Raw genomic sequence first — 57,671 nt, 5'->3', positions numbered from 1 at the left:
ATGCGGGGGTGATTGGCCCGACTGCCTTCTATGCGCCCACCAGCGTGCGCCTGTCGGCCAATGGCGGGAACTTCACCGGTGGTGCCGTCCGCGTGGCCGTGCAGTGCCTGATCGCGGGGGTGCCTGCAACGTGAAGGCGCAAGGCCACGAGTTCAAGTGTTTTCGAGGGAGTGATGATCATGAATGTCAGTCCTGAAGGGCTTGCCTTTATTGCCCGGCACGAGGGCTTTTCCTCGCGTGCCTACATGGATCCGGCCGGGGTGCCGACGATCGGTTACGGCTTCACCCTTGCCTCCCGGCTGTTCCGTGACTGGTGGACGAAGCGGGGCCGCAAGGACCTCAAAGCCGGAGACATGATCGACCGGGCCGAAGCCAATACCGTGCTGAAGACGCTGGCGGATCATGAATATGGCGCTGCGGTGCTGCGCCGGTTCGGCAAGCTTCCGCAGAACCAGTTCGATGCGGTTGTTTCGGCTGTCTACAATCTGGGGGAGCAGTGCCTCTCCTGGCGCTGGGCGGCGGCACTGGCGGCCGGAAACGTGGCCGAGGCCGCGCGGCTGCTGGCCATGACCGGCATCCGGGCCGGAGGGCGCATTCTGCCGGGACTGGTCCGGCGCAGGTCTGAAGAAGCCCAGCTTCTTCAGGGCGGCGATTATGGCTTCAACGGGCATAACTCCCTGCCCGAGCCGGACCCTGAGGTGATGCGGGGCCAGCAGATGCTGGCACGGCTTGGCTTCAAGCCCGGCCCTGCCGACGGGATTGAAGGGCCGCTTACGCGGGCGGCCGTGCTGGCATTCCAGATCGAGCACCCGCCGCTGAAGCTCGACGGCAGGCTGGGACCGGCAACGCTCTCGGAACTGGAGCGTGCCGTCGGAAAGCAGAGAGGCGTGGCTGGAACGCTGATCAGCGGTGCGACCGGTGCAGGTGTCTCCGTTTCGAACGGCGACAGCTGGATGGAAGTCCTTGGCTGGGGGCTGGCACTGGCTGGCCTTGCCTTCGTGATTTATCTGGCTTGGGCAAACCGGGGCCGTATCCGGCTGCTTGCCCGCCAGTTCATTTCCTGAAACCGGAAGCGTAAGGACAGGCATATGAATGGTTGGAAGACATTTGCCTTCAATGGAGCGGTTGGCATCGCCAGTCTGGGGGGCGGGATTCTGGATCAGCTTGATCTGATCGACTGGAGCAAGGTTCTGCCGGACGGCTGGGGGCCGTTTGCCGTCATGGCGATCGGCATCGTCAACATCCTCCTGCGGCATGTGACGACGGAGCCTGCGGCCTGGCGCAAGTAAGCGGGGCCTGAAAGGATGCCCGGGGCTGACGGGAGACTGTCAGCCCCGTTCATTTGCCATTCAGGCAGAGGCAGCTACAAAAGGGATACTTCCGGCCCGAACCGAAGCAGGAACAGTCCCGTGACCAGATCTTTTGCCGCCGCCATTCTCTTTCTTCTCGCCGGACTTGTCCCGGCTGCAGCCAATTGCCTGTCGCAGGGCGAGGCGCAACAGGCCGTGGCAAGCGGGCAGGCGCAGCCGCTGGGTGCTGTCGCAGGCTCCGTGGGCGGCGAAATCGTCAAGGCGCAGCTGTGTATCGAGGGCGGGCGCTATGTCTACCGTCTCTCCGTGCTGGCCAACGGACAGGTGACGACAGTCGTTGTCGACGCCAGCCGGTAGGCACAGGGCGAAGACTCGCCTAAATGTGACGATAGACAGATCCATCCGGGAAGACAGATGCGCCTCCTCATTGTTGAAGACGACAAGGACCTGAACCGCCAGCTTGCCGAGGCGCTGACCGAAGCGGGCTATGTTGTGGACCGCGCCTATGACGGCGAGGAGGGGCACTATCTCGGTGATACTGAGCCCTATGACGCTGTGGTGCTGGATCTGGGTCTTCCAGTCCTCGATGGTCTCTCGGTGCTGGAGAAATGGCGCCGCAACAAACGCACCATGCCCGTGCTGATTCTGACCGCCCGCGACCGCTGGTCTGACAAGGTGGCTGGCATTGATGCGGGCGCGGATGACTATGTGGCCAAGCCCTTCCATATGGAAGAAGTGCTGGCGCGGGTGCGGGCGCTGGTGCGCCGCGCGGCCGGCCTTGCCTCCAATGAAATCGAATGTGGTGACCTGCGCGCCGATTTGCGCACCAGCCGGGTAACGGTGGGCGGCAATCCGGTGAAGCTGACGTCGCTGGAATACCGCCTTCTGGCCTATCTGCTGCACCACAAGGGCAAGGTGATCTCCCGCACTGAGCTGGTGGAGCATCTCTACGATCAAGATTTTGACCGGGATTCCAATACGATCGAGGTCTTTGTCGGACGCCTGCGCAAGAAGCTGGGCGGGGACTATATCGAAACCATCCGTGGGCTTGGCTACCGGATGGGAGAGCCGGTGTGAGCGGGCCGGATCAGGCTTTGCGGAATGTGGCCGCAGGGCCGCCGCAGCGCAGGTCCCTGGCAACACGGCTGGTGCTGGCTGCCTCGCTCTGGTCGACGGCAGCGCTTGTAATCGCGGGCGTTATCCTCGTCGGCCTTTACCGTGAAGCTGTGGAACGTGGCTTTGACAGCCAGCTTGAGGTCTACCAGAAAAGCATCATCGGCGCGATGGCGCCTGCTGCCGCCGGAGAGCCGCTGAACCGGCCGGACAATCTGGGAGAACCGCGCTTCTCCCTGCCGCTTTCGGGCTGGTACTGGACGGTGACGGATCTGGCGGGCGGCGAGCGGGTGTTCGCCTCGCCTTCGCTGCTCGGGGATCCGTTGAACCTTCCCGCGTTGGGCGAGGGGGAGCGCAGCAGCAGCGCCGCCATGACGGGCCCCGGCAACGACGAATTGCGGGTGACGCAGCGGATCATCTCTTTTGACGGCAAAAGCTATCTCATTGCCGTAGCCGGGCGCACTGCCGGGCTGCGGCAGGATGTGAGAGCCTTTGCCGGCCAGGTGGCGCTGACGCTGTTTGTCTTTGGCCTCGGGCTGGTGGCTGCTGTGTTTCTTCAGGTTCGCTATGGACTTATGCCGCTGAAGCGGCTGCAGGCATCGCTGGCAGCGGTCCGGCAGGGCGACGCCGAGCGTGTGGAGGAGGATCTGCCCTCGGAACTTGCTCCGCTTGCCGTGGAACTAAATGCGCTGATTGCCTCGAACCGGGAAGTGGTGGAGCGCGCCCGCACCCATGTTGGCAATCTGGCCCATGCCCTGAAGACGCCCTTGAGCGTGATCTCCAATGAAGCCCGGGCACAGGGCGGGCCATTTGCGGAAAAGATGGCCGAACAGGCCGGAATCATGCGTACGCAGGTTGACCATCATCTTGAGCGGGCGCGGATGGCTGCCCAGCGGCGGGTGATTGGCGTTGCGACTCCGGCTGAGCCGGTTCTGACGAAGCTGGCCCGCGTGATGGAGCGTATCCATGATGCCAAGGGGCTGGATATATCCGCCGATTGCGCCGAGGGGATGCGCTTCCGGGGCGAGCAGCAGGACCTTGAGGAAATGGCCGGGAACCTCATGGACAATGCCTGCAAGTGGGCAAGGTACGAGGTGCGGCTGACATCGCGGCTGACAGACACCGGAGCCCCTGGCCGTCAGTTCATCGAAATCATTGTCGAGGATGACGGGCCAGGACTCACGGAGGAGCAGCGCAAGGAAGCGGTGAAACGCGGCAAGCGGCTGGACGAAAGCGTGCCCGGCACGGGACTCGGGCTGTCGATTGTTGCGGATCTGGCGGGACTTTACGGTGGCCGTTTCGAGTTGTCATCTTCGGAGCTCGGCGGATTGAAAGCACGCCTCCTGCTGCCCGCCGTGTGATGCTGTGCCTTTCGGGGCTGACTATGACACCCCAAAACTGCCCTTGCCGTGCGAGGGCAGGTGTGAGGTTCTTTGTAAGGTTGGGTAATGCAGCTTTACTGGACGCCCTCCACCCTGTGACCTACATCACTAAGAGTGCGCTGCAACATCCCTAATGTTTCATCAAGATGGCGTGATTCGGCCATAAATTTGGGAAATTTTAAGGATAACGGCGCAGTATGGGAACCTTGTTACCATTCTTGCGTTGTCGCGTTTGAGAACGCGCGGACCGGTCCGTGATGGCCGGTTGATGGAGTGCGAGATGCGGTTGAGCAAAAGTGGGTTGATTGTACTCTTGTCTGCAGGCCTGTCGGCTTGCGGCTCGCTCGGCAGTGACAGCAGCTCCGGCGGCATGGATCTGTGGGGTTCGGCTTTTGGCCGTTCCGAGAAATCGATCGCCGAGGCCGAAGCCAACGCAGCGATCAACAAGCTGCTGGAAGGCACGCCCGGTCTCGTGCTTGAATCGAGTGACCGGCGCGTGGCGGCCGAAGCGCAGAAGCAGGCGCTTGCTACCCCGGGCGCGGGTGGTGCTGTGCGCTGGGACAATCCGCGGACCGGCCGTCAGGGTGAAGTCCGTCCGGGCCCCAGATATCAGGTGAACAACACCGAGTGCCGCGAGTTCACACATCAGGTGACGTCCAAGGACAATCCTGTTCCTGTGGTGGCCCGTGCAACGGCCTGCACCGATGAAAAGGGACTGTGGCGCCCGATCGGCTGAGCCTGTTCAGGCCTTGCATTGCTGGGTCCAATGTTTGCCCGCCGGTTTCCGGCGGGTTTTTTGTTTGCTTGCGCCGGTTTGAACCAGCGAAAGCGCAAGATTTTAACATCAGGATCAACCAACTGGAAAGGAACACTTAAGCCCTGAAGTGCTAGCGTTCCTTCAGTTTTATCCGGTTGATCAAAGTTCTGCGTATCATGACCGATCAGGATCTTCTGAAAAAGAAGATAGAGTCCTATCTCGGAGAGCTGTCTCCGGGAGCTGTGTCCATGCTGGCCAGAAGCCTTGAGAGGACGCAGGCACTTGGACAGAACGAGCCTCATGCAGAGCTTGTTCTGGCTGCAGCACTGGCGTTGTTGTCTGGACAGTCATCCAGTGATGGATCTGCGGATGAAACTCCAAGCCAGCATGCCGGCCCCAACTGGCGGCAGAAACTGGAGCGGAGTTTCTTCGCGCCGCTGGATGCCTTTGCCATTGATGAACAGCTCCCCCACAAGCAGGAGGGGCGGATTTACCGGCCTTATCTGAGTGAATTCTGGAACTGGATCGAGCGTGATGTCCTGGCTGGCGATATCGCAAGAGCGGTCGAGTTTCTGGAGAAACGGCCCGATGATGGTGAGCGGGTTCACCGCGTGGCGGCGGTCTTGCGCAAAAAGGCAGGCGAGGCGCTGACGGGCATTCTGGAGGACTGCGCGGCCTCGGAACGTGAGGAGCGCCGGCTGAAGATGATGCTGGGCGGCGAACGCGCCCTGCAGGATCTTGCAGATGTCGCGAAGGTTTTCCGGGCTGAGCCCTGGCTGAGGGCGTTCCTCCGGCGCATCCCCGACACGCTCAGCGAGCGGACCTTGAAACAGGATGGGAACATTCTTGATCTGGTTTCCGCCTATGCCACGCGCCATCCCGAAGATGTGCCGGTGATTGCGGCCGCCATGCTGGACAGGGCGGAGGCTCCCTGGTCGCTGGGCCCCTTTGCGGAGCGGCTGGCGAAGGTCCGCGGCGCAAGGTGGCTGACGAAGACCCGGTATGCGCCCTTTGCCTCGATTGTGATTTCGGAGGTGGAGCGGCTGCATCTGCTGGCGCATGAACACCGCAAGAACAATCCCGATCCTGTTGGCTTCGCGGGGGCTCTGTCTGCATATGCGGCGGTGGTCAAGGGAGTGGAGCGGGACATGGATCTGACCGAGGCGGAGCAGTGGCGCGGCCGGATTGCAGAAACCCGCCGCAGCATCTCGGCTGCTGTCGCCGATGAACTGGCAGGTGCTGCCGGAACGGTCCGCCGGGCGTTGCAGGTGCCCAAGACAGGTGCCGATGGCGAATTCCGGTCCGACGAGGCTGCCCTTGATGCGGCCGTCCGCACCTTGAGAGTGCTGGATCTGAGCCGCAGCGCGGCAGAGGTTCTGGCCGTGAACGAAGCTGGAAAGCGGGCACGCCAGGCTGTCGAACAGACACTGGAGATCATCTCCCGGTCGCTGATTTCCGATCTGGGAAAGACCAGAGGGCCAAACCGGGATGCTATCGCCTCAGCCGCCGAGGCGGCCATACAGCTTTGCGAGATCTGTTTTGGTCAGGACTATGCCGCTCTTCTGAGGCGAAGCCGGCAAAGCGCGATGGCTGCTGCGGCCTGAAACGGCTGCTTTCTGCATGCTTTTCAGATCCGTGTTTTCACCGCGACCCAAGGTCACACACTCTTTTGTTGCCAGACCGGGTGTGTAACGATCTATATGGCGGCATGACACTCTGGATCTTTTTCGCTCTTTTGACCGCAGCAGCGGCGCTCTCCATTCTCGTGCCGCTCAGGCGCGGAGCTGCTTCTGGCCTTGTTGCCGGCGATGCCGCTGCGGGGGAGGCTGTTTACAAGGCCCAGCTGGATGAGCTGGACAAGGATCTCGCGCGCGGTGTGATTGACGAGACTGCGGCGAAAGCTGCCCGAACAGAGATTGCGCGCCGTCTTATCGCCTTGCGCAGGGACAGCGGCTTGTCTGCCGGTCAGCAGGATGCTGCCGGGAGCAAGGGCGGAGGCCGTGACAAGGCCGTTATGGCCCTGGCGATTCTGGCTGTACCTGCGGCTGCGCTCGGTATTTACATGGCCGCCGGTTCGCCCTCCTATCCGGATCAGCCTCTTTCGGCCCGGCTGAATACGCCTGTTGAGACCCTTCCAGTGAATCAGATGGTTGCCCGTGTTGAGCAGCATCTGGCGCAGAACCCGGCAGATGGGCGCGGATGGGAAGTGCTTGCGCCCGTCTACATGTCACTGGGCCGGCCGGAAGATTCGGCAAGGGCTTTCAGCAACGCCATCCGCCTGAATGGCAGCCGCGAGGAACTCGAGTCGGGCCTCGGCGAGGCACTTGTGGTTGCCGCGCGCGGTGTTGTGACCGCTGATGCGAAAGCTGCGTTTGAACGGGCTGTTGCCTTGTCGCCGGATGCGGTGAAGCCAAGGTTTTTCCTTGCGCTGGCCTATGGTCAGGATGGCAGGAAGGATGAAGCCGTGAAGGCTTGGACGCAACTGCTGGAGGGAGCGGACGAGAGCGCACCCTGGGTGCCCGTGGCGCGGCAGGAGCTTGCTGCGGTCCAGGGGCAGGTTCCGCCCGCAGCCATGCCCGGTCCGACGGCAGATGATGTGCGGGCAGCCGGAGAAATGGGTGCAGAAGATCGCCAGTCCATGATCCAGAGCATGGTGGACGGCCTGCAGGAGAGGTTAGACAGGGACGGTGGCGCCATTGAGGACTGGGAGAGGCTTGTCCGTTCCCAGCTCGTCCTCGGTGCACGCGAGGCTGCCAAGGAAACACTTGGCAAGGCACGGCAGGCAATGACCGGAAACCAGTCTGCGCTGGCCCGTCTCGACGAGCTGGAGAAGGAACTCGGGCTCGGAAACTGAGAGCCAGCCGCAAGAGGAACCGTGAGGGAGCGGATCAGGGAATGACCAGAAAACAGCGCCGTCTTACACTGATCGGCGGAGCCGGAGTGGTGCTTGCCGCTGCTGCCGGCCTGATCCTTTATGCGCTGAGCGACCAGATCGTGTTCTTCCAGACACCGACCGATGTGATGACCAAGCAGATCGCGCCCGGTCAGCGTATCAGGCTGGGTGGGCTGGTCGAGGAAGGGTCCGTCGAACGCCGCGCCAACGCTGAAGTGCTGTTCCGGGTGACGGATACGTCCAACACCGTGCAGGTGGCTTATACGGGGATTCTGCCGGACCTGTTCCGTGAGGGGCAGGGCGTTGTGACGGAAGGCATGATCGGACCCGACGGGGTGTTCCAGGCCGACAACGTCCTCGCAAAGCATGACGAGAACTACGTTCCGAAGGAAGTCGCTGATGCGCTGAAGCAGCAGGGCGTCTGGAAGGGCGAGGAAGAACAGAAGAGCAATTGACCGCTGGCCGGGCTGGTGCCCGGGCCGGACTGAGGGAGTACGGGACGCATGATCGTTGAGGCCGGCCATTTTGCGCTTGTACTGGCGCTGGTCATGTCGCTGGTGCAGTCGGTGGTGCCCGTGTGGGGGGCAAAGACCGGCGATCTGCGCCTGATGTCGATTGCTGCGCCTGTGGCCAACCTGATTTTCGTGCTGGTTACGATATCCTTTGCATCACTGACCTGGGCCTATCTGAATTCAGACTTCTCCGTTCTGAATGTCTGGGAAAACTCCCATTCCGCCAAGCCGCTGATCTTCAAGATCTCGGGTGTCTGGGGCAATCATGAAGGCTCCATGCTGCTGTGGGTGCTTATCCTGGTGCTCTTCGGGGCCTTGGTGGGCCTGTTCAGCAGCAACGTGCCCGCACCGTTGCGGGCTACCGTTCTTGCCGTCCAGTCGTGGGTGGCTTCTGCCTTCCTTCTGTTCATTCTCGTTACGTCGAACCCGTTCCAGCGCATTGCGGACGCTCCGTTCGAAGGCAACGATCTCAATCCCATCCTGCAGGACATTGGCCTGGCGATCCATCCGCCGCTTCTCTACCTCGGCTATGTCGGTTTCTCGATCACCTTCGCCTTTGCGGTCGCTGCACTCATTCTCGGGCGTATCGATGCGGCCTGGGCACGCTGGGTGCGGCCCTGGACGCTGCTGGCCTGGCTGTTCCTGACACTCGGTATCTCCATGGGCTCCTACTGGGCCTATTATGAACTGGGCTGGGGCGGCTGGTGGTTCTGGGACCCGGTCGAGAATGCGTCCTTCATGCCATGGCTGGCTGGCACAGCACTGCTGCATTCGGCCATCGTCATGGAAAAGCGCGAGGCACTGAAGGTCTGGACGGTTCTGCTCGCGATCTTCACCTTTTCCCTGTCGCTGCTTGGAACATTCCTCGTTCGCTCAGGGGTTCTGACCAGTGTGCATGCCTTTGCGGTCGATCCATCACGCGGTGTGTTCATTCTGGCCATCCTGTGTGTGTTCATTGGCGGCTCGCTCGCGCTTTATGCGTGGCGCGCGCCAATGCTGAAGCAGGGCGGCATTTTCTCGCCGATCAGCCGCGAAGGCTCGCTGGTGCTGAACAACCTGTTCCTGACGGCAGCCTGTGCGGCGGTGTTTGTCGGAACGCTTTATCCGTTGGCGCTTGAAGCGCTGACCGGTGAAAAGATCTCCGTTGGCGCTCCCTTCTTCAATCTGACCTTCGGTCCGTTGATGGTGCCCCTGCTGATCGCTGTGCCTTTTGGGCCGCTGCTGGCGTGGAAGCGCGGGGACATGCTGGCAGCCTGCGAGCGGCTCTATGCGGCTCTGGGACTGACTGTACTTGCAATGCTGTTCGTCTTCTGGCTCTGGGGCATGGACCGGGTTCTGGCACCTCTTGGCGTCGGACTGGCGGTGTGGGTGATGGCGGGGGCGATTGCCGAGATCATTTCCCGCAGCCGTATTCTGGAAGTCGGTCTAGCCCGCGGTGTGCCGCGCCTGTTCGGTCTGCCGCGTTCCGCATGGGGCACTGTTCTGGGGCACTTTGGTCTTGGCATGACCGTGCTTGGCATCGTCGTGGCTTCTGCCTTCCAGATTGAAGTGGTGCGCAATGCCAAGCCTGGCGATACGTTTGACGTGTCTGGCTATCAGTTCACCTTTGATGGCGTCGCGCCCCAGCAGGGACCGAACTTCACGGCACAGGTGGGGCACTTTACCGTGCGTTCGGGCGGGCGCGAAGTCGCAAAGCTTGATCCCTCGAAGCGGGTCTATACTGCGCGGGGCATGCCGACGACCGAAGCCGCAATTGCCACTTTCGTTTTCTCGCAGCTGTACATTTCTCTGGGCGAAAGCCACGCGGATGGCAGTGTGGATCTGCGCGCCTATCACAAACCGCTCATCATCCTGATCTGGCTGGGTACGCTGGTGATGTCGCTGGGTGGAGCCGTATCCCTGACAGACCGGCGCCTTAGGGTCGGTGCGCCCAAGCCCGCCAAGGCGAAGGCAGGCAAGCCGCAAACCGTGGCAGCGGAGTGAGCCGGATGAGACGTTTCCTTGCTAGCCTGCTCATGGTCTTTTCTCTCTGCGGCACATCTCTGGCCATTGGACCGGACGAAATTCTGCCAGATCCTGCGCTTGAAGCGCGTGCGCGGGAGCTTTCCGCGCAGCTGCGCTGCATGGTTTGTCAGAACCAGTCGATCGACGACAGCGATGCGCCGCTCGCCAAGGATCTGCGTGTGCTGGTCCGTGAGCGTCTCGTCGCGGGCGACAGCAATGAGGCGGTCATCGGCTACCTCGTGTCGCGCTATGGCGAGTTTGTTCTGCTGAAGCCAAGGATGGGCTGGAACACGATTGTTCTGTGGGCCTCTGCGCCCCTGGCTCTTTTGGCCGGAGGCGTCGCTGTTCTGGTGGCCTCCCGGCGGCAAAAGCGAAGGGCTGCCATAGCTGAATCAGAGCCTCTGACAGCTGCCGAAGAGGCGGAGCTGGCTGCGATCCTTACGGAAAAACCTGAGTCTGACGCATCCGGGCAGGGCAGGTAGGACCCGCCCTGCGATCCAGGCTCTTCACGCGGCCGCAGCTGCCATGACGGACAGGCGGACCTTGATGAAGCGCATGGTGCGCTGTGCTTCCGCTTCCGAGAGAATCCGGTATTCCCCTGCCCAATGATCCACCTGCGCGGGGGGGCAGCGCATGTGACGGCAGCGGGCCTTGCAGAGTGCACCGAAGGCGGTGTCGCTTACACCTGCCGATTTGCACAGGACGGCAATCGCCTCAACATCGGGCCGGACGATGATGTTGCGAACGAACCTCTCGTCGATCTGGGCGAACTGGGCGAGCAGGAAAGCAAGCTCGTAGAGTTCGTTGGACAGGCTGTACTCGATAACAGCCTGGTCCAGCTGCTTGTGACCGTCGCGCAGATCCTTCAGGGTTGCCTTTGAATTCAGGCGCGATTTGCGCCGCTCCAGTCTTCCCTCATCAACAAGAGCACTCGCCTCCTTGAAGAGGTTGCGGGCCATTCGCTCGTTGTTTTCAAAGATGTAGCGCAGCTTCGCCTGGCGGTCTGCGGGAAGCATGGACAAAAGCCTGTCAAAGTTCGGCTTTGACAGATCATGCCGTTCGGTCAGAGCCTCACGCAGGTCCCGGTCACTCTCGGCGAGTTTCACCAGAAGCCGTCCGCCCCAATCCGAAAGCTCTGCGCCCGTATTGGCGGCAACCGAGTGCTGGACGGGTTTTTCGCCGCGTTCCAGCAATACATCCGTGATCCGTGGCTTGAGGCTTTCGCGCTGCGCAATGGCGAGAAGATGCTCCTGTCCCTTGGTCCGGGCCAATGTGAACAGGTCGTCGTCTGTCAGCACCTCAGAGTGCTGGAGGACTGGAGCTGCCACATCTGCCTTGTCATTTGCCAGCTTGAGGATGAGCGGCCTGGGGGTTTCCGCTACGTGGGCTACCTTGCCGGAGAATTCCCTGCGGTCTTCGATCTCAACGAGATCCAGGAGATTTGTGAGGATGTCATTGAAAAGCGATAGCTCGTCATTCGAGTAGCGGTCTGCGCCTTCAATGAAAAGACTGGCAATATGCCCCATCAGTTCGCGGCGTTTCTCGCTACAGCTCTCCTTCGCCAGATCTACGAGCGATCTCAGCATTCTTTCCTCTGTTCGATGTTCTGCATTCAGCTTGGACATTGCAGAAAACAGATTTACGGAGAGATAAGCCGAATGCTGAAAATTTGATCTTTCTGACTATATTTTTGCTAATTGTTACTTATGACAGCGTCTGATTTCGCATGGGTCTGAACACATTACGAAGGTTTAATCCGCCGGTCAGGCGCCTGTAATGCGGTGATCTCCATATTCGTTTGCAACAAGGCGCGGTGCCCCGCCCGCGCCGGAAAGACAGTCAAACGATGAGGAGTGATTTCATGTCCGAGCAGCAGAATTCCGAGCAGTCCGGCAAGCCGTCCGCCGGGTTTTTCGCCCGCCATAAGGCAAGCATGCTGGCTGGTGCCATGGCGCTTGGCCTCGCCGGTGCTCTGACCGTTCAGGGTCTCGTTCCCTCCAATTATGCTTTTGCTGCCCCTGTCGAGGTCAGCCAGCCCGCCCCGCTGAATTTCTCCAACGTCGTGTCCGCCGTGCAGCCGGCCGTGGTCAGTGTCAAGGTGAAGCAGGCAGCCCAGCCGCGCATGATGAATTTCCGTGGCGGCGAAGACTTCTTTGGCCTCCCCGGGATGGATGAGCTGCCGGACGGTCATCCGCTGAAGCGCTTCTTCGAGCGCCGTGGCCAGGGAGGACAGGGTGGCGGCCAGCAGAACTCCCGTCCTTATGAAATGTCACAGGGCTCCGGCTTCTTCATCTCGGATGACGGCTATGTGGTGACCAACAACCATGTGGTCGACAAGGGCACGGAGTTCACCGTGACCGACAACGAGGGTCATGATTACAAGGCCACGCTCATCGGGGCGGACCCGCGCACGGACCTTGCTGTCTTGAAGGTGGAATCGGACAAGAAATTCACCTATGTGGCTTTCGCAGAGGATGCGCCTTCCGTCGGTGAGTGGGTTGTGGCCATTGGCAACCCCTTCGGCCTTGGTGGAACCGTTACTGCCGGTATTGTCTCGGCGCGTGGCCGTGACATCGGCGCGGGTCCCTATGACGACTTCATCCAGATCGATGCCCCGGTCAACCGCGGCAATTCTGGTGGCCCGGCCTTCAACATGAAGGGTGAGGTGATCGGCATCAACGCCGCCATCTACTCGCCGTCCGGCGGCAACGTCGGCATTGCCTTCGCCATCCCCGCTTCGACCGCGCGTGATGTTGTTGCCTCGCTGCAGAAGGACGGCGCCGTGACGCGTGGCTGGCTGGGCGTGCAGATTCAGCCGGTGACGGAGGATATCGCGGCAAGCCTCGGTCTCGCCGATGCGCAGGGAGCAATCGTCTCCGATCCTCAGAACGGCAGCCCTGCCGCCAAGGCCGGGATTGAGGCCGGCGACACGATCCTCAAGGTTGATGGCGCGGACGTGAAGGGTCCGCGGGAGCTGTCCCGCATGATTGCGGCCTATGCGCCGGGAACGAAGGTGGACCTGACGGTCTGGCGCAATGGCAAGGAGAAGGACGTCTCCGTTACGCTTGGCAAACTGACCGACAGCCAGCAGATGGCCGCTGCCGGTGATGAGGGGGCGGGCAAGACCGAGCTTGAAGATCTCGGGATTGATCTTGCATCCGCCTCCCAGGCCGGACTTGATGTCGAGGGCGTGGTGGTCTTGAACGTAGACCCGGCAGGGCCTGCCGCAGACAAGGGCCTTGCCCGCGGTGATGTGATTGCCGAAGTCGCCGGTCAGAAAGTCTCAACCCCGGCGGACGTTCAGGCGGCGCTGGCCAAGGCCGAAAAGGATGGCCGCAAGGCCGTGCTGATGCGGGTCTTCCGCGATGACAGCGCCCGTTTCGTCGCCTTGCCGCTCAACGTCGGTTAAGCCGCATGGATTGGGGCGGGGCTTCCGGCAGCCTCCGGTGAAGATCCGCCTCATGTCTGGCCTTTCGGGTCTTCGCTGCCCCCGATCCCACCCCGCAGAGGGGTCAGGCCAAGTGTCCGCAGCACCCGCAAGAGGGTTGCTGCGGACACTTCTTTCCGGTTCTTTCCGGGCAAAAGCTCAGGTAAAAGATTGGCATGCTGAAAATTCTCATCATCGAAGACGATAAGCAAGCCGCCGCCTACGTTGCCAAGGGGCTGCGCGAGGTCGGTCACTCTGCAGATCTTGCCGCCGATGGCGAGGAAGGGCTGCAGATGGCGCAGGACAGCCGTTATGACGTGCTGATCGTCGACCGCATGCTGCCGCGCCTGGATGGTCTTGCGATCATCCAGTCCCTGCGCAAGAGCGGTGACCACACGCCCGTGCTGATCCTCTCGGCGCTCGGCCAGGTCGATGACCGGGTGACGGGGCTCAGGGCAGGGGGCGATGACTATCTGCCCAAGCCTTTTGCCTTCACCGAACTGCTGGCCCGTGTCGAGGCGCTGGGGCGCCGGCCTAAGGCGGGTGGTGACAGCGAGACGACCTACCGGGTTGCGGATCTTGAGCTGGACCGCCTTGCCCACCGCTGCACCCGCAGCGGCAAGGACATTCCGCTGCAGCCACGCGAGTTCCGCCTGCTTGAGTATCTGATGCAGCATGCCGGGCAGGTGGTGACGCGCACCATGCTGCTGGAGAATGTCTGGGAATATCACTTCGACCCCCAGACCAACGTGATTGACGTGCATGTGTCCCGGCTGCGGTCCAAGATCGACAAGGATTTTGACGTGCCGCTGCTTCACACTGTCCGTGGTGCGGGATACACGATCCGTGACAGCGCTGGCTAGGCTCATCCGCACGACGGCTTTCAAGCTGTCGCTGCTTTATCTGGCTGTGTTCACCGCGCTGTCCGGGTTTCTGCTCTTCTCCATTTCCAGCAACACCAACACGCTGATCACCGGTCAGGTGGTGCAGACCGTTGATGCGGAAATCGAAGGCCTTGCCGACCAGTTCGCACGCGGCGGCGTCCGGGCGCTGGTTACCGCCATTGACGCCCGCGCGCGCCGTCCTGACGCCAGCATCTATCTTCTCATCGATTTTGCGGGCAATGCGCTCGCCGGGAACATCTCCCGCCTTCCGACGACCGTGCTGGAGGAGGCGGACGGCGGCGTGCGCCGGGTGACCTATTTCCGCCGTGAGGCCGATGGCGAGGTCAACCGGGAAAGCGAGCGGCAGGCCGTTGTCCGGACCTTCGAAATCCCCGGCGGCTTCCGTCTGCTGGTCGGGCGTGATCTGGGGGAGCAGCAGCGTTTCAAGGAAGTGCTGGCCGGGGCCATGCGGGTGTGGCTGCTGGTGGTTCTCGCCATGGCGGGCGTATCGTGGCTCTTTGTCTCGCGCTATGTGCTGCGCCGCATCGACGCCATGGCTGCGACCAGCAACCAGATCATGGAAGGCAATCTGTCCCGCCGCCTGCCCGTCGCCGGAAACGGCGATGAATTCGACCGTCTGGCCCTCAGTCTCAACGGCATGCTGGAGCGGATCGAGCAGCTGATGCAGGGCTTGCGCGATGTGACCGATAACATTGCCCACGATCTCAAGACGCCGCTCACCCGCATGCGCACCCGCATCGAGGCGGCGCTGCGCGATGGCGGAACCGGGACGGACTACCGGCAGGCCATGGAAGAAACGCTTGAAGATTGCGATGGCCTTCTGCGGATCTTCGATGCCCTTCTGCGGATTGCCCGTGTTGAATCCATGTCGCCGGAAGCCGGGCATGACCAGGTCGATCTGAAGCAGGTGGCGCTTGAAGTGGCTGATCTTTATCAGCCCGTCGTCGAGGATGACGGCGGAAGCCTCACTGTCGTGGGGGATGGTGAATTCCAGGCTCTGGCCAACCGCGAGCTTGTCGCCCAGGCGTTGGTCAACCTCATTGAGAATGCTCTGAAATACGGTCAGCCCGAGGATGGACAGCCGCTCGCGATCACCTTAAAGCTCGAACAGGGGCATGACCGGATCGCCATAAGCGTCGCTGACAACGGGCGGGGCATTGAAGAAAAGGATCGCGGGCGTGTTCTGGACCGCTTTGTCCGGCTGGAGGAGAGCCGGACCGAGCCGGGATACGGGCTGGGCCTGAGCCTTGTAAAGGCGATTGCCCGGCTGCATGGCGGCTCCCTTGCACTGGGGGATGCCGGGCCGGGGCTGGTTGCGAGGATTGATCTTCCGGCAGCTCAAGTGGACATGCCGGGAGGCGCAAGACGTGACGACAGAAGCAGGGAAGCTGGAAGCCGGAGCTGAAAAGGGGCCGCTGCGCCATCGCATCAAGGTCGTTCCGCGGCCACAGTCTTCCGAAAGGGCGGAGAGCGTTCTCTCCGATCTGCTGATCCGGGCAGCGGAGGATGCAAGCACCTCGGATCTTGCGGCGTGGCTCGATCAGGATCCTCAACTTCGTGCGTTTCTCGCCGGTGTCTTTGCCAATGCCCCTTATCTGCGCGAGCTCGCCATGGTGCGCCCGCAGCGTTTGCAGCGGGTGCTGGGGGAGGATCTGGAAGGCCTGATCTCCGGCACGATCCATGCTGCACGGGAGGCGCGGCCGGCTGATGAGGCCGGGCTGATGCGCGAGTTGCGCCAGCTCAAGCAGGATCTGGCCCTTGCCGTTGCACTCGCCGACATTGGCGGGGCGATTGACCTTGACGATGTGACGCGCGCGCTGGCCGAACTGGCCGATGCCAGCCTCACCGCCGCCATCCGCCTGTGCCTGCGGGAGCTGGCCGCGCGCGGCAAGTTCTCGCCGCAGGACTTGGACGAGCCGGAAAAAGGCTCCGGCCTCATCGTTCTTGCCATGGGCAAGCACGGTGCCTTCGAGCTGAATTATTCCAGCGATATCGATCTGATCGTCTTCTATGATCCGGAGATTGCGCCGCTGGCAGGAAATGCCGAGGCGCCGGTCGAATTCGTGCGCCTGACCAAGCGGCTGGTGAAGATCATGCAGGAGCGGACGGCGGACGGCTATGTCTTCCGCACCGATCTGCGGCTTCGGCCGGATCCCGGCGCAACGCCTGTGGCCATCTCTGTGCCCGCCGCTCTCGCCTATTACGAAGCGCTGGGGCAGAACTGGGAGCGTGCGGCTCTGATCAAGGCGCGGCCTTGCGCCGGTGACATTCCGGCGGGCGAAGCCTTCCTGCACGAAATCGTGCCCTTTATCTGGCGCAAGTATCTGGACTTTGCCGCCATTGCGGACGTGCATTCCATCAAGCGCCAGATCCACATGCACAAGGGGCACGGCAAGATCGCCGTTGCCGGGCACAATGTGAAGCTGGGCCGGGGCGGCATCCGCGAGGTTGAATTCTTCGTCCAGACCCAGCAGCTGATCGCAGGCGGGCGCAATCCCGAACTGCGCGGGCGGCGCACGCTCGACATGCTCGACCGGCTGGTCGCCTTCAACTGGATCAAGCCTGACACCCGTGATGACCTGAAGGAGGCTTACCGCTTCCTGCGCAAGGTCGAGCATCGCATCCAGATGCTCAATGACGAGCAGACCCACCTGCTGCCGCAACTGGGCGAAGGCCTTCAGCGCGTGGCTTTCCTCGCCGGGTTCGAAGATCTGCCATCCTTCGAGGCCGAGTTGCTGAAACAATTGCAGACCGTGCAGAGGCATTATGCCGGTCTGTTTGAGGATGAGCCGGAGCTGGCGTCGGATCTGGGGAATCTTGTCTTCACCGGCGACGACGATGATCCGGACACGCTGGAAACTCTCTCCCGCCTCGGGTACCGCCAGCCTTCGGATGCGGCGAAGATCATCAAGGCCTGGCATTTCGGCCGCTATCCGGCCATGCGCTCGACCAAGGCACGCGAGCGGCTGACCGAGCTGCATCCGGCGCTGATTTCGGCGCTTGCCCGCAGCGATAATGCGGACGCGGCACTGCGCGCCTTCGACGCGTTTCTGGCCCGTCTGCCGGCGGGCGTGCAGCTTTTCTCCCTGCTGCGCTCCAACCCCCAGCTTCTGCATCTGATGGCAACGGTCATGGGCTCCGCCCCGCGTCTGGCCGAAACGGTGGCACGCCGGGTGCATGTTCTGGACGCCGTGCTGGACCCGGCTTTCTTCGGTGCCATGCCGAGCCGCGAAGAGTTCCGTACCGGTCTTGATCAGACACTTGCCCTTGCCCGTTACTATGAAGAGGCGCTGGACAGGGCGCGTATCTTCGCGCAGGAGCAGCAGTTCCTGATCGGCCTGCGGCTGCTGTCGGACACCCTGTCGGCTGATCAGGTCGGCCATGCTCTGGCCCGGCTGGCCGAAGTGGTGCTGGACCGCATTCTGGCGCGGGTGGTGGACCATGTGGCTGCGTCCCATGGGTATGTGCCGGACGGAGAGTTTGCGCTTCTGTCCATGGGCAAGCTCGGCGGCGAAGAGATGACGGCCAGCTCCGATCTGGATCTCATCCTGCTCTATGAAGTGCCGGAAGATGCCACTGGCTCTGATGGTGCGAGGCCGCTGCCGGTCAGCCAGTACTATATCCGCCTGACCCAGCGGCTTGTAACGGCCCTGTCCGCACCGACGGCGGAAGGCAGCCTCTACGAGGTGGATTTCCGCCTGCGCCCCTCCGGCAATGCCGGTCCGCTGGCGACCAGCATCACCGCCTTTGAAACCTATCAGCGCAACGACGCCTGGACATGGGAGCATATGGCGCTGACCCGGGCGCGCGTGCTGACCAGCTCGTCGGCAGCCTTCTCCGCCAAAGTCACCGCCTTCCTGCAGGAAATCCTCTGCCGCCCGCGCGAGGCACAGAAAATTGCCGCTGACGTTGCATCCATGCGCGGGCGTATCGAGAAGGAGAAGGGCACAAAGGACATCTGGGACCTCAAGCAGGTGGCTGGCGGGCTCGTCGATATCGAGTTCATCGCCCAGTATCTGCAGCTGGTGCATGGCCACGCCCATCCTGAGGTTCTGGCTCAGAACACGGAGATTGCCCTTGGCCGGGCGCTGGAACTCGGGCTGCTCAATGCAGACGACGCGGGCGGGCTCTTGCAGGCGCTACGGCTCTATCACCGCTTGACACAGATCCTGCGCATGACGCTGACAGGCAAGTTCCAGCCGGTCGAGGCGCCGGGCGGCGTGCTCGCGCTGCTGCTCAACGCAGCGGCCGCACCCGATCTCGCCCGTCTTGAGGTGGAGCTGGCCGAGACACAGGCCAATGTCCGCAGCATCTTCGAAAGGCTGGTCGGCCCGGTCAAGCCGGACTGACATCCTCTCTTTCTTGAATGAAGAAGAAAAAACCCCGGGATGCGCTTCGGTGCATCCCGGGATTTTTTGTTTCAGGAAGCTGTTCCTGCTTCACGCGGCCACGGCGTCCTGCGTCAAAGGCAGTGTGAAGGAGACGGTGGTGCCCTGACCCGGAACGGAGTCGATCATCATGGCGCCGCCCTGCATTTCGATCAGCGACCGGGCGATGGCGAGGCCGAGGCCCGAGCCCTTGTGCGTCTTGGTGAACTGGTTCTCCACCTGGACGAAAGGCTTGGCGAGCCGTTCCACATCCGACTTGCGGATGCCGATGCCTGTGTCCGTGACTTCGATCCGGGCAAATCCGTCCGCGGTCGTGGCCTTGAGGCGCACCTCGCCGTGGTCCGGGGTGAACTTGATGCCGTTGGACAGGAGGTTCAGCAGCACCTGCTTGAAGGCGCGGCGGTCGGCGGTGATGTCGAGCCCGTCCTCGACTTCGCAGGTAACCTCGATGTCCTTCTCCTGTGCCGGGGCGCGGATGATGCGCACGGCTTCCTCGATCACCGACTGGGCGTCGAAGGGCGTCATGCTCATGTCCATGCGGCCGGCTTCGATCTTCGACATGTCGAGGATGTCGTTGATTACGTTCAGCAGGTAGGTGCCGCTTTCGTAGATGTCGCGGCAGTATTCTGCATAGCGCTCCGAGCCGATGGGGCCGAACATGGCCTTGTCCATGATGTCGGAGAAACCGATGATAGCGTTCAGCGGCGTGCGCAGTTCATGCGAGATATTGGCCAGGAACTCGGACTTCGCGCGGTTTGCGTTCTCCGCGTTGGTCTTTTCCTGGGCGTATTTGTCGGCCAGTTCCACCAGCTGCTGCGCCTGCATTTCCAGCGTCTGGCGCGACTTGCGCAGGTCAGAAACGGTGGCCATCAGGCGCCGCTCGCTTTCCATCAGCCGCTCTTCCTGCCGCTTCAGCGGGGTAATGTCCGTACCCACCGACACGAAGCCGCCGTCCTTGGTGCGCCGTTCGGAGATCTGCAGCCAGCGGCCGTCGTCCAGCTGCGCTTCATAAGCAGTGTTGCTGCCCGGGATCAGCGTGGAGGGCAGGGACGGTACGGTCTTGATGTGCGAATTGCGCGCCGCTTCCATTACGGTTGTGTAGGGCGTGCCGGGGCGCACCACCGCGTCGGGCAGATTATGCAGCGACTGGTAGTTCGAGTTGCAGATCACCAGCTCGTTGTCCGAGTTCCACAGCACGAAGGCTTCGGAGATCGTCTCGATGGCGTCGCGCAGGCGGAGGTCGGCGGTGCGGCCCTGCTCGGCAAGCTGATGCTGCTCTGTCACGTCGATGCAGATGCCGATCAGATGCGGCTCATGGCGGCCCGGCTCGGTCTGGACTTCGCCACGGGCCCGCAGCCACACCCAGGAGCCGTTTGCGTGGCGCATACGGAACATGCGGTCCACGGTCGTCTCGCCATCCGCCAGCAGGCTTTCGGCCAGAGCGTAGAGGTTGATATCTTCCGGGTGCGTCAGGTCGGAGATCTCGGCAAAGCCAAGGATATCGTCCTTCGGCTCGCGGCCGAGCAGATGGTAGAGGGAGGCAGACCAGAAGATCCGTCCGCGCGACAGATCCCAGTCAAACAGGCCGCAGCGGCCATGGGTCAGGGCCGTGTCGATGCGGCTGCGGGTGGCGGCGTAGATTTCGTCAGCCTGCTCGGCGCGGGTGGCTTGCGCAAAGAAGCCGTAGATCATCACCAGCAGAACCGTCGATGTGCCGACGAAGAGAGTGACATTGGTCGATACATCCGAGCGCCATCCGGCAAAAAGCTGATCTTCGGGCTGCATCACGGCAACCATGCCCAGCCGTCCGGCCAGATGATGCACGGTGGCCAGAGCGGCCTCGTCGCTGCCCTTGTTGATCGTGAGCACTCCGGCGCGGGCGCCAAACACCGTCAGCGGCTGCGAAGGGCCGAACAGGTCGGCAATCATCGTGCCTTCCAGCTCGGGACGCATCGGGGAGGAGGCGACGATCTGGCCTTCCGGATCGGTCAGCAGGATCTGGCGGCCTTCGCTGGTGGCGCCTGCCGGCAGGGCGTCGGCCAGCACACGCTGCAGCGCGGTCCGGTAGCCCACTTCCGGCATGGCGCTTTCCTCGCTGACGAGCCGCGACGACAGGACGGAGGCGATCAGCGCGATCTTGTCGCGCGCCTGCTGCTCGGTTTCCTGATAGGCGAATGTCAGCTCCAGCACGCGGTAGAGCGCAAGGCTGGCAATGAAGACGAGGCAAAGCGCCGGGATCAGGCGGCGGAACAGGGGTTCGGTCCGCAGCAGCCGCTGATAGGTTGGCTGCGCCAGAAGCCGGATATGCCCCGTCAGGGAGTTGGCGGCCTTGTTGGATCCAGTGATTTGGGCAAGGCGTCGCATGGACGCGCTGCCGGCAAAAGCCCGCGCCATCGGCAAGGTCCCGATTGTGGTGAATTTCATTGATCCGGTAATTGGTTACGTCCGAATCAATTGCATTTGAATCCAGCTTTAATGGTTTGTCCAGATGCAAAATGAAAAAAATGGTTAACGCCAGAGGCTTGGCAAAACCCCTGGCGTTAACCTCTTCCGGTGCGATTTTTGTGCTGCTCAGGCGAGGCAGCGTTCCACGATGTCGCTGCAATCGCGCGACAGGCCCGGCTGCGCTGCAATGGACTTCAGCGCTGCTTCGGCAAGAGCCGCGCGGCCCGGCTCATAGGCCTTCCACGAGCGGAACACCGTCAAGAGCCTTGCGGCCACCTGCGGGTTCTTCGGGTCCAGCCGCTTGATTGCCTCTGCGGCAAAAATGAATCCGGCCCCGTCTGCCCTTGCAAATTGCGACTGGTTTCCGGTGGTAAAGGCGCCGATCAGCGCGCGCACCCTGTTGGGGTTGAACCAGTCGAAGGCGGCATGGTGGGTGAGGCTGTCGGTCGTGGTCAGTGCGGAAGGATGCGGCCGCGTGGCCTGCACGGTGAACCATTTGTCCATCGCCAGAGCATGGCCCCCATGCCGCGCCTCGAAACTGAACAGCGCCTCTTCGGCCGCCGGCAGCCCTTCGTGAACGGCCGCCGTCAGGGCCGCCAGATGGTCGGTCATGTTCCCGGCGCTGCGCACGGCACGGGCCACAAGCTCCGCAGCTTCCGGCAGCCCGGAAGCTGCGGCATAGCTCAGGCACAGGCCTTTCAGGGCGCGCTGTCCGGCGCTGGCGGCATCCGGGCGGAAGGGGCCGCTGTCATCCAGCCGGATCACCATATCCGCAAGACGTGCCCCATGCTGACGGCCGATGGCCTGGCGCAAGGTCTTGCGTGCGGCAAGGATCGCGTCCGTATCCACGTTGCTGCCGATGTCGCGGGCAAGGTCTGCCTCGCCCGGCAGGGCCAGGATCTGCGCGCGGAAGGCATGGTCCAGGTCCTCGTTGCCCAGAACGTCTCCCAGCGCATTCACCAGAGCCATGTCGCAGGTGAGCGTGCCGCCCCGGCGGGCCTCCTCGTAAAGCCGCATCAGTTCGCGCGTTGCCAGATCCTGCCCGGCCTGCCAGCGGTTGAAGGGATCGCTGTCCTTGCGCAGCATCATCAGCAGATCGGCCGGTGTCAGCCCCGCCTCCAGCTTCACCGGCGCGGAGAAGCCGCGCAGCAGCGAGGGCAGGGGCTTTTCGAAGATGCCTTCAAAGGTGAAGCTCTGCCGCTGTTCCGTCAGAACCAGCACGCCTTCCGGGCCGCCATCCCGCCGCTCAAGCGGCAGGTCCCTGCCATCGGGTCCGATGAGGCTGAAGCTGACCGGAATTTCGAATGCATTGCACCCGGCATCCTGCGCCGCCTGTGCGAGTTCCTGCGTGAAGGTCAGGGTCAGGCGCCCTGTTGCCGCATCGTGATGAACATCTGCCCGCAGGCGCGGTGTGCCGGGATGGTCGTACCAGCGGGCAAATTGCGTCAGGTCCCGGCCCGAGGCCCCGGCGAAGCAGGCGATGAATTCCTCGATGGTTGCCGCCGTCCCGTCATGCCGCTCCACATAGAGATCAAATCCCTTGCGGAACGCCTCGGCCCCCAGCAGGGTCTTGAGCATACGGATGATCTCTGCGCCCTTTTCATAGACCGTCGCCGTGTAGAAGTTGTTGATTTCCTTGTAGGCGCGCGGCCGCACAGGGTGGGCGAGGGGGCCGGCATCCTCCGGAAACTGATGCGAGCGCAGCAGCCGCACATCGGCGATGCGCTTCACCGGGCGCGAGCGCATGTCCGAGCTGAATTCCTGATCCCGGAACACGGTCAGCCCTTCCTTGAGGCACAGCTGGAACCAGTCGCGGCAGGTGATGCGGTTGCCGGTCCAGTTGTGGAAATACTCGTGCGCGATCACGGCTTCCACGTGGGCATAGTCCTGATCGGTCGCCGTTTCCTCATCGGCCAGAACGTATTTGTCGTTGAAGATGTTGAGACCCTTGTTCTCCATCGCGCCCATGTTGAAATCCGAGACGGCGACGATGTTGAAGACATCAAGGTCATATTCGAGGCCGAAAACCTCCTCGTCCCAGATCATGGAACGGCGCAGGCTGTCCATGGCCCAGCCGCACATGTGCTCCTTGCCGGGCTCAACATAGATGCCCAGTTCCACCGCGCGGCCCGAGCGGGTGGTGAAGGTCTCCGTGAGCCGGGCGAGCTTGCCCGCGACCAGCGCAAATAGATAGGCGGGCTTGGGGTGCGGGTCATGCCACACCGCATAGTGACGGCCGGTGCCTTTGATCCGCCCGTGTTCCAACGGGTTGCCGTTGCCCAGCAGCACCGGCGCCTCGGCCTCATTGGCCTCGATCCGGGTGGTGTAGATGCTCAGCACATCCGGCCGGTCGAGGAAATAGGTGATGCGGCGGAAGCCTTCGGCCTCGCACTGGGTGCAGTAGGTGCCGGAGGACCGGTAAAGCCCCATCAGCGTGCTGTTGGCCTCCGGGTTTAGGCAGGTCACGAATGTGAGGGTGAAGGGCGCCTGCGGCGTCTGCTTCAGTTCAAAGCGGCTGGGCGAAGCCTCGTAGCTGTCCTTGTCCAGAGGCTCGCCATTCAGATACACCTCCAGCAGCGCGAGGCCATCACCGTCCAGAACGAGGGCGCTGCGATTCTGGCTGGAAGGCTCGATTTCCAGCGTGGCTGTTATGCGCGTGTCATGCGGTGCCAGATGCACATCCAGCGAAATGCGGGGAATCTGGAACTCGGGCGCCCGGTAGTCTTCGAGGCGTATGATGGCGTTTTCCTGCGATGACATGGGGCACTCCTGAAGGCTGACTGGATGCCTGTTCAAACAGACCCGGCGGCCGCTTGCAACCCCGTGAAAAAGCGAAGGCACCGCCCGCTGCTGGTTTGCATCTGTCAGGCCGCAGATTGTGGTGATTGCACCCGTGCGCCCAAGGCGCTACGCAGGGTCTGGCAATTGTTGTTGAGGAGATTCCATCGTGGGCGCACCGCTCGAAGGTCTCAAGGTACTGGAACTTGCACGCATTCTGGCAGGCCCCTGGGCCGGGCAGACGCTGGCAGACCTTGGCGCGGATGTGATCAAGGTGGAAAGCCCCGCCGGCGACGACACGCGCACGTGGGGGCCTCCCTTCCTGACCGGTACGGATGGCGAGCCGTCCGATGCGGCCTATTACCATGCCTGCAACCGCGGCAAGCGCTCCATCACGGCGGATTTCACCACGGCGGAGGGGCAGGCGCTGGTGCGCCGCCTTGCGCAGGATGCGGACATTCTCATCGAGAATTTCAAGGTCGGCGGCCTCGTGAAATACGGGCTGGACTATGACAGCCTGAAAGCGGTCAACCCGCGGCTGATCTATTGCTCCATCACCGGCTTCGGTCAGGATGGGCCTTATGCCCACCGGGCCGGTTATGACTTCATGATCCAGGGTACGGGCGGGCTCATGGACCTCACGGGAGACCGGGACGGCGAACCGCAGAAGGTCGGGGTCGCGATTGCCGACATCTTCACCGGCGTCTACGGCGTCATCGGAATTCTGGCAGCGCTCCGCCGCCGCGACATGACCGGTGAGGGCGAGCATGTGGACATGGCGCTTCTGGACACGCAGGTGGCGGTGCTGGCCAATCAGGCGGAGAATTACTTCATCTCCGGCAAGGCGCCGCGCCGCCTGGGCAATGCCCATCCCAACATCGTGCCCTATCAGGTGTTCCCTTCCAGCGACGGGCACCTGATCATCGCCTGCGGCAATGATGGCCAGTTCCAGCGCCTGTGCGGCATCCTCGGCTGCCCGCAGTTTGCCACAGATCCGGCCTATGCCACCAACGCAGGCCGCGTTGCCGGGCGCGATGTGCTGGTACCGCAGCTGGCGGATCTCACGGCACGGTTCACGCGGGATGATCTTCTGGCAGCGCTTGAGACGGCAGGCGTTCCCGCCGGTCCGATCAACACGGTCGCCGATGTCTTCGAGGACCCTCAGGTTCTGCACCGCCAGCTCAAGGTGGACCTACCGGCCACCCATGTTGCCGCCGGTTCCGTGCCTTCGGTGCGTACGCCCATCCGCTTCCGCAATGCGGAGCTGTCCCTTAAAACGGCCGCTCCGGGCCTTGGCGAGCATACAGCCTCCGTCCTTGCAGAAATCGGCTGGGAAAGGGGCAGATAGGCGCCGTCACATTTGCATTGCCGGGCAAGGCGGGACAAGGATGTCGGGCACCTGAGAGCGGGGCAGGTGTCTAAGGTGTTTGGAGGACGATGCGGAATTGAACATCTTCCGGATTTTTGGCGGCAGACGGCGCAACTTTGCCCTGACCCGCATCGTGAGCTTCAGCTTCGGGCTTCTGATGGCCTCAGGCATGGCGCTTGTGCTCTTTATGTCCGTGAAGGCCAATTTCGAGAACACATTCTCCCTGCTCAACGACAAGGCGATCCTGACCATCCAGAGCATGGAGCGGCAGGTTCGCGGCCATCTTGATCAGGTCGAGGATGCAGCGGTTGCGCTGAAACAGTTGTTTGACGATGGAAAGATCAAGCCGGAGCCAAGCGATCAGACGCTGGCTGATCTCAGCGCCGCTGTTGCCGCCAACGGCCGCCTTTCCGTGATCGTCATCCGGGATCTGCGCGGTAACAGGTTCGGTATTTTCAAGGCTGAGAACGGCAAGATCTGGCCTTTCAAGGAGGCCGCTGACGTTCCGGGCCGCGCGCCTGACAGCCTGCCGCGGCTGGAGCCATCGTCCCGCCCGGTCTGGGGGCAGCTGGTCACCCATCCAACCGGTGTCTACGCAAATGTAACTGTCCCTCTGCTGAGCGATGGGGAGACTGTCGGCTATCTGACGGCGGCAACGTCGCTCGCCAGCATAGGCGAGGCCGTGAAGGCGCTGGATGAAGGGCCGGACACCACGACTTTCGTCGTCACATCCGAGGGCCAGGTTCTGGTGCACTCCGACCAGCATCTGCTGATCACCGGTGCGGCCCCGGCCACTGCGCCTCCTGCCAGCCTGGAGGAATTCGGCGATCCTGTCCTGTCCGGAGTCGCTACGGGTCAACGCTATCCGACATTCCAGCGTGCCGCAGACCTTGGCATCGAAGTGCTCGGTGTGGAGGCGGCGGCGCAGGAGTTCATCGTCATGCGGGTGCCCGTCACCGGCTACAGTCCGGAGCCCTGGATCATCGGCCAGTATTTCCGCGCAACATCCGTCTCGCGGGAAATTCAAAGGGTCTCCGGCTCCGCGCTTGTCGGCGTTGCCGCCATCATCATCGGCGTTCTGATTGCAGTCTGGCTTGGCCGCCGCGTTGCCCGGCCTCTCCGGCTGCTGGCTGCCCAGTCGGAGCATGTGGGCCGTCTGGCGCTTGATGAGGTCACCCCGCTGCCGCGCAGCCGCGTCAAGGAGGTCGATCAGGTCGCGCTGGCCTTCAATGCCATGGTGATCGGCCTCAAGGCCATGAACACCTATGTGCCGCGGTCCCTGTTCCGCAAGCTCATGCGGATTGGCCTGGAGCAGGCGGCGCTTGCGCGTGAGGCGGAGCTGAGCATCCTGTTCACCGACATCATGGGCTTCACGTCCCTGTCCGAGAGCCTGACGGCTTCGGAGACGGCAGCCATGCTGAACGAGCACTTCGCCATTCTTGTTGCCGCCGTCGAGGAGGAGGGCGGCACTGTCGACAAGTTCATCGGTGATGGCATGATGGCCTTCTGGGGTGCGCCGGATGCGCGGGAGGATCACGCTCTGGCTGCCGCCCGTACAGCCCAGAAGATCGGGCAGGCAATCATGGAGCAGAACCGGCAGCGCAGGGAAAAGGGGCTGGTCCCGGTTCGTGTGCGCGTCGGCCTTCATTCCGGGCCGGTCGTGGTCGGCAACGTCGGGGCTCAGGACCGCTGGAACTACACGATTGTCGGAGATGCGGTGAACGTTTGCGAAAGGCTGCAGTCGCTGGGGCGTGAGTTCGCCGGGACGGAGGATGTGATCGTTCTGCTCAGCAACGCCACCGTCCGGCAGCTCCCTGAGGGGGCTTGTGTCGAGCGCGTCGGAAACCAGCAGCTGCGCGGCCGCAGCGGGGATGTGGAAGTCTGGAAACTGGACCTGCACGGGCCGGTTCTTGCTGCCCGTCCGGCCAAAGGCGCATCGGCCGCCGAATAAGTCCCCGTCAGCACTGCATTTCTCCGGATCATCAACGCCTGTCTCTTGCCGCCGGGTATTCTGTGCGGATAGGCTGAACATGTGATAGCCGTCACGGAAGCGGCATGACTTCCCTATACCGTTATGAACACAGGTATTACGGGAGCAGGCATGCCGTGCGGCAGGCGGCCTTCGTGTGCAGCAACTGTCTCTTGGGGGAGGGACACCAGAGTGAATGTACTCTCGATCAACGGCCTGACCGTTGATTTCCATACGGACGAAGGCGTCTCGCGCGCCGTCGACGGAATTTCTTTCGCCATTCCCCAGAACAAGACTGTCGCCCTGGTGGGCGAGTCCGGTTCCGGCAAGACTGTCGTGTCCCAGACGATCATGGGCCTGCTGCCCGCATCGGCCCGTGTCACCTCCGGTGAAGTGGTGTTGACCGATCCAACCGGCAAGATCCCGCCGGTGAATATTGCAGCGCTTGACCGCAAGGGCCCGCAGATGCGGCACTTGCGCGGCAACCGGGTTGCGATCATCTTCCAGGAGCCGATGACCTCGCTTTCGCCGCTGCATACCATTGGCGACCAGATCGGCGAGGCGGCGCGGCTGCACCGCAATTGCGGGGCGGGCGAAGCGCGGGAACTGACACGCGAAATGCTGCGTCTCGTGCATTTCCCGGACCCGGCCCGTGCGCTCGACAACTACCCCTTCGAGCTGTCCGGCGGCCTGCGCCAGCGTGCCATGATTGCCATGGCCCTGATCTGCCGCCCGGCGCTGCTGATCGCCGATGAGCCGACAACAGCCCTGGATGTGACGATCCAGGCCGAAATCCTCAAGCTCATCAAGGAAGTGCAGTCCGAGCTGCAGATGTCCGTGCTGATGATCACCCATGACTTCGGCGTCGTTGCCAACATGGCGGACGAAGTGGTGGTGATCTATCACGGGCGCATCATGGAAAAGGGTACGGCCAGCCAGCTCTTCTCCGCACCGGGCCACCCCTACCTCAAGGCGCTGCTTCATGCCGTGCCGCGCTTCCACATGGACAAGGCCGAACGGCTGGAGCCGATCCGCCCGATCAAGGTGGACACATCCGGCATCCGCAGAACCGCATGTGCGGCCTCTGACCTGCCGGCCGGCAAGCCTCTGATCGAGATCAAGGGCGTTTCCAAGGACTTTACCACCCGCAAGGGCAGCCTGTTTTCGGGCAAGCCGCGCACGGTGAAGGCGCTCGACGATATCAACCTGACGGTCCGCAAGGGCGAGTGTCTGGGCATCGTCGGCGAGTCCGGCTCCGGCAAGACCACCCTTGCCAAGGCGATCCTGCGGGCCATTCCGGTATCTGACGGCTCGATCATCTATCACGGCGGCAAGACACCGGCCAATGTGGCGGAACTCTGCGGCGCCGAACTGCTCGACTACCGCCGCCGGGCCCAGTTCATCTTTCAGGACCCCTTCTCCTCGCTCAATCCCCGCATGACGGTGAACGAGATCCTCAGCGAGCCGCTACAGATCCACAAGGCCGGCACGCCGAAGGAACAGGCCGAGCGGGTGCGCGAGCTGATCCAGCTTGTCGGCCTCGATCCGCGCTATCTGCGCCGCTATCCCCATTCCTTCTCCGGTGGCCAGCGCCAGCGCATCGGCATCGCCCGCGCCCTGGCACTCGGGCCGGAGTTCATTCTCTGCGATGAGCCAACCTCAGCGCTTGATGTGTCCGTGCAGGCGCAGGTGCTCAACCTGCTGCAGGATCTCAAGGCCGATCTCGGCCTCACCTATCTCTTCGTCAGCCACAATCTCGCGGTCGTTGACTACATCGCCGACCGCATCGCCGTCATGTGCCGCGGGCGGCTGGTGGAGCTGGGCCGGACGAGGGACGTCATATCCAGTCCGCAGCACCCCTATACGCGCGCTCTGCTGGCCGCCGTGCCGGAGCCGGATCTGAACTGTCCGCTGGATTTTGCCGCTCTCGGCGCCCAGCGGGCCTCGGACCCTTCCGCCTGGCCGGAGCCATACCGTCTTGGCGCAGGCATGGCGCCCACGCTTGTTGAGGTGGCGCCCGAACATCTGGTTTGCGCCCCGGGCCTTGCCGCAGGCGGCCCCCTGAAGGAGACCGCAGCATGAGCGGGCATATTCTGGCAGCAGGCCAGCGGCTGGCCGCAGCCTGCCTTGTCGCCGCCGCGCTTCTGTCTCCGGCATCCGCGCTGGTGTTGAAGGAAACTGCCGGCCTTGAGCAGCTTGGCTTCATCAATCCGCCGCCGGTCAGCGAGCGCGTGCCGCAAGAGCCCTTGATCGTGGATCTGGAGGCCCATGGCCGCAAGACCGGCGTGCCGGGCGGTGATATCAACACCCTCATCGGCCGCGCCCGTGATGTGCGCCTGATCAACGTCTGGGGCTATGCCCGGCTTGTCGGCTACAATGCGGATCTGGAGCTTGTTCCCGACATTCTCAAGGATGTGGAGGTGGTGGACGGGCGCATCTTCACGCTGCATCTGCGCAAGGGGCACAAGTGGTCCAACGGCCAGCCCTTCACCTCCGAGGATTTCCGCTACTTCTTCGAGGATGTGATCACCAATCCGGAGCTGACACCGGCAGGCCTGCCGCCCTTCCTGCTGGCGGGCGGCAAGGGGCCGGTGTTCGAGGTTCTGGACGAGACGACCGTCCGCTACAGCTGGGAGAGCCCCAATCCGCTGTTCCTGCCGGAACTGGCTCTGTCCCGCCCGCCGTTCATCTACCGTCCGGCGCATTACCTGAAACAGTATCATGCCCGCTACGGCGATCCTGCGATCATCGAACGGGCGGCGCAGGCACAGAAGGCGCGCTCCTGGGCGGCGCTGCACAACAAGCTGGATGACATGTACAATGCGGGCAACCCGGATCTGCCCTCGCTGCAGCCCTGGGTCCGGATCACGGCAGAAAGCGACCAGCGGTTCGTGCTGGTGCGCAATCCCTTCTACCACCGGGTGGACAGCACCGGCCAGCAACTGCCCTATGTGGACCGGGTGATCATGACCGTGGCCGACGGCAAGCTGATCCCGGCCAAGACCCAGGCGGGCGATGCCAATCTTCAGGCCCGCAATCTCTCCTTTGCCGATATCACCGTGCTGAAGAAGGGCGAGAAGAACCAGGGCTACAAGACGCTGCTCTGGCCGATTTCCAAGGGCGCGGAGATTGCCATCCTGCCGAACCTGACGGTGAAGGATCCGGTGTGGCGCACGCTTCTGCGCGACACCCGCTTCCGCCATGCCCTGTCTCTGGGCATTGACCGGGAAATGATCAACCGGGTGCTCTATTTCGGCCTTGCCGTGCCGGGCAATGACACGGTCATCGACATCAGCCCGCTCTACAGGGAAGAGTACCGCACCCGCTGGGCGGGCTTTGATCCGGACAAGGCCAATGCCCTGCTGGACGAGATGGGCCTGACCAAGCGGCGCGGTGATGGCATCCGCCTGCTGCCCGATGGCCGCCCGCTGGAAATCATTGTGGAGACCTCCGGCGAGAGCCAGACCGAGTCCGATGCACTGGAACTGGTGGGCGAGACCTGGCGCGATATCGGCGTCAAGCTCTTCGTCAAGCCAAGCCAGCGCGACACAATGCGCGACAGGGCCATTTCCGGCGATCTCGTCATGGCGGTCTGGTCGGGCCTCGACAACGGCATCCCGACATCGGAAATGCCGCCCACCGAGCTTGTCCCCTCCCGCGTCGACTGGCTGTCCTGGCCCTCCTGGGGGGATTTCTACGAGACCGGCGGCAAGAGCGGTGAAAAGCCTGACTGGGAGCCTGCCGTAAAGCTGATGCAGCTTTACGAGGCCTGGCTTACGTCCATCTCGCCGGAACAGCGCGATGAGATCTGGCATCAGATTCTCCAGATCCACGCAGACGAGACCATCCGCATTGGCCTCGTCTCGCAGGTGCGCCAGCCGGTGGTGGTCAAGGGTGTCGAAAACGTGCCGCAGGAAGCCATCTACGGCTGGGACCCCGGTTCCCAGTTCGGGCTTCACCGCATGGACGAATTCTGGCTGTCCGGTCAGCGTTGAGGGGGCGTGAGAGAGAATGACTGTCCTGTTGTTTGAGCAGGTGTGCGCCATCCGCGCCGGGCAGAGAGAGGGGCTCTGATGTTTGTCTACATCCTGCGCCGGGTCCTGACGATGATCCCGACGCTTTTCGTGATCAGCCTGCTGATCTTCTTCATCATCGAGCTGCCGGCGGGGGATTACATCTCCAACCAGATCGCCATGCTGCGCTCCACCGGCGAGGCTTCCTCCATTGCCAAGCTGGAGTTCCTGCGCGCCGAGTTTGCCATGGACCGGCCGTTCTTCGAGCGCTATCTCGTCTGGATCGGCGCCTGGCCGGGGCCGCACGGCTTCGACGGTCTGCTCCAGGGCAATTGGGGCTGGTCCTTCGAGTTTGAAAAGCCGGTGTCTGAAGTGGTGGGGCCGACCCTGCCGCTGACCCTGATCCTGAATGCCGCCACCATCCTCTTCGTCTATGTCGTGTCCTTCCCCATCGGCATCTACTCGGCAACACGGCAGTATTCCTGGGGGGATTACGGCTTCACCCTGCTGGGTTATCTCGGCCTTGCGACCCCCAATTTCCTGCTGGGCCTGATCCTGCTCTATTTCTTCAATCAATGGTTCGGCCTGTCGATCGGCGGCCTGATGGACCCGCAGTACATCGGCCAGCCGTGGAGCATGGACAAGACCATGTCCGTCATGGCGCATCTGATCGTGCCGACCATCGTCATCGGCACCTCCGGCACGGCGGCAATGATCCGCCGCCTCAGGGCCAACCTGCTGGACGAACTGCACAAGCAATATGTCACCACCGCCCGTGCCAAGGGCCTCAGCGAGGGCAAGGCACTGGTGAAATATCCGCTGCGCATGGCGCTGAACCCCTTCATCTCCGACATCGGCAACCTGATCCCTTCGCTTGTCTCCGGCTCGGTCATCGTCTCCGTGGTGCTCAATCTGCCCACCGTCGGGCCGGTGCTTCTGTCGGCGCTGCAGTCGCAGGATCAGTTCCTGGCCGGCTTCATCCTGCTGTTCGTTGCCATGCTGACCCTGCTGGGCATGCTGGTGTCCGATCTTCTTCTGGCGGTCCTTGATCCGCGCATCCGTCTGGGCGGGAGGGCCGGCGCATGAGTGCAACCGAGCGTGACGAGGGCCATTTCGTTGACGATGCCCCCTTCAATCCGCGTGAAACCAAGGCCCTGACGCCGGAGCAGGAACGCTATTTCCAGGCCTCCCAGTGGCAGATCATGTGGTGGAAGTTCCGCCGCCACAAACTTGCCCTGTGGTCCGGCGTCATTCTGCTGCTGTTTTATCTCTGCGTGCCCTTCGCCGAGGTGATTGCGCCCTACAAGCCGTCGGAGCGCGATTCCCAGCATCTTTATGCGCCGCCGCAGACCGTGCGCTTCTTCCACGAGGGCAGCCTGACCACGCCCTTCGTCTATGACCTCAAGGCTGAGGTCGACATGGAGAACCTGAGCTGGATCTACACGGAAGACAGAAGCACGCCGAAGCATCTGCGCTTCTTCTGCCGTGGCAGCACCTATCAGTTCTGGGGCCTGTTCGACGCCAGCTTCCGTCTGGTCTGCGCCCCCACTGATGGAACCTTCTATCTTCTGGGCACCGACCGCCTCGGCCGCGACCAGTTCTCCGGTCTCGTCTATGGCGCAAGGCTGTCGCTGACGGTTGGCCTCGTCGGCGTTGCCATCTCCATCGTGCTCGGGCTCTTCTTCGGCGGCATTGCCGGCTATTTCGGCGGCTTCATCGACAGCGCCATCCAGCGGCTCATCGAGATCATGCGCTCCCTGCCGGAACTGCCGCTGTGGATGGCGCTCTCCGCTGCGCTGCCGGTGACGTGGAATCCGGTCTGGATCTATTTCGGCATCACCATCATTCTGGGCCTGCTCGACTGGCCGGGCCTTGCCCGTGCGGTGCGCTCCAAGCTCCTGTCCCTGCGCGAGGAGGAATATGCGCAGGCGGCCTTGCTGATGGGCGCAAAGCCGTCCCGCGTCATCCGCAAGCATCTGCTGCCGGGCTTCACCAGCCACATCATCGCCTCGGCCACCCTGTCCATTCCGGGCATGATCCTGGGTGAAACGGCGCTGTCTTTCCTCAATCTGGGCCTGCGCCGCCCGGCCGTCTCCTGGGGCGTTCTGCTCAACGAGGCGCAGAACATCTCGGTGGTGACGGTCTATCCCTGGCTGATGGCGCCGATCATCCCGATCATCATTGTCGTCCTCGCGTTCAATTTCCTGGGAGATGGTTTGCGCGACGCCGCCGACCCCTATAAGTGAAGCGCATGAGGGAATTGACCCGGAGCGCAGCCTCTGCGCTTCGGTATAAGGAGTTTTGACATGTCGAAGAATGCCACCACCGCCGAAGGCTGGGACGAGGAATACGAGGCCGGCCGCTGGGCTTTCCTGCGTGATCTTCCTGAGAGCGGGCGCTACGGCATCATCGGCATGTGGCTGCTGCTGAACAAGGCCTTTGACCGGGTGCTGGATATCGGCTGCGGCGAGGGCCTTCTCTATGAGCGCCTCGCCCCGCTCGGGCTCAAGCACTACACGGGTGTGGACCTGGCCCCGCGCGCGCTGGAAATCGCCAATGTGGACCCGTCCATCGCCTCGCTGCGGGCAGGCGACATGCACAGCTTCACTCCGAATGAAGGCGAGCGTTACAGCGCCGTTGTCTTCAACGAGGTGCTGCATTTCGCCGATGATCCGGCAGCCGTTGTTTCCCGCTACGTGCCGTTCCTGGCGGAGGATGGGGTGATTGCCCTGTCGATGTATTCCCCGAAGCGGCCCGAGTCCGGTGCGAACAAGCTCATCGCCCGCCTCTGGGAAGCGACGGATGATGCCAGCCGCTGGCAGGTGCTGGATGACTACCGGCTGGTGTCGGACAAGAAGGGCGTCACGTGGCGCCTGCGCCTGATCAAGCCGGTGCGCTAAGCCCGGCTTCTTCCGCCTCCCGCCGCCGCAGGATGGCGTCGAGATCCGGGGCGGAGGCCACCAGCAGTTTCGTATAGGGATGGGATGGCTCAGTCAGTACGGCTGCGCTCTTCCCTTCCTCGACAGCCACGCCCCCGTTCATCACCACCACCCGGTCGGTGATTGCGCGCACCACCGTCAGGTCGTGCGAGATGAAGAGATAGCTCAGGCCCAGCCGGTCCTGCAGGCTGGCGAAAAGATCGAGCACCTGCGCCCGGATCGATACATCCAGCGCTGACACGGGCTCATCTGCGATGATCAGCTTCGGCTCCGTCACCAGCGCCCGGGCAATGCCGATGCGCTGGCGCTGCCCGCCGGAAAACTCATGCGGGTACTTCTTCCCGTCCTCGGGCGTGAGGCCAACGGACACCAGCGCATCCGCCACCCGCCGCCGCTTCTGTGCAGGCTTCAGCTCCGGATAAAGATGCAGCGGCTCGGCAATCGCCTGTTCCACCGTCTGGCGCGGGTCGAAGCTGCCATAGGGGTCCTGAAACACCACCTGCACCTTGCGCCGCAGCGCCCGCATGGCCTCACCGCGCACCTCGTGCGGCGCCTCGCCGTCAATCAGGATCGTGCCGCCGGACGGTTTCTGCAGGCCGAGAATGGTCCGCGCCAATGTGGACTTGCCGCAACCGGATTCGCCCACCAGCCCGACGCTTTCCCCTTCCGCAACTTCCAGGCTGACACCATCGACCGCCCTGAGCCGCCCTCCGCGTCCGGTCAGGCGCGAGAGAAACCCTGCGCCGGGGACTGGATAATCAACCGTCAGCCGGTCCACCCTCAGCAGCGGCGTGGCCGCTGTCTGCTTGCGGCCGGCGGCAGCCGGGCTGGCCGCAATGCGCTTCGGCATATGGCTGGAGGCCGCCAGCAGGCGGCGGGAGTAGGGGGCATTGAAGCCGCGCAACAGCTGGCGGGTGGGGCCTTCCTCCACCAGTTCCCCGTCCTTCATGATGGCGATACGGGCGGCCATGTCGGCCACCACCGCCAGATCATGGCTGATCAGCAGCAGCGCGATCTTCTCGCGGCCGACGATTTCCTTCAGCAGATCGAGGATCTGCGCCTGAACGGTTACATCGAGGGCTGTTGTCGGCTCATCGGCAATCAGCAGCTTCGGGCGGCAGGCGATGGCCATGGCGATGACCACGCGCTGGCGCTGCCCGCCTGACAGTTCATGCGGGAACCGGTCCGGCGAGACACGGGCGCGCGTAAGGCCTACCCGGTCCAGCAGCAGGGACGCTTCCCGCGCTGCTTCCGTGCGGCTCACCTTGCCATGCACGGCGAGGCTTTCCGCCACCTGTGCGCCGATGGTCTTCACCGGGTTCAGTGCCGTCATCGGCTCCTGAAACACCATCGAAACGACGTTGCCGCGCAAGGCGCACATGGCAGCCTCGCTCTTGTCCGTCAGTTCCTCCCCATCCAGCCGGATGGAGCCGGAGAGCCTTGCCCTGTGCGGCAGCAGGCGCAGGATCGAGAGCGCTGTCAGCGACTTGCCCGATCCGCTTTCCCCCACCAGCCCCAGCACTTCGCCCGCGCGGATCTCAAGGCTGAGATCGCGGATGATCTGCCGGGAACCAATGTCCAGCGACAGGTTGTTGACGCTCAGCAGCGGTCCGGTCATGCGCGTCCCCGCAGTTTCGGGTCGGTCAGGTCGCGCAGGCCATCCCCCAGCAGGTTGAGCCCCATCACCGTCAGCACGATGGCAAGGCCGGGGTAAAGCGCCAGTTGCGGGGCAAAGGCCATCATCGTCTGCGCCTCGTTCAGCATCCGCCCCCAGCTCGTCTGCGGCGGCTGGGCGCCAAGGCCGATGTAGGACAGCGAGGCTTCTGCCAGAATGCCGAGGGAGAACTGGATGGTCGCCTGCACGATCAGCAGGTTGGCGATGTTCGGCAGCACATGTTCCATCGTCACCCGCACCTCGCCCTTTCCCGCCACCCGCGCCGCCATCAGATATTCGCGCGAGGAGAGGGCCAGCGCCGCCCCGCGTGCGACGCGGGCGAAGACGGGGATGTTGAACAGGCCGATGGCAATGATGGCATTAAAGGCTCCGGGACCGGCCAGCGCCGTGATCAGCACGGCGGACAGCAGGGCGGGAAAGGCAAAGACCAGATCGTTGAAGCGCATGATCGCCTCGTCCATCAGCCCCCGCCGGTTGGCCGCCCACAGCCCCAGCGGAATGCCGATCGCCATGCCGATGCCCACCGCCACCAGCGCCACGGCAATCGAGGTGCGCGCGCCCACCATGAGCATGGAGAGCACATCCCGGCCATAGTGGTCGGTGCCCAGCCAATAGGTGAGGCTGGGGCCCTGCAGCTTGGCGGACACCTTGAAGGTGGCAATGTCGTGCGGCGTCCACACCAGCGACAGCAGGGCCGCGCCGAGGAACAGCAGCGTCAGCGCCAGGCCAAGTGCGAAGGATAGATGCCGTCTGCTCACGCCGCCCTCCGCCGCAGCCGCGGATCCGCCAGCGCATAGGCTGCATCCACGAGGAAGGTCACGAAGATGACGAAGCCGACCATCAGCACCACGACGCTTTTGACGACGATCAGATCGCGCTGGGTGATGGCCTGGAAGATCAGCCGCCCGAGCCCCGGCAGATAGAAGACGTTCTCGATGATGATCGTGCCCGTCACCAGAAACGACAGCTGCAGGCCAAGGATGGTAAGGACCGGGATCATTGCGTTACGCAGCGCGTGGCCCCACAGCGCCGCACGCTCCGTCAGTCCCTTGGCACGGGCGGTGCGGATGTAGTCCTCGTGCAGCGTGTCGACCAGCGCCGAGCGCATGATGCGGGCAAGGATGGATGCCTGCGGCAGGGCGAGCGCCACAGCCGGCATGATCAGCGCGGCCAGCGCAGCGCCAACGCCCTTGTCCCAGCCCGGAAAACCGCCGGAGGGCAGCAGCCGCAGGCTGACGGCAAAGACATAGACCATCAGCATGGCGAACCAGAAATTCGGCACGGCCACGCCCACCTGCGTCAGCGCCATGATGCCGGTATCCGCCGCCCGGCCCCTGCGGCTCGCCGCCCAGACGCCTGCGGGGATGGCGATGACAACGCTCAGAAGCAGCGCGATGAGGGCCAGCGGCAAGGTGACGGGCAGCCGGGCGGCCACCAGATCGCGCACGGGCACCGAGTAGGTGTAGCTGACGCCCAGATCGCCTTGCAGAAGGCCTGCGATCCAGAGCAGAAACCGCTCCGCCGCCGGGCGGTCGAGCCCCATCTGGTTACGCAGGGCCTCCAGCGTGTCGGGCCGCGCCTCCACGCCCAGCATCAGCTGGGCCGGGTCGCCGGGGATGACTTCCAGTATCAGGAACACCGCCAGCGCCGCCGCCAGCAGCGTCAGGCACAGGCTCACGAACCGGCGAAGCAGGAAGCCGGTCATGCGGCCATCCTGCAGGGCGCGGAGAGGCAGCGCCCCTTCTGCGTGCTGGCCCCCATGCGCCTCAGTCTTCCCAATAGACGCCGGTCAGGTCATTGGCCTGCACGGGCGCGTTTTCCCAAAGGCCCTTCAGCTTCACGTCCCAAACGCCGGTCTTGGGCAGCTGGAACAGGAAGCCGTTGACGGCATCCTTCGCCAGCATTTCCTGCGCCTGCCGCAGCAGCGCATTGCGCTCCGCCTCATCGCTGGTGACGCTGACCTTTGCCATCAGCTCGTTGAAGGCGGGGTTCTTGTAATTGAAGTAGTAGTCATCGCGCCCATAGATATCGATATCATTGGCTTCGGTATGGGCAACGATGCTGAGGTCATAGTCCTTGCCCTTGAACACCTGCTCCAGCCACTGCGCCCATTCCAGCGGAATGATTTCCAGCTCAATGCCCGCTTCCTTGAACTGGGCGGCCAGAATTTCCCCGCTGCGGCGGGCATAGGCCGGGGGCGGCAGTTTCAGCGTTGCCTTGAAGCCATCCGCATAGCCGGCCTCCGCCAGCAGGGCCTTGGCGTTTTCGACGTCGAAGGGATAGGTGCCGGTCAGATCTTCATAGGCCGGAGCATGCGGGGCAAAATGCGAGCCGATGGGCGTGCCATAGCCGAACTGTGCCCCGTCAATCAGCGCCTGCCGGTCGATCAGATGCGCGATGGCCTGCCGCACCCGCAGGTCATCAAACGGTTTGCGGGCATTGTTGGTGGCCAGCACCGTCTCGCCCTCTGTCGTGCCCACCACCACGGCAAAGCGCGGATCAGCCTCGAATTGCGGCAGGTTTTCCGGCGCCGGATAGATCGGGAAACCGTCCACATCGCCCGACATCAGCGCCGAGAAGGAGGCCGCATTGTCGCCAATGATCTTGAATGCGGCCTTGTCCAGCTTCACCGGTGTGCCCCAGTAGTCCGCATTCTTCTGCAGTTCCACCCGGTCACCCTGCACCCACTGGCCGAAGCGGAAAGGCCCGGTGCCGACGGGAGCCGTCTTGTTGGTCGCCGCGCTTTCCGGCGCCACGATCACGGCATCGCCCGTGCCCAGAAGGGTGATGAAGTCACCAACAGGCTGTTTCAGGGTGATCGTTACTTCGGAGGGGCTGGAGACCTCGACGCTTTCGACCGCCTCGAAACGGGCTTTCTGGGCGTTGACGCTGCCGTCTGCCTTGGCCCGCTCCAGCGAAAACTTCACGTCCCCGGCATCAAAGCTGGTGCCGTCATGGAAGGTCACGCCTTCGCGCAGCTTGAATGTGTAAGTCTTGCCATCGTCCGAGATGGTCCAGCTTTCGGCCAGCGTGGGCTTCACCGTGCCATCGGCCGCAACCTGCGTCAGGCCTTCAAAGAGGTTGATGAACACCACCTCGTCAATGGCGGCTGCCGCGCCTGCAGTGGGGTCAAGATGGGGCGGCTCCAGCCGTACGCCGAGCGTCACGTCCGTGCGCGCTGCCTCTGCGGGGGCTGCAGCAAGGATTGCAAACGCCGAGAGACTGCAAAGCGCCATCCGGCGCAGGCCAAGGGCTGAAATCCGCGTCATTTCCCATTCCCCCAACGGTTGAACTCCGCTTTGTGTTCAGGAGTTTAACCAGCCTGCCGGGGAAGGGAAGTGAAAACTCGGCAAAACTATCTGCCCTGTCCGTCAGGCCTCTCCGCTCATGCCTCGGGCAGCGGAATGAAGTCTTCCTCATCGCCCGGCACAATGTCGAAGCGGCCCTTGCGCCAGTCTTCCTTGGCTTGTTCGATCCGTTCCTTCGACGAGGAGACGAAATTCCACCAGATGTAGCGCCGCCCGTCCATCGGCTCGCCGCCCAGCAGCATGAAGCGGGCAGGGCCCTTCGCCGTGGCGCGGATCTCCAGCCGGTCGCCGGGCTTGAAGACGAGCAGCTGCGCCGGGCCAAAGGTCTGGCCGGACACCTCGACTTCGCCTTGCAGCATATAGATTGCGCGCTCCTCATAACCAGCATCCAGCGGAATGCGGGCGCCTGCCTTCAGATGCACATCGGCGAAGAAGAGATCGGTTGCCGTCTTCACCGGCGACTGCGCCCCGTAAAGCCCGCCCGCAACAATGCGAACGGTTGCTCCCTGATCACTCAGGGCAGGCAAGGCCGCATCGGAATGGTGGGCAAAGAAGGGCTCGCTCTCCTCCAGGTGTTTGGGCAGCGCCACCCAGCTCTGGGTGCCGAACAGGGGCCGTGGCGCCGCCTTGCGCTCGTCCCGCTCCCGTTCCGAATGCACGATGCCGCGCCCGGAGGACATCCAGTTCAGTTCACCCGGCTTGATCAACTGGTCTGAGCCGAGGCTGTCGCGGTGGTAGAGCTCGCCTTCCAGCAGGTAGGTGACGGTGGCAAGGCCGATATGCGGATGCGGCCGCACATCCACGCCACCGCCGACAATCAGTTCTGCCGGGCCGATCTGATCGAAGAAGATGAAAGGCCCGACCATGCGCCGCCGGCTGGAGGGCAGCGCCCGCCGCACCTCGAAGCCGCCAAGATCCGACGTGCGCGGCATGATCACCGTCTCGATCTGGTCGCAGCTCGCTGCATCACCGGGAACCGGGTCAGGTGCATTCAGCCAGGTCATTGTCTCTCTCCTCGTGCGAAACCTTGCCATATTTCACCTTTAAGGTGGCCTTCTTCGCCAAACCTGTCCATTGAACAGTCTGTTTCCTCTCCCGTTCAATTCCATTTCAGCAGAGACCGAACATGCAGCGCGTGATGATTGTTGGCGGCCCCGGTTCAGGCAAAAGCATCCTCGCCCGGCAGCTGGGCGAGCGCACGGGCCTGCCGGTCTTTCACATGGACAAGATCCACTGGCTGCCGGGCTGGGTCGAGCGCAGCAAGGAGGACAAGGACCGGCTGAGCAGCGAAGTCCACCAGCAGGAGTGCTGGATCTTCGAGGGCGGCCATTCGCGCACCTATCCGGAGCGGATTGCGCGGGCAGATACCTTCATCTGGCTTGATGTGCCGGTCTGGCTGCGCATGGTCCGGGTGCTGCGCCGCAGCTGGCGCTACCGCGGGCAAAGCCGTCCGGATCTGACGGAAGGCTGTCCCGAACAGTTCAGCAAGGAAACGCTGAAGTTCCTGCATTTCATCTGGACAACCCGGCACTCGGCCCGCGCTAAGCTCCTGGAGGTCTGGCAATCCCCGCCGCCGCATCTGACTGTGCACCGCCTGAAAAACCTTGCTGAGGTCAGGGCCTTTCTCGAAACCGTGGAGCGGCCATAGGCCCAGCATTCCTCACCCGAACATCGCCCTGTCCTCCGCCACGCAGGCGCGCAGGAAGTCTTGAACGGCGGCGATGTGGCGCAGCGGGCGGGAGCTTTCGTGCGTCACCATCCAGTAGGCCCGCTTCACCTGCACTTCTGGCAGAACGGGGCGGAGGTTTGCGTCATTGCGGGCAATAAAGGCATGCAGGATGCCGATGCCTGCGCCCGCCCGCACCGCCTCCGTCTGGCCAAGGGCCGAGGCGATCTCGAAGCGCGATGTCCAGTTGCGGGTAAAATCGGCTGCATAGTTGAGGGCAGGGGAATAGATGAGGTCTTCCACCGAGCCGACGAGATCATGCTCTGAAAGATCCGCCAGCGTCTGCGGTGTGCCGCGCCGGGCGAGATACTCCGTGGAGGCATAAAGGCCGAGGGCATAATCCACCAGTTTCGCCGCCACCAGCCGCCCATGCTCCGGCCGTTCGATGGTCACCGCAATATCCGCCTCGCGCCGGGAGAGCGAGAAGGAGCGCGGCATTGGCACAAGCTGGATGGTCAGCCCCGGATGCGCCCGCGTCAGCCGGGCAAGGCGCGGAGCGAGATAGGTGACGCCGAAGCCATCCGGCGCGCCGATGCGCACCGTGCCGCTGATGCCTGGATGCGTGCCGGAGAGGCCGGAACTGGCCGCCAGCAATTCCGCCTCCATCCGCTCGGCTGCGGGCAGCAGCCGTTCGCCCGCTTCCGTCAGGCTGCAGCCGGTGGTGCCGCGCTCCACCAGCCGTGTGTTGAGGCTGTCTTCCAGCGCGGTCAGCCGCCGGGCGACCGTGGCATGGTTCACCCCCAGCCGCTTTGCGGCGCCCAGCATCTGGCCCGCCCGGGCCACGGCCAGAAAGATCCTCAGGTCATCCCAGTTCATGCTGCGCTCCTTGATGTGCAAAAATGCACAGCGGTTACGGGAAATGCGCTGTTGTTTTTGCAAAATAACAAAGGCAAGACAAGGGCATCAAAATGGATGCCATGCGAGGCATCACCAGCCCGGAGGAAAGCAGATGCGCAAGATCGGACATTTCATCGGCGGCAAGCACGTGGAGGGCACCTCTGGCCGCTTTGCCGATGTCTTCAACCCGGCAACCGGTGAAGTTCAGGCGCAGGTGGCGCTGGCCACCAAGGCCGAGCTGCGCGCTGCCGTCGAAAATGCCGCTGCTGCCCAGCCTGCCTGGGCCGCCCAGAACCCGCAGAAGCGCGCCCGCGTGCTGATGAAGTTCGTCGACCTTCTGCACCGCGACATGGACAAGCTGGCCGAGGCCCTGTCCCGCGAGCATGGCAAGACCATTCCCGACGCCAAGGGCGACGTGATCCGCGGTCTCGAAGTGGCCGAGTTCTGCATCGGCGTGCCGCACCTGATGAAGGGTGAGTTCACCGAAGGTGCTGGCCCCGGCATCGACATGTATTCCATGCGCCAGGCGCTGGGCGTTGTCGCTGGCATCACCCCGTTCAACTTCCCGGCCATGATCCCGATGTGGAAGTTCTGCCCGGCCATCGCAGCGGGCAATGCCTTCATTCTGAAGCCGTCCGAGCGCGATCCTTCCGTGCCGCTGATGCTGGCCGAGCTGATGATCGAGGCTGGCCTGCCAGCTGGTATCCTTAACGTGGTCAACGGCGACAAGGACAGCGTGGACGCAATTCTGGATGACGATATCATCCAGGCCGTCGGCTTCGTCGGCTCCACCGCAATCGCCCATTACGTCTATTCGCGCGGCTGCGCGGCCGGCAAGCGCGTGCAGTGCTTCGGCGGCGCCAAGAACCACATGATCATCATGCCGGATGCTGACATGGATCAGGCGGTGGATGCTCTGGTCGGCGCCGGCTATGGCGCGGCAGGCGAGCGCTGCATGGCGATTTCCGTTGCCGTTCCGGTGGGCGAAGACACGGCCGACCGCCTCATCGCCAAGCTTGCTCCCCGCGTTGAAAGCCTCAAGATCGGGCCTTACACCGGCGGCAACGACATCGACTTCGGCCCGCTGGTCACAAAGGACGCCTACACCCGCGTCAAGGGCCTCGTGGACAAGGGCGTTGCGGAAGGCGCCAAGCTCGTTGTCGATGGCCGTAACTTCAGGCTCCAGGGCTATGAGAATGGCTATTTCATCGGCGGCTGCCTGTTCGACAACGTCACCAAGGACATGGAGATCTACAAGACCGAGATCTTCGGCCCGGTCCTTTCTGTTGTCCGCGCCAAGACCTATGAGGAAGCCATCGACCTGCCGATGAGCCATGAATACGGCAATGGCGCTGCCATCTTCACCCGTGATGGTGATGCGGCCCGCGACTTTGCCTCGCGCATCAACATCGGCATGGTCGGCATCAACGTGCCGATCCCGGTTCCGCTCGCCTACCACACCTTCGGCGGCTGGAAGAAGTCCGGCTTCGGCGACCTGAACCAGCACGGCCCGGATGCCTTCAAGTTCTACACCCGCACCAAGACGGTCACCTCCCGCTGGCCCTCGGGCATCAAGGACGGCGCTGAATTCGTCATCCCGACGATGCGCTGATCGGATCTGGATTGAGATGGAAAGGGCGGCCATGCCGCCCTTTCTGCTTCTGACCGATGCGATCACCACAGCGGCGTCTACACCTCCACTGCCCCTCCACCTCCGTCATGCCACGGTCCCGCCCGTGGCATCCATGCCGTGCCCTCTCTCTGCGGGGTGCCCCGGAAACTTGCGCACCCCGGCGCGGGCTGGAACGGCACGGCATGGATGCCATGATCAAGTCATGGCAGGACGGAGCGAGGGGAAGGGTGGCAGGCCATCGGAAGTTTCCTGTCCAAATGCGACAAAACGCGTTTTTTTCCCAAGTTGCCTCCTTCCGTGGCCAGTCTATAACCGGACTAAGGTAAAGCTGGCTGCCGTGACCCGCATGGCGGCTGGCCCTGTTGGGGGACAGACAAGGCTGCTTCGTGCGGCCGGTCAGGAAACGCATGAGCGAGCAAACTGGCGCCCATACGGCAGCGGACGGCTGCCCGGCGCATGGCGTGGAGGCTGGCAAGGCTCCGGCAAAACCCGTTCCGGCCGGAACGGCGCTGCTGCGCGCCATGACAGAGCCGGAGCGGCGGATCATTTCCCGTGCCGGGATGCTGGCGGGGTTTGCTGAGTGTCTCTGGATCGCGCAGGCCGCTGCCATTGCCACGGCAGTGGTGCAGATTGCCTTTCCCGTTGCCCTGAAACTTCCCGGCTGGCCCACGCCGCTGTCTTCCCTTGAAACGGCGCAGGTGATGGCCGGCATTGTCATCCTGCTGGCTGTCCTGCGCTACGCGCTCTCGCTGGCCGCAAGCCGCCTTGCCTTTGACGCCTCCGAGCGGGTGAAAACCACCCTGCGCCGCCGCCTGCTCACCGGCCTTGCCCAGGCAGGTCCTGCCGCACAACTGCCGGTCAGCGGTGCGGTGGCGGCCGCCGTCACCGATCAGGTGGAGGCCGTGGGCCCCTATATCCGCCGCTTCCTGCCGATCCGCATCCGGCTGGTTCTGGCGCCGCTCGCGATCCTGCTCATCAGCTTCTGGGTCAACTGGTTCGTGGCCGTGATTCTACTGGTGGCTGGTCCCATGATCCCGCTGTTCATGGCCCTCATCGGCATGCGGGCACAATCGGCCTCTGACGAACAGCAGGGCGAACTGACCCGGCTTGGCGGGTTCTTGATGGACAGGCTGGCCGGTCTCGAAACCCTCAAGCTTATGGGCGCGGCAGAGCGTACGGGCCGGCAGGTGGCAGATGCCGGGCAGTCCTTCCGTGTGGCGACCATGAAGGTGCTGCGCATCGCCTTCCTCTCCTCCACGGTTCTGGAGCTGTTCAGCGCGCTGGGCGTTGCCTTTGTTGCGGTCTATGTCGGCTTTTCCCTGCTCGGGCAGCTCAATTTCGGCACATGGGGCGCGCCGGTTGACCTGTGGTCCGGCCTGTTCGTGCTGCTGCTGGCGCCGGAGTTCTTCTCGCCCCTGCGGGCCTTTGCCGCTGCCTATCACGACAAGGCGGGCGCGCAGGCCGCAGCCGGGCATCTGGCTCTCCTGCCCATGGCGGAGGCAGATGCAGCCATCACGCCAGCTCAGCCAGCCATGACGCCGCCTGCCGGGCCGGTGGCCGTCACGTTCCGCTCTGTCACGCTTGGTCACGAGAACCGGCCAGTACTCGCCGGGCTTGATCTTGATCTGCGCCCGGGTGAACTGCTGCATCTGCGCGGGCCGAGCGGCTCGGGCAAATCCACCCTGATGGATGCGCTCATCGGCCTCAATCCGCCGCTGTCGGGCGAAATCCTGATCAGCGGTACACCACTTTCCGCGCTGGACCAGCGGCTCTGGCGCAGCCGTATTGCCTGGCTGTCGCAGGACCCGCGCCTGTTCTTCGGCTCTGTGCGCGCCAACCTGCGCCGTGCGGCGCCGGAGGCAAGCGACACGGATCTCTGGGCCGCGCTGGAACTGGCCGGGGCAAGGTCTCTCGTCGAACAGATGCCGCGCGGCCTTGCGACCAGCCTCGGTGAGGATGGCTTCGGCCTCTCGGTTGGCGAGGCGCGCCGTATCGCCCTTGCCCGCGCCATGCTGCGGCCTGATCCGCTGCTGGTGCTGGCGGACGAACCCACCGCCGGGCTCGATGAGGACACTGCGGCCGTCGTCATCGCGGGCCTTAAAGTCCTGTGCCGGGGCCGCAGCGCGCTCATCGCCAGCCACGATCCGGCGCTTCTCGCGCTGCCGGGCCGGGTGTTAGATCTTGAGCCCCAGAGCCTGCCGGAGGTGGCCGAATGAGATCTGTCCTTCAGCTCCTGCGCCTGCAATTCGCCGCTGGCCGCGCCAGTTTCCTTCTGGGGCTCGCGGCGGCTCTCGTTCCCGCGCTGGCGGGTTTCCTGCTGCTTGGCGTGTCCGGCTGGTTCATCACCGCCTCTGCGCTCGCAGGGGTGGCCGGCACGCTGCTGAACTTCTTCGTCCCCAGCGCGCTCATCCGCGCCTTTGCCATTGCCCGCACCGCCGGGCGCTATGGCGAGCGGATGCTGACCCATGACGCCACCTTCCGTTTCCTGGCGGATCTGCGCGCCCGTGTCTTCGCCGGCTTTTCCCACCGCCGTGCTGCCAGCGCCTTGCAGAGCCGCAGCGGTCTGAAGCTCTCGCGCCTGACGCTGGATATCGACCAGCTCGACCGGGTGTATCTGCGCCTCGCCGTGCCTGCCGCGGCGCTGGCCGCCGTGCTGGCGGTGGCAGCGCTCATGGCCGCCAGCCTTGTGCCTGCGGCCCTGCTGCTGGTGCTGCTTGGCCCGCTGGTGCTGCTGGGCGCTGCCCGCCGGGTCATGGCGCTCGCCATGGCAGGGGAAGCGCGAAGGGCGGAAGCGGCCGAAGAGGCGATACGCCTGCGCACCGTTGATCTCGTGGCTGGCCGCCGTGACCTTGCCGTCTATGGCGGGCTGGAGCAGCCGGTGGGTTCGGTTCTTTCCGCCGACCGGCGCCGCGCCAAGGCTGCCCGCCGCATTGAGCATGTCACCTCCCGCGCGGAACTTGCCGTCATGGCCTCGGGGCAAGCGATTGCCGCCATTGCGCTGGCCGTGATGGCACGTGAAGTGGAAGGCGGGCTGGCGGGCGCTGCCATTGCCGCAGGTGTCATTCTGGCCTCGCTGGCTTTGGCCGAAACTCTGGCCGGATTGCTGCCCGGCCTTGCCGCCTTCACCCGCACCCGCCGCGCGGCGGACCGGCTGGTGCCGCTTGCCGCCAGTGCCGGTGTCCGTCCGGCAGAACCTGCTGCAGCCTCTCATGCCGGAACCGCCCCCGCAGGCGCCGTGCTGGCACTGTCGTCAGTGGGCTTCACCTATCCCGGCGCCATCCGCCCCGTGCTGGAAGATTTCAGCCTCACGGTTGCCCCGGGCGAATGGCTCTGCCTCGCCGGACCCAGCGGCTGCGGCAAGTCCACGGTTCTGGCCCTCGCCAGCCGTCTGATGCCGCCGGACAGCGGCCAGATCTGGCTGGAGGGGCAGCCCCTCAAAGCTCTGGATGAGGCAGCGCTGCGCCGCTCTGCCGCCGTGGTCACTCAAAAGCCCGTCCTCTTCGCCGGGACGGTGGCCGAAAACCTGCGCCTTGCCGCCCCGGAGGCAACTCCGGACGAGATGTGGCAGGCGCTGGAGCGGGTGGGTCTTCAGGATGTCATCGCTGCCCGGCCGGAAGGGCTGCTGAGCCCCCTGGGGCAGGGCAGTACCGGCCTTTCCGGCGGCGAGGCCCGGCGCTTCACGCTGGCCCGGGCGCTCTTGCAGCGTCCCCGCCTGTGGCTGCTGGACGAGGTGACGGAAGGGCTTGACCTGCAAAGCGCTGCCCGCGTGCTCGACACGATCGAAAGCTTGCGCGGCGAATCTGCCGTTCTGATGATCTCGCATCACAGACGTGAAATGGACCGCGCCACCCGCGTTCTGCACTTCCGCCAGTCTTGATCTCGATCAGGCGCATCAATTGTCTGAAATCGGGGCTTGTACGTATCAAGAGGGGGCGAAACCTTTGAAATCAAGGCGTCATCAGTCTGAAATACGCTACGGGCTGGACCTTGTTGCCCCTGCGCGAAACCGCCGCGGCAACTGTTGGTAACAAATCGTCCACCAGCGTTCTATTATAGTTCGTCAAATCCGAAACTATGTCACCGGCGGAACGCGAGATGGGGCTCTCGCGCCAGTCCGGGACGGGAGACAAGCCATGGATATCGGGGTCGTAGAACTCTCTCGTCTGCAGTTTGCCATGACTGCGCTTTATCACTTTCTCTTCGTGCCACTCACTCTCGGGCTCTCTGTCATTCTGGCGGTCATGGAAACCGTCTATGTGATGACGGGCCGCGAGATCTGGAAGCGTATGGTCAAATTCTGGGGTACGCTGTTCGGCATCAACTTCGTGCTGGGCGTGTCCACGGGTCTGACCATGGAGTTCCAGTTCGGCATGAACTGGAGCTACTACAGCCAGTATGTGGGCGACATCTTCGGTGCGCCGCTGGCCATCGAGGGGCTGATGGCCTTCTTCCTGGAGGCAACCTTCGTCGGCCTGTTCTTCTTCGGCTGGGACAAGATGACCCCGCGCGGCCATCTGACAGCCACCTGGGCCATGGCGCTCGGCACCAATTTCTCCGCCCTGTGGATCCTCATCGCCAATGGCTGGATGCAGCACCCCATCGGTGCGGTGTTCAATGTCGATACCATGCGCATGGAAGTGGCGAGCTTCTACGAAGTGATCTTCAACCCGGTGGCACAGTCCAAGTTCGTGCACACGGTCTCCGCCGGCTACGTCACGGCGGCGCTGTTCGTTCTGGGCGTTTCGGCCTGGTACATGCTCAAGGGCCGTCATCTGGAGCTTGCCCGCCGTTCCATCGCCGTTGCCGCTGCCTTCGGCTTTGCCTCGGCCATGTCGGTGGTGGTTCTGGGCGATGAAAGCGGCTACGAGGCCAACACGAACCAGAAGATGAAGCTGGCCGTGATGGAAGCCATGTGGGAGACAGAGCCCGCACCCGCCTCCTTCAACATCATCGCCATTCCGGACATGGAAAAGCGCGAGAACAGCTTTGCCATCCACGTGCCTTACGTGATGGGCCTCATCGCCACCCGCTCGCTGGATCAGGAAATGCCCGGCATCAAGGAGCTGGTGGAGCAGTCGAAGGACCGTATCCGTTCCGGCGCCATTGCCCTTGAGACCCTGCGCGAGATCCGCGCCGGAGACGACACGCCGGAAAAGCGTGAGCTGTTCCAGCAGCATGTGCAGGATCTGGGCTATGGCTATCTGCTTGAGCCCCACACGGACACGCTGACACAGGCGACGGAGGCTCAGATCGATGCTGCCGCCTGGAACACGGTGCCCAATGTCTGGCCGATGTTCTATGCCTTCCGCATCATGGTCGCCTGCGGCTTCTTCTTCATCCTGCTGACGGCAGTGTTCTTCTATCTCTCCTCCGCAGGCAAGCTGGAAGCGGTGCGCCAGAACCAGCGCTGGCTGCTGCATGTGGCCGTCTGGTCCATTCCGCTGCCCTGGCTCGCCTGCGAGATGGGTTGGTTCGTCGCCGAATATGGCCGCCAGCCGTGGATCATCGAAGGTGTGCTGACAACAGCCGCCGGTGTCTCCAGCCTCACGGTCACGGAAGTGCTGCTGACGCTGGCCGGCTTCGTGACGCTCTACACCGTGCTGCTGGTCATCGAAGTGAAGCTGCTGCTGAAGTTCATCCGCAAGGGGCCCGAGGAGCCTTCCGTTCCCGAAACGGGCATGAGCGCGCCCCGTCCCATCCAGATTGCTGCGGAGTAAGACCATGGTCCTTTATGAACTCATCGACTATTCCGTACTCAAGCTCCTCTGGTGGGGTCTGCTCGGCATCCTGCTGATCGCCTTTGCCGCAACGGACGGATTCGATATGGGCGTCGGCACCCTGCTGCCGGTGGTCGGGCGCACTGATATCGAGCGCCGCGTCGCCATCAACTCCATCGCCCCCACCTGGGAAGGCAATCAGGTGTGGCTGGTGCTGGGGGGCGGGGCCATCTTCGCTGCCTGGCCCGCGCTTTATGCGGTCAGCTTCTCCGGCTTCTACCTTGCCATGTTCGTGGCGCTGGCCGCGCTCATCCTGCGCCCCGTCGCCTTCAAGTACCGCTCCAAGAGCCCGGATCCGGCCTGGCGCAGCCGCTGGGACTGGGCGCTGTTCACCGGCAGTGCCGTGCCTGCGCTGGTGTTTGGCGTGGCCGTCGGCAACGCGCTGCAGGGCGTGCCCTTCAGCTTCGACAATGACCTGCGGATGACCTACTCCGGCTCGTTCTTCGGCCTGTTCTCGCCCTTCGCGCTGCTCTGCGGCTTGTTGTCCGTCGCCATGCTGGTCATGCACGGCGGAGCCTGGCTCGGCCTCAAGGCGGATGGCGTGGTGGCAAGGCGCGGCCGCTTCTACGGCACGGTTGCCGCGCTCGCGGTCATCGCGCTCTTCGCACTGGGCGGCCTTGCCATCTCCTCCGGCTTTGTCGAGGGTTACCGCATCACCAGCGCCATTGACCCGCAGATGCAGGCCAACCCGCTGGCCAAGGTGGTGGAACGGGCGCCTGGCGCCTGGATGGAGAATTACAGCCTCTATCCCTGGATGATCATCGCCCCCGTGCTCGGCTTTGCCGGGGCACTTGGCGCGCTCATCGGCCTCAACACCCGCTTCGAGGCGCTGACATTCATCTCCTCCAAGCTCTCCGTCTTCGGCATCATCGCCACGGTGGGCGCGTCCATGTTCCCCTTCATCCTGCCCAGCTCGCTGCAGCCGCAGGCCGGACTGACGGTATGGGACTCGTCCTCAAGCCACGCCACCCTGTTCAACATGCTCGTTGCGACCATCATCTTCCTGCCGCTGATCCTCATGTACACCGCCTATGTCTACCGGGTGCTGTGGGGCAAGGTGAGCGAGCAGAGCGTCGCCAACGATCATTCGGCTTACTGAAGGAGCCTGCCCATGTGGTACTTCGCCTGGATCCTCGGCATGCCTCTGGCCTGCTGCCTCGCCATCCTCAACGCCATGTGGCTTGAAATGCGCGAGGACACCGAAAAGCAGAAGAAGGCAAGCTGAGAACGAAGAAGCAGCCCACCGGTGCTGCCTCATGCCACGGCCACGGCCGTGGCATCTTTGTTTCGTGGTCTCTGTGCTGGCAGTCCCGGAACGTTCCGCCGTTCATCCGCTGCGGCGCGCATATTCCCTGGCAAGGTCCAGAAACGCCCGCACACCAGCGGAAAGATTGCGGCGGCCGGGATAATAGAGGCACAGTCCCGGATAAGGCGGTGTCCAGTCCTCCAGGACCCGGACAAGGCGTCCCGCTTCGATGTCCGCAAGCGCTTCCTGTTCCATCGTATAGCCCACACCGGTGCCTTCAAGCGCAGCTGCCCGCACGAGGCTGGCCTCATCGAGGGTGATTGGCCCCGGCACATCAAGATGCAGCTGCTCGCCCTCCTTTTCGAACCACCAGCGGAACAGCGCGCCATCGGGCAGGCGAACGCGGATGCACCGGTGATTGAGCAGATCGGGCGGCACCATCGGCCGGCCATGTTTCTCGAAATAGGCAGGGCTTCCCACCACCGCATGCCGCTGGGGCTTGCCCAGTGATACGGCGATCATGTCGCTCGGAACGAGCCCCGCAACCCTGACACCCAGATCGAACCCGTCCCGGACAATATCGACCATCTTGCCTTCGGTGACGATATCGGCGTGCATCTCCGGATAGCGGCGCAGAAACTCCAGCACGAGCGGCGAAAGGATCGCGCGGGCTGCAAAGGGGGCGGCGTTGATCCGTATCGTTCCGGACGGGGTGCCGCGTTGCGCACGCACGCTATCCAAAGCCGTATGCAGATCCTGGAGCGCAGGCGAAATCTGCTGCACGAAAAGCCGGCCGGCCTCCGTCAGCGAAACGCTGCGCGTGGTCCGGTTGAACAGCCGTACCCCCAGCCCCGCCTCCAGCTTGCTGACCGTGTGGCTGAGCGCCGTCGTCGACATGCCGAGTTCGATGGCCGCTGCCCGGAATGTTCTCCGCCGTGCAATGGCGATGACCGCTTCAAGTTCCCTCAGGCTGGCCTGTTCCATTGTCCCGCTCCGTTCATCACGGCATGCATGTTTGTCCTGCTTATCCATACAATGCTTGAGGGCTAAAGTCGTGTCATCGGAAAAGGAGACACACGATGGAAATGCCCGGTATCGTGAAAGCGTTTTTTGACGCAGACAGCCGCAACGACGCAGAGGCGCTGTCGAATGCGTTTGCGGCTGACGCAGTCGTTCAGGACGAAGGCGCCCACCACAAAGGCAGGACCGCCATTCGCAGCTGGTGGAGCGCAGCCAAGGCGGCGTCCCAGTTTGTTGCCGAGCCCTTTGAAGCCAAGTCTGGCGATGGCAAGGCTTTCGTCCGTGCCAAGGTGAGCGGTGACTTTCCCGGCAGTCCGCTCACCCTTTCTTATGCTTTTACCCTCTGGGATGGCGAAATTGCCGCGCTGGAGATCACAGCATGAGCGGCTTCCTCGATCTGGAGGGCAAGCGGGTGCTCGTCACCGCCGGAACCAAGGGGGCGGGTGCTGCGGTGGTGAGCCTTTTCCGCGAGCTGGGCGCGCAGGTCCTGACCACGGCGCGGGCGCGTCCGGCAAGCCTGCCGGAGGAGCTTTTCGTCGAAGCGGACCTTTCCACCCCTGCGGGCTGCCAGACCGTCGCTGAGGCTGCACGCCAGCGGCTCGGCGGCACCGACATTATTGTCCACATGCTGGGGGGCTCGTCAGCCCCCGGCGGCGGCTTTGCAGCGCTGACGGAAGATCACTGGCAGCAGGAACTGTCGCTCAATCTTTTGCCTGCCGTCCGGCTGGACCGGCTGCTGGTCCCGGAGATGGCAGCCCGGGGAAGTGGCGTGGTCGTGCATGTCACCTCCATCCAGAGCGTGATGCCGCTGCCGGAAGCCACCACCGGATATGCCGCAGCCAAGGCGGCGCTGTCGGCCTACAGCAAGGCCCTCTCGAAGGAAGTTTCGCCCAAGGGCGTCCGGGTGGTCCGGGTGTCGCCGGGCTGGATCGAGACGGAAGCCTCGGTTCATCTGGCGGAGCGCCTTGCGAGGGAAGCGGGCACAGACCTTGAGGGCGGAAAGAAGATCATCATGGACGCGCTGGGCGGCATTCCGCTGGGCCGCCCGGCAAAACCTGAGGAGGTCGCCAACCTGATCGCTTTCCTGGCCTCCAGCCGCGCCGCCTCGATCACCGGCAGCGAATACACCATCGACGGGGGAACCGTGCCAACAGTGTAACCGCCACTGCATGTAACCGCCACTGCATGTAACCGCTGGTCAGGCACTCAATCCGGAGCGCCAGCCCCTCCGCTTTTCGTCATGCCACGGCTTTGACCGTGGCATCCACGCCGTTGCCTCTCCACTCGCGCGGCCTCTCCCCAAACAACAAACCCCGGCGTGATGTCTCGCGCCGGGGTTTGTTTTGTCCGCCGAACCGGAAAGCCAGATCAGGCGGCCTTGGTGGCCGCGTCCGCCTTCAGGGCTTCGAGGATGTTCTGCGGCGAGGAGACGCCATAGGGGTCGGTGGCGCAGTTGTCGGAGAAACCTTCTTCCTCGAACCACTTCTCGACGCGGCCATTGTCCACGACGGCCGCATAGCGCCAGGAGCGCATGCCGAAGCCGACGTTGTCCTTGGCGACTAGCATGCCCATCTTGCGGGTGAATTCGCCCGAGCCATCCGGGATGACCTGAACGTTCTTGATCTCCTGAGCCTTGGCCCAGGCGTTCATCACGAAGGCATCATTGACCGAGATGCAGTAGATGGCATCGACACCGAGCGCCTGAAACTCGCCGAACAGCTTCTCGAAATCCGGCAGCTGATAGGTGGAGCAGGTCGGCGTGAAGGCGCCGGGCAGGGAGAACAGCACCACGCGCTTGCCGCCAAAATAGTCGGCCGTGGTCTTGTCTTCCCAGCGGAACGGGTTCGGCCCGCCAACGCTTTCGTCACGCACGCGGGTACGGAAGGTCACATCGGGAACGTTTCTGCCGAGCATGGGTCAACTCCTTGAAGTCATGAGTGTTTCCAGCAGCGCCGGGAGGTGTGCCGGGAAAGGGGGCTTGCCGCCCCTTGAATTTGGGTGCCTGGACAGCCGGGAGGGGCCATCCGCAAAAACCGCTACCCCAAATGCTGCAACGCCGCAACCCCATGCGGCAGTGCGGTGGGGAAGTTCGCTGCCAAATGACGCGGCAAGGCTGCCATGACGGCGCCATTCTGGAATTTCTGCGGAAATGGGCGTATATGCGGCGCCATGACGATCAAGACACCCAATGCGGCCGGGGCAAATGCCTCTGATGCCTCCAGCGCAATCTACACACCGGGCACGCCGGTTTTCTCCGTCGCCCCCATGATGGACTGGACTGATACCCACTGCAGGAGCTTCCACCGGCAGTTTTCGGCGAGGGCGCTGCTCTATACGGAGATGGTGACCACCGGGGCGGTGATTCATGGCGACCGGGAGAAGCTGCTTGGCTTTTCGGGCGGGGAGCATCCGGTGGCCTGTCAGCTGGGCGGGTCGGAGCCGCAGGATCTGGCGGTGGCGGCGCGGATTGTCGAGGACTTCGGCTATGACGAGGTGAACCTCAATGTCGGCTGCCCGTCCGACCGGGTGCAGTCCGGCTCTTTCGGCGCATGCCTGATGCAGGAGCCGCAACTGGTGGCCGATTGCGTGGCGGCGATGAAGGCGGTGGTGAAGATCCCCGTTACGGTGAAATGCCGCATCGGCGTTGATGATCAGGACCCGGAAGAGGCGCTGGATGCCTTGGCAGACCGGGTGCTGGCAGCGGGTGTGGATGCGCTCTGGGTGCATGCGCGCAAGGCCTGGCTCAAGGGACTCAGCCCCAAGGAAAACCGCGATATCCCGCCGCTGGATTATGGCCGGGTGCGGCGCCTCAAGGCGCGGCTGCCGCAGCTGTTCATCGGCATCAACGGCGGCATTCCTTCTCTTGATGCCAGCGAAGCCCTGCTGGCGGAGGCGGACGGCCTTCCCGGTCTTGACGGTGTGATGCTGGGCCGCGCTGCCTATCACGATCCGGCGCTGATGGGCGCTGTGGACCGGCGGATCTATGGGCTGGAGACGGGCGATGTGAGCCCGCGTCAGGCCATCGAGGCCTATATTCCCTATATCGAGGATTGCATGTCGCGGGGCATCCGCCTGTCGCACATCACGCGCCACATGCTGGGGGCATTTACCGCCGTTCCGGGGGCGCGCCTCTTCCGCCGCATCCTCACGGTGGAGGGCGTCAAGGCCGGAGCGGGCCTCGAAGTACTCACTTCGGCCCTTGCTGCCCTTGACGAGGCACAGGAAAGGGCGGCAGATCGGATGGCGGACAGCGCCGCCTGAGTGACCGGGCGGGCTGACCGCGCGCCCGCATTTTTTCGATCTGCCTGCCAGCGTCCTTTCAAGAGGCCCCCATGGACATGTCCCTTCTCACCGGCGAGACGCTGGGTCTCGTTGCCGCGCTCATTGCTTCCGGCATCATCGCCGGGCTCATGGCCGGGCTGTTCGGCATTGGCGGCGGGGCGGTCCTGGTGCCGGTGCTCTATCAGTTTCTCGCCATTCTGGGCGTGGATGAATCGGTGCGCATGCATGTGGCGGTAGCAACCTCGCTCGGCATCATCGTGCCCACGTCTTTGCGCTCCTTCTTCGCCCACAAGGCGCGTGGGGCGGTGGACATGGAGCTGCTGAAAAGCTGGCTCATCCCGCTGCCGCTCGGCGTTGTCGCCGCGTCTCTGGTGGCCGCACATGTGTCGGGGCAGGGGCTGAAGGGCATCTTTGCGGTGATTGCGGTGGCCGTCAGCCTGCGCATGTTCTTCAACCGGGACAGCTGGCGCCTCGGCAACGACATTCCGGGCTTTCCCATCCGCCCGCTCTGCGGCGCACTCATCGGCTTCTTCTCCACGCTCATGGGCATCGGCGGCGGGGTGATGAACAACACCTTCATGACGCTCTACGGCCGCCCCATCCATCAGGCGGTGGCGACTTCGGCGGGCACCGGCGTGCTCATTTCCATTCCCGGCGTCATCGGCATGGTCTGGGCCGGCTGGGGCGAGCCTCTGCTGCCGCAGTTTTCTCTGGGCTATGTCAACCTGCTGGGTGTTGCCGTCATCATGCCGCTGACAACCCTTGCTGCCCCCTATGGGGTGAAGCTGGCGCATCGCATGCCCAAACGCGCCCTGGAACTCGCCTTCGGCACCTTCCTGATGCTGGTCGCCATCCGCTTCGGTATTGGCCTGCTGTAAGGTCTGAGGCTGCGGCGCGGCTTACGGCTTCAGCACCAGCCGTTCGCCCTCCACCTGCCAGCCGGACAGGCGGGAGAGAGCGCTCATGCCGAGAAGGCTGGTTTCCAGGCTGCCGGGGCGGGCGACAAAGCCGCGCACGTTGGACAGGGATATACTGCCGATGCTGACCTGCGCCAGATTAACCGGCGCCACCATGGTGCGGCCATTGGCGGTGGACACGGGCACGGAATAGGAGAGGCTTTCCGGGTCGATACCCGAGGCCTGTGCATCGCGTTCTGTCAGCACCACAGCCGAGGCGCCAGTATCGACGAGAAACCGGACCTTGTTGTCATTCACCAGCGCTTCCAGCTGAAAGTGGCCGGAGGCATCGCGCATCACGGCGACGGTGCCATCGGTCTGCGGCACGGTCATGCCCGGCGCCAGCGCCCCCAGAATGCGGTAGCCGCCTGCCACCAGCTCTGTCCGGTAGGTGTAGCCGCCCACGAGCACGAGGCCGAGCAGGCCCCAGATCACCACAGCCCGCAGCACTTCGCCCGCGCGCGGAGCGCCAAACACGAGGCTTGCCATCACCACGAAGCCGAGAGCGGAGATAGCGACGATGCGCGGCGTTTCCGACGTGCCGGAAAACGCCTCCTCGAAAGCCGGAAACTCGAAGAGATAGGTCAGCCCGGCTGCAATCATGAGAAGCACGATGACCGCCAGCGAAAGTCCATAGATCTGCCGCATGGGTGCTCCTGATCAAATGGCCGGAACAGCGTCAGAGCTGCAGGGCGTGCCGGGGGAGGCACTCATCCGCGCCCGCCTTGCGTCAAGCTGCATCATCACCTCGCGGCGGTGCTCAGGGGCAAATCCCGCCCAGCCGGCGATTTCTTCCAGCGTCCGGGCACAGCCCCTGCACAGCCCGCTCAGCGGGTCCATGATGCAGATTTTCACACAAGGGCTTTCAATGCCCGCCATCGGTCCGTCCTGTTTCCTGCAACACCCTTGGCCTAGCGGCCTCCCGTGACGATCTCAACCGGTGTTGTCACCAAAGTCACAGGCAATGTCACAGCGATGTTCACAGTGCCTGTCACGAAGCTGCCAAGTGTGCGGCCCGTACTGGCCAGGGCACCGCCGTCCGCATTGGGCACGTCCAGCTTGTTCTGGCCCAGAACGGATGACAATTGTGGCGCGATGGCGGCGAGGGCGGCAAACTTGGAGTGATTGATCGAGTCCGGCCCCTTCAGGTCGGTGAGATCAACGACAACCGCGCCGAGCTTGGCGAGCGCTGCATCATCGTCATAGCCGCCCACCCGTGCCTTCCCGCCGGCAATCAGCCGTGAGATGCCAAGTGCCTGATCGTCGCGCGACAGCAGCAGGATCAGGGGGCTTTTCAGCTTGCCGATGCGCTGCATCTGGTCCTTGAACACATCAAGGTCAATGTCGGGTGCGGCCAGGATCACCTGATTGATGCGGCCCCGCTGCGCCGGTGTCATCTGCCGCAAGGTTTCCATCAGCAGCCAGGTGCCCATGGAATGGGCGAGTATGTTGATTTGCGTCGCACCGCTGGCGGCAATGTCCTCGATCGTTGCCTGCAGCTCATCACGCGCAACCGTTGCGCTGTTGAGGTCATAGACATATTCGGTGATGTCCCCGCGCGACGCCCAGGTGAACAGCACCGGCACGCCGGGGAAACCAGCATCATGCACCACCTGCGTGAAGCGGTAGAGCCCTTCGGCAAACAGCGTGTTGTAACCATGGATGAACAGCATCACGGAGCGCTGCTTGGGCGGGCGTAAAGCCAATTCCGCTTTCAGCTCCCGCCGGAAGGCCGCTGCATCCTGAAGATAACCGGCGGACCGGGGGACCATTTCCTTTGCCGGGTCTCCCGGGAGGACAGTTGGCCATTCGACCGCGCCGGACAGATGCGTGGGCGGCACGGAAATGACAGCCTGCGCAAAATCACGCCCGCCGCTGCGCTCTCCGTCAAACAGGGTGTTTGGCGTGTCCGTGCGGCTGCGGGTGGTGGCGATGAGAATCTTGTGGTCCCTTGCGCCGGGGGCGGGTTTGTCCGTGGGCACCAGTGCCCCGGAGACAGGGCGGCTT

The 57,671-nt window shown here is 63.5% G+C and carries 48 protein-coding genes (2 of these 48 only partly in view); 34 read left to right on the top strand and 14 right to left on the bottom strand.

What is annotated here, in order from left to right:
- The 12 genes from H163_RS0101300 to H163_RS0101245 all read left to right on the top strand — a co-directional run.
- A protein-coding gene (locus H163_RS0101300; protein WP_019962731.1) for a DUF2793 domain-containing protein crosses the window boundary here: on the top strand, positions 1-134 show its end. The gene continues 592 nt to the left of window position 1, outside the view; only the last 134 of its 726 coding nucleotides appear in the window; its start codon lies beyond the left edge, outside the window; it ends in the stop codon at positions 132-134.
- Positions 135-179: 45 nt separating this feature from the next.
- Complete coding sequence (locus tag H163_RS0101295) at positions 180-1,064, top strand: glycoside hydrolase family protein (protein WP_040677914.1); 885 nt, start codon at positions 180-182, stop codon at positions 1,062-1,064.
- 24 nt (positions 1,065-1,088) lie between these two features.
- Complete coding sequence (locus tag H163_RS0101290; protein ID WP_019962729.1) at positions 1,089-1,289, top strand: hypothetical protein; 201 nt, start codon at positions 1,089-1,091, stop codon at positions 1,287-1,289.
- Positions 1,290-1,409: 120 nt separating this feature from the next.
- Positions 1,410-1,667, top strand: a complete 258-nt coding sequence (locus H163_RS0101285; protein WP_019962728.1) for a PepSY domain-containing protein — start codon at positions 1,410-1,412, stop codon at positions 1,665-1,667.
- Between the two features lie 57 nt (positions 1,668-1,724).
- The gene (locus H163_RS0101280; RefSeq protein WP_019962727.1) at positions 1,725-2,387 is read left to right on the top strand and encodes a response regulator transcription factor; all 663 of its coding nucleotides are present in this window, start codon (positions 1,725-1,727) and stop codon (positions 2,385-2,387) included.
- Positions 2,384-3,784, top strand: coding sequence for an ATP-binding protein (locus H163_RS0101275; RefSeq protein ID WP_019962726.1), 1,401 nt, complete (start codon positions 2,384-2,386; stop codon positions 3,782-3,784). The genes H163_RS0101280 and H163_RS0101275 overlap by 4 nt, the downstream gene beginning before the upstream one ends.
- A gap of 301 nt (positions 3,785-4,085) precedes the next feature.
- On the top strand, positions 4,086-4,541 hold the full coding sequence (locus H163_RS0101270) for an RT0821/Lpp0805 family surface protein (RefSeq protein WP_026355322.1): 456 nt from the start codon (positions 4,086-4,088) through the stop codon (positions 4,539-4,541).
- A 269-nt stretch (positions 4,542-4,810) separates the two neighbouring features.
- The gene (locus tag H163_RS0101265) at positions 4,811-6,166 is read left to right on the top strand and encodes a hypothetical protein (protein WP_208975287.1); all 1,356 of its coding nucleotides are present in this window, start codon (positions 4,811-4,813) and stop codon (positions 6,164-6,166) included.
- Positions 6,167-6,270: 104 nt separating this feature from the next.
- On the top strand, positions 6,271-7,416 hold the full coding sequence (gene ccmI, locus H163_RS0101260; protein ID WP_019962723.1) for a c-type cytochrome biogenesis protein CcmI: 1,146 nt from the start codon (positions 6,271-6,273) through the stop codon (positions 7,414-7,416).
- Positions 7,417-7,457: 41 nt separating this feature from the next.
- A complete protein-coding gene (ccmE, locus tag H163_RS0101255; protein ID WP_019962722.1) occupies positions 7,458-7,910 on the top strand; it encodes a cytochrome c maturation protein CcmE in 453 nt (150 codons plus the stop codon).
- Between the two features lie 48 nt (positions 7,911-7,958).
- Positions 7,959-9,950, top strand: a complete 1,992-nt coding sequence (locus H163_RS0101250; RefSeq protein WP_019962721.1) for a heme lyase CcmF/NrfE family subunit — start codon at positions 7,959-7,961, stop codon at positions 9,948-9,950.
- Positions 9,951-9,955: 5 nt separating this feature from the next.
- A complete protein-coding gene (locus H163_RS0101245; RefSeq protein WP_040677752.1) occupies positions 9,956-10,453 on the top strand; it encodes a cytochrome c-type biogenesis protein in 498 nt (165 codons plus the stop codon).
- A gap of 24 nt (positions 10,454-10,477) precedes the next feature.
- On the opposite strand, the gene H163_RS0101240 is transcribed toward H163_RS0101245, so the two are convergent.
- Positions 10,478-11,557 (bottom strand): DUF2336 domain-containing protein, encoded by a 1,080-nt coding sequence (locus H163_RS0101240; RefSeq protein ID WP_026355321.1) that lies wholly within the window; start codon positions 11,555-11,557, stop codon positions 10,478-10,480.
- 275 nt (positions 11,558-11,832) lie between these two features.
- On the opposite strand from H163_RS0101240, the gene H163_RS0101235 reads away from it, so the two are divergent.
- From H163_RS0101235 to H163_RS0101220, 4 genes are all read left to right on the top strand, one after another.
- Entirely contained in the window at positions 11,833-13,380 is a 1,548-nt protein-coding gene (locus H163_RS0101235; RefSeq protein WP_019962718.1) for a Do family serine endopeptidase, read from the top strand.
- Between the two features lie 194 nt (positions 13,381-13,574).
- Entirely contained in the window at positions 13,575-14,261 is a 687-nt protein-coding gene (locus tag H163_RS0101230; RefSeq protein WP_019962717.1) for a winged helix-turn-helix domain-containing protein, read from the top strand.
- The gene (locus tag H163_RS0101225; RefSeq protein WP_019962716.1) at positions 14,245-15,708 is read left to right on the top strand and encodes a sensor histidine kinase; all 1,464 of its coding nucleotides are present in this window, start codon (positions 14,245-14,247) and stop codon (positions 15,706-15,708) included. Before H163_RS0101230 ends, H163_RS0101225 begins: the two co-directional genes overlap by 17 nt.
- Entirely contained in the window at positions 15,671-18,652 is a 2,982-nt protein-coding gene (locus H163_RS0101220) for a bifunctional [glutamine synthetase] adenylyltransferase/[glutamine synthetase]-adenylyl-L-tyrosine phosphorylase (RefSeq protein ID WP_019962715.1), read from the top strand. The genes H163_RS0101225 and H163_RS0101220 overlap by 38 nt, the downstream gene beginning before the upstream one ends.
- A 90-nt stretch (positions 18,653-18,742) precedes the next feature.
- On the opposite strand, the gene H163_RS0101215 is transcribed toward H163_RS0101220, so the two are convergent.
- Both H163_RS0101215 and pepN read right to left on the bottom strand, forming a co-directional pair.
- Positions 18,743-21,055 carry an ATP-binding protein gene (locus H163_RS0101215; RefSeq protein WP_244296068.1) on the bottom strand — a complete coding sequence of 771 codons (2,313 nt, stop codon included), beginning with the start codon at positions 21,053-21,055 and terminating at the stop codon, positions 18,743-18,745.
- Between the two features lie 207 nt (positions 21,056-21,262).
- Positions 21,263-23,896: an aminopeptidase N gene (gene pepN, locus H163_RS0101210; protein ID WP_019962713.1), complete on the bottom strand. Its 2,634-nt coding sequence runs from the start codon at positions 23,894-23,896 to the stop codon at positions 21,263-21,265.
- Positions 23,897-24,083: 187 nt separating this feature from the next.
- Here pepN and H163_RS0101205 point away from each other — a divergent pair, with 187 nt between their 5' ends.
- The 7 genes from H163_RS0101205 (at position 24,084) to H163_RS0101175 (ending at position 34,165) form a co-directional block, all read left to right on the top strand.
- Positions 24,084-25,262 (top strand): CaiB/BaiF CoA transferase family protein, encoded by a 1,179-nt coding sequence (locus H163_RS0101205; RefSeq protein ID WP_019962712.1) that lies wholly within the window; start codon positions 24,084-24,086, stop codon positions 25,260-25,262.
- Between the two features lie 97 nt (positions 25,263-25,359).
- The gene (locus tag H163_RS0101200; RefSeq protein WP_208975286.1) at positions 25,360-27,234 is read left to right on the top strand and encodes an adenylate/guanylate cyclase domain-containing protein; all 1,875 of its coding nucleotides are present in this window, start codon (positions 25,360-25,362) and stop codon (positions 27,232-27,234) included.
- Positions 27,235-27,444: 210 nt separating this feature from the next.
- Entirely contained in the window at positions 27,445-29,334 is a 1,890-nt protein-coding gene (locus H163_RS0101195) for an ABC transporter ATP-binding protein (protein WP_019962710.1), read from the top strand.
- Complete coding sequence (locus H163_RS0101190) at positions 29,331-31,247, top strand: ABC transporter substrate-binding protein (protein ID WP_019962709.1); 1,917 nt, start codon at positions 29,331-29,333, stop codon at positions 31,245-31,247. Before H163_RS0101195 ends, H163_RS0101190 begins: the two co-directional genes overlap by 4 nt.
- 78 nt (positions 31,248-31,325) lie before the next feature.
- Positions 31,326-32,351: an ABC transporter permease gene (locus H163_RS0101185; protein ID WP_019962708.1), complete on the top strand. Its 1,026-nt coding sequence runs from the start codon at positions 31,326-31,328 to the stop codon at positions 32,349-32,351.
- The gene (locus tag H163_RS0101180) at positions 32,348-33,511 is read left to right on the top strand and encodes an ABC transporter permease (RefSeq protein WP_019962707.1); all 1,164 of its coding nucleotides are present in this window, start codon (positions 32,348-32,350) and stop codon (positions 33,509-33,511) included. The genes H163_RS0101185 and H163_RS0101180 overlap by 4 nt, the downstream gene beginning before the upstream one ends.
- Positions 33,512-33,571: 60 nt before the next feature.
- The gene (locus H163_RS0101175; RefSeq protein ID WP_019962706.1) at positions 33,572-34,165 is read left to right on the top strand and encodes a class I SAM-dependent methyltransferase; all 594 of its coding nucleotides are present in this window, start codon (positions 33,572-33,574) and stop codon (positions 34,163-34,165) included.
- Here H163_RS0101175 and H163_RS0101170 read toward each other — a convergent pair.
- The 5 genes from H163_RS0101170 to H163_RS0101150 form a co-directional block, all read right to left on the bottom strand.
- On the bottom strand, positions 34,149-35,822 hold the full coding sequence (locus H163_RS0101170) for an ABC transporter ATP-binding protein (protein WP_019962705.1): 1,674 nt from the start codon (positions 35,820-35,822) through the stop codon (positions 34,149-34,151). The genes H163_RS0101175 and H163_RS0101170 overlap by 17 nt on opposite strands.
- Positions 35,819-36,637 carry an ABC transporter permease gene (locus H163_RS0101165; RefSeq protein ID WP_019962704.1) on the bottom strand — a complete coding sequence of 273 codons (819 nt, stop codon included), beginning with the start codon at positions 36,635-36,637 and terminating at the stop codon, positions 35,819-35,821. Before H163_RS0101165 ends, H163_RS0101170 begins: the two co-directional genes overlap by 4 nt.
- Entirely contained in the window at positions 36,634-37,584 is a 951-nt protein-coding gene (locus tag H163_RS0101160; RefSeq protein WP_019962703.1) for an ABC transporter permease, read from the bottom strand. The genes H163_RS0101165 and H163_RS0101160 overlap by 4 nt, the downstream gene beginning before the upstream one ends.
- 61 nt (positions 37,585-37,645) lie before the next feature.
- A complete protein-coding gene (locus H163_RS0101155; RefSeq protein ID WP_019962702.1) occupies positions 37,646-39,148 on the bottom strand; it encodes an ABC transporter substrate-binding protein in 1,503 nt (500 codons plus the stop codon).
- 116 nt (positions 39,149-39,264) lie between these two features.
- A complete protein-coding gene (locus H163_RS0101150) occupies positions 39,265-40,191 on the bottom strand; it encodes a pirin family protein (RefSeq protein ID WP_019962701.1) in 927 nt (308 codons plus the stop codon).
- Between the two features lie 122 nt (positions 40,192-40,313).
- Between H163_RS0101150 and H163_RS0101145 the strand changes: the two genes are divergently transcribed.
- On the top strand, positions 40,314-40,835 hold the full coding sequence (locus H163_RS0101145) for an AAA family ATPase (RefSeq protein ID WP_019962700.1): 522 nt from the start codon (positions 40,314-40,316) through the stop codon (positions 40,833-40,835).
- Between the two features lie 12 nt (positions 40,836-40,847).
- Here H163_RS0101145 and H163_RS0101140 read toward each other — a convergent pair whose 3' ends face one another.
- Positions 40,848-41,729, bottom strand: a complete 882-nt coding sequence (locus H163_RS0101140; RefSeq protein ID WP_040677906.1) for a LysR family transcriptional regulator — start codon at positions 41,727-41,729, stop codon at positions 40,848-40,850.
- Between the two features lie 133 nt (positions 41,730-41,862).
- Between H163_RS0101140 and H163_RS0101135 the strand changes: the two genes are divergently transcribed.
- From H163_RS0101135 to cydX, 6 genes are all read left to right on the top strand, one after another.
- Positions 41,863-43,362, top strand: coding sequence for a CoA-acylating methylmalonate-semialdehyde dehydrogenase (locus H163_RS0101135; protein ID WP_019962698.1), 1,500 nt, complete (start codon positions 41,863-41,865; stop codon positions 43,360-43,362).
- A gap of 428 nt (positions 43,363-43,790) precedes the next feature.
- On the top strand, positions 43,791-45,599 hold the full coding sequence (cydD, locus tag H163_RS21895; protein WP_019962697.1) for a thiol reductant ABC exporter subunit CydD: 1,809 nt from the start codon (positions 43,791-43,793) through the stop codon (positions 45,597-45,599).
- Positions 45,596-47,260: a thiol reductant ABC exporter subunit CydC gene (gene cydC, locus H163_RS0101125; protein WP_019962696.1), complete on the top strand. Its 1,665-nt coding sequence runs from the start codon at positions 45,596-45,598 to the stop codon at positions 47,258-47,260. Before cydD ends, cydC begins: the two co-directional genes overlap by 4 nt.
- 256 nt (positions 47,261-47,516) lie before the next feature.
- Positions 47,517-49,100, top strand: a complete 1,584-nt coding sequence (locus tag H163_RS0101120; protein WP_040677746.1) for a cytochrome ubiquinol oxidase subunit I — start codon at positions 47,517-47,519, stop codon at positions 49,098-49,100.
- A 4-nt stretch (positions 49,101-49,104) separates the two neighbouring features.
- Positions 49,105-50,259, top strand: a complete 1,155-nt coding sequence (cydB, locus tag H163_RS0101115; RefSeq protein WP_019962694.1) for a cytochrome d ubiquinol oxidase subunit II — start codon at positions 49,105-49,107, stop codon at positions 50,257-50,259.
- A gap of 12 nt (positions 50,260-50,271) precedes the next feature.
- Positions 50,272-50,385, top strand: a complete 114-nt coding sequence (gene cydX, locus H163_RS23870) for a cytochrome bd-I oxidase subunit CydX (RefSeq protein WP_019962693.1) — start codon at positions 50,272-50,274, stop codon at positions 50,383-50,385.
- A 102-nt stretch (positions 50,386-50,487) separates the two neighbouring features.
- Here cydX and H163_RS0101105 read toward each other — a convergent pair whose 3' ends face one another.
- Complete coding sequence (locus H163_RS0101105; protein ID WP_026355318.1) at positions 50,488-51,438, bottom strand: LysR family transcriptional regulator; 951 nt, start codon at positions 51,436-51,438, stop codon at positions 50,488-50,490.
- Positions 51,439-51,485: 47 nt separating this feature from the next.
- Here H163_RS0101105 and H163_RS0101100 point away from each other — a divergent pair, with 47 nt between their 5' ends.
- Together H163_RS0101100 and H163_RS0101095 are read left to right on the top strand one after the other, a co-directional pair.
- Positions 51,486-51,809, top strand: a complete 324-nt coding sequence (locus tag H163_RS0101100) for a nuclear transport factor 2 family protein (protein ID WP_019962691.1) — start codon at positions 51,486-51,488, stop codon at positions 51,807-51,809.
- Positions 51,806-52,585 carry an SDR family oxidoreductase gene (locus tag H163_RS0101095; protein WP_019962690.1) on the top strand — a complete coding sequence of 260 codons (780 nt, stop codon included), beginning with the start codon at positions 51,806-51,808 and terminating at the stop codon, positions 52,583-52,585. The genes H163_RS0101100 and H163_RS0101095 overlap by 4 nt, the downstream gene beginning before the upstream one ends.
- 209 nt (positions 52,586-52,794) lie before the next feature.
- Here H163_RS0101095 and H163_RS0101090 read toward each other — a convergent pair whose 3' ends face one another.
- Complete coding sequence (locus H163_RS0101090; RefSeq protein WP_019962689.1) at positions 52,795-53,340, bottom strand: peroxiredoxin; 546 nt, start codon at positions 53,338-53,340, stop codon at positions 52,795-52,797.
- Positions 53,341-53,595: 255 nt separating this feature from the next.
- On the opposite strand from H163_RS0101090, the gene dusA reads away from it, so the two are divergent.
- Positions 53,596-54,687 (top strand): tRNA dihydrouridine(20/20a) synthase DusA, encoded by a 1,092-nt coding sequence (dusA, locus tag H163_RS0101085; RefSeq protein ID WP_019962688.1) that lies wholly within the window; start codon positions 53,596-53,598, stop codon positions 54,685-54,687.
- 77 nt (positions 54,688-54,764) lie between these two features.
- The gene (locus tag H163_RS0101080) at positions 54,765-55,586 is read left to right on the top strand and encodes a sulfite exporter TauE/SafE family protein (protein WP_026355317.1); all 822 of its coding nucleotides are present in this window, start codon (positions 54,765-54,767) and stop codon (positions 55,584-55,586) included.
- Positions 55,587-55,607: 21 nt separating this feature from the next.
- On the opposite strand, the gene H163_RS0101075 is transcribed toward H163_RS0101080, so the two are convergent.
- The 3 genes in view from H163_RS0101075 to H163_RS0101065 are tightly spaced (at most 32 nt apart) and all read right to left on the bottom strand, a layout consistent with a single transcriptional unit that may run on beyond the window.
- Positions 55,608-56,312: a retropepsin-like aspartic protease family protein gene (locus H163_RS0101075; protein ID WP_019962686.1), complete on the bottom strand. Its 705-nt coding sequence runs from the start codon at positions 56,310-56,312 to the stop codon at positions 55,608-55,610.
- Positions 56,313-56,324: 12 nt separating this feature from the next.
- Positions 56,325-56,543: a DUF1289 domain-containing protein gene (locus tag H163_RS0101070; RefSeq protein ID WP_019962685.1), complete on the bottom strand. Its 219-nt coding sequence runs from the start codon at positions 56,541-56,543 to the stop codon at positions 56,325-56,327.
- A gap of 32 nt (positions 56,544-56,575) precedes the next feature.
- On the bottom strand, positions 56,576-57,671 hold the 3' portion of the coding sequence (locus tag H163_RS0101065) for an alpha/beta hydrolase (RefSeq protein ID WP_040677743.1). Its footprint extends 74 nt past the window's final position; the window shows 1,096 of its 1,170 coding nt (coding positions 75-1,170); the start codon falls outside the window, past its right edge; it ends in the stop codon at positions 56,576-56,578.

The sequence above is a fragment of the Pannonibacter phragmitetus DSM 14782 genome (assembly GCF_000382365.1).
In the GTDB taxonomy this organism is placed as follows: Bacteria; Pseudomonadota; Alphaproteobacteria; order Rhizobiales; family Stappiaceae; genus Pannonibacter; species Pannonibacter phragmitetus.
Note: the sequence above shows the minus strand (reverse complement) of the source record. Positions and strands in the feature narration are given on the sequence as shown.

Coding starts and splice junctions, on each gene's coding strand:
- H163_RS0101240 (WP_026355321.1), bottom strand. CDS start 11,557: ATGCTGAGATCGCTCGTAGATCTGGCGAAGGAGAGCTGTAGCGAGAAA.
- H163_RS0101145 (WP_019962700.1), top strand. CDS start 40,314: ATGCAGCGCGTGATGATTGTTGGCGGCCCCGGTTCAGGCAAAAGCATC.
- ccmE (WP_019962722.1), top strand. CDS start 7,458: ATGACCAGAAAACAGCGCCGTCTTACACTGATCGGCGGAGCCGGAGTG.
- H163_RS0101080 (WP_026355317.1), top strand. CDS start 54,765: ATGTCCCTTCTCACCGGCGAGACGCTGGGTCTCGTTGCCGCGCTCATT.
- H163_RS0101135 (WP_019962698.1), top strand. CDS start 41,863: ATGCGCAAGATCGGACATTTCATCGGCGGCAAGCACGTGGAGGGCACC.
- H163_RS0101120 (WP_040677746.1), top strand. CDS start 47,517: ATGGATATCGGGGTCGTAGAACTCTCTCGTCTGCAGTTTGCCATGACT.
- H163_RS0101175 (WP_019962706.1), top strand. CDS start 33,572: ATGTCGAAGAATGCCACCACCGCCGAAGGCTGGGACGAGGAATACGAG.
- H163_RS0101250 (WP_019962721.1), top strand. CDS start 7,959: ATGATCGTTGAGGCCGGCCATTTTGCGCTTGTACTGGCGCTGGTCATG.
- H163_RS0101230 (WP_019962717.1), top strand. CDS start 13,575: ATGCTGAAAATTCTCATCATCGAAGACGATAAGCAAGCCGCCGCCTAC.
- cydC (WP_019962696.1), top strand. CDS start 45,596: ATGAGATCTGTCCTTCAGCTCCTGCGCCTGCAATTCGCCGCTGGCCGC.
- H163_RS0101075 (WP_019962686.1), bottom strand. CDS start 56,312: ATGCGGCAGATCTATGGACTTTCGCTGGCGGTCATCGTGCTTCTCATG.
- H163_RS0101280 (WP_019962727.1), top strand. CDS start 1,725: ATGCGCCTCCTCATTGTTGAAGACGACAAGGACCTGAACCGCCAGCTT.
- ccmI (WP_019962723.1), top strand. CDS start 6,271: ATGACACTCTGGATCTTTTTCGCTCTTTTGACCGCAGCAGCGGCGCTC.
- H163_RS0101270 (WP_026355322.1), top strand. CDS start 4,086: ATGCGGTTGAGCAAAAGTGGGTTGATTGTACTCTTGTCTGCAGGCCTG.
- H163_RS0101170 (WP_019962705.1), bottom strand. CDS start 35,822: ATGACCGGACCGCTGCTGAGCGTCAACAACCTGTCGCTGGACATTGGT.
- cydX (WP_019962693.1), top strand. CDS start 50,272: ATGTGGTACTTCGCCTGGATCCTCGGCATGCCTCTGGCCTGCTGCCTC.
- H163_RS0101215 (WP_244296068.1), bottom strand. CDS start 21,055: ATGCGACGCCTTGCCCAAATCACTGGATCCAACAAGGCCGCCAACTCC.
- H163_RS0101265 (WP_208975287.1), top strand. CDS start 4,811: ATGCTGGCCAGAAGCCTTGAGAGGACGCAGGCACTTGGACAGAACGAG.
- H163_RS0101100 (WP_019962691.1), top strand. CDS start 51,486: ATGGAAATGCCCGGTATCGTGAAAGCGTTTTTTGACGCAGACAGCCGC.
- cydB (WP_019962694.1), top strand. CDS start 49,105: ATGGTCCTTTATGAACTCATCGACTATTCCGTACTCAAGCTCCTCTGG.
- H163_RS0101235 (WP_019962718.1), top strand. CDS start 11,833: ATGTCCGAGCAGCAGAATTCCGAGCAGTCCGGCAAGCCGTCCGCCGGG.
- H163_RS0101105 (WP_026355318.1), bottom strand. CDS start 51,438: ATGGATAAGCAGGACAAACATGCATGCCGTGATGAACGGAGCGGGACA.
- H163_RS0101070 (WP_019962685.1), bottom strand. CDS start 56,543: ATGGCGGGCATTGAAAGCCCTTGTGTGAAAATCTGCATCATGGACCCG.
- pepN (WP_019962713.1), bottom strand. CDS start 23,896: ATGTCATCGCAGGAAAACGCCATCATACGCCTCGAAGACTACCGGGCG.
- H163_RS0101295 (WP_040677914.1), top strand. CDS start 180: ATGAATGTCAGTCCTGAAGGGCTTGCCTTTATTGCCCGGCACGAGGGC.
- H163_RS0101180 (WP_019962707.1), top strand. CDS start 32,348: ATGAGTGCAACCGAGCGTGACGAGGGCCATTTCGTTGACGATGCCCCC.
- dusA (WP_019962688.1), top strand. CDS start 53,596: ATGACGATCAAGACACCCAATGCGGCCGGGGCAAATGCCTCTGATGCC.
- H163_RS0101190 (WP_019962709.1), top strand. CDS start 29,331: ATGAGCGGGCATATTCTGGCAGCAGGCCAGCGGCTGGCCGCAGCCTGC.
- H163_RS0101095 (WP_019962690.1), top strand. CDS start 51,806: ATGAGCGGCTTCCTCGATCTGGAGGGCAAGCGGGTGCTCGTCACCGCC.
- cydD (WP_019962697.1), top strand. CDS start 43,791: ATGAGCGAGCAAACTGGCGCCCATACGGCAGCGGACGGCTGCCCGGCG.
- H163_RS0101150 (WP_019962701.1), bottom strand. CDS start 40,191: ATGACCTGGCTGAATGCACCTGACCCGGTTCCCGGTGATGCAGCGAGC.
- H163_RS0101245 (WP_040677752.1), top strand. CDS start 9,956: ATGAGACGTTTCCTTGCTAGCCTGCTCATGGTCTTTTCTCTCTGCGGC.
- H163_RS0101160 (WP_019962703.1), bottom strand. CDS start 37,584: ATGACCGGCTTCCTGCTTCGCCGGTTCGTGAGCCTGTGCCTGACGCTG.
- H163_RS0101185 (WP_019962708.1), top strand. CDS start 31,326: ATGTTTGTCTACATCCTGCGCCGGGTCCTGACGATGATCCCGACGCTT.
- H163_RS0101290 (WP_019962729.1), top strand. CDS start 1,089: ATGAATGGTTGGAAGACATTTGCCTTCAATGGAGCGGTTGGCATCGCC.
- H163_RS0101090 (WP_019962689.1), bottom strand. CDS start 53,340: ATGCTCGGCAGAAACGTTCCCGATGTGACCTTCCGTACCCGCGTGCGT.
- H163_RS0101140 (WP_040677906.1), bottom strand. CDS start 41,729: ATGAACTGGGATGACCTGAGGATCTTTCTGGCCGTGGCCCGGGCGGGC.
- H163_RS0101155 (WP_019962702.1), bottom strand. CDS start 39,148: ATGACGCGGATTTCAGCCCTTGGCCTGCGCCGGATGGCGCTTTGCAGT.